This is a genomic window from Dactylosporangium sp. CA-092794, from assembly GCF_050948465.1.
Taxonomy (GTDB): Bacteria; Actinomycetota; Actinomycetes; order Mycobacteriales; family Micromonosporaceae; genus Dactylosporangium.
In genome coordinates, this window is record NZ_CP192044.1 from 10,622,258 (window position 1) to 10,678,563 (window position 56,306).

The 56,306-nt window shown below is 72.4% G+C and carries 51 protein-coding genes, 1 tRNA gene and 1 other RNA gene (2 of these 53 running past the window's edge); 28 read left to right on the forward strand and 25 right to left on the reverse strand.

All coding sequences use genetic code 11. The features are described from left to right. A protein-coding gene (gene sucB, locus ACQPXD_RS45795; protein ID WP_432829644.1) for a 2-oxoglutarate dehydrogenase, E2 component, dihydrolipoamide succinyltransferase crosses the window boundary here: on the forward strand, positions 1-556 show its 3' end. 1,205 nt of this gene lie to the left of the window's left edge; the window shows 556 of its 1,761 coding nt (coding positions 1,206-1,761); its start codon lies beyond the left edge, outside the window; the stop codon is at positions 554-556. Between the two features lie 694 nt (positions 557-1,250). Here sucB and ACQPXD_RS45800 read toward each other — a convergent pair. Both ACQPXD_RS45800 and ACQPXD_RS45805 read right to left on the reverse strand, forming a co-directional pair. After that, a complete protein-coding gene (locus tag ACQPXD_RS45800; protein WP_432829646.1) occupies positions 1,251-2,069 on the reverse strand; it encodes a hypothetical protein in 819 nt (272 codons plus the stop codon). Continuing rightward, the gene (locus ACQPXD_RS45805) at positions 2,063-2,407 is read right to left on the reverse strand and encodes a PadR family transcriptional regulator (protein WP_432829648.1); all 345 of its coding nucleotides are present in this window, start codon (positions 2,405-2,407) and stop codon (positions 2,063-2,065) included. The genes ACQPXD_RS45800 and ACQPXD_RS45805 overlap by 7 nt, the downstream gene beginning before the upstream one ends. A gap of 74 nt (positions 2,408-2,481) precedes the next feature. On the opposite strand from ACQPXD_RS45805, the gene ACQPXD_RS45810 reads away from it, so the two are divergent. Further along, entirely contained in the window at positions 2,482-3,378 is an 897-nt protein-coding gene (locus ACQPXD_RS45810; protein ID WP_432829649.1) for a TIGR01777 family oxidoreductase, read from the forward strand. Here ACQPXD_RS45810 and ACQPXD_RS45815 read toward each other — a convergent pair. Continuing rightward, positions 3,348-4,583, reverse strand: a complete 1,236-nt coding sequence (locus ACQPXD_RS45815) for an extracellular catalytic domain type 1 short-chain-length polyhydroxyalkanoate depolymerase (RefSeq protein WP_432829651.1) — start codon at positions 4,581-4,583, stop codon at positions 3,348-3,350. The two genes, ACQPXD_RS45810 and ACQPXD_RS45815, sit on opposite strands and share 31 nt — an antisense overlap. Before the next feature lie 120 nt (positions 4,584-4,703). Here ACQPXD_RS45815 and lipB point away from each other — a divergent pair, with 120 nt between their 5' ends. Next, positions 4,704-5,318, forward strand: coding sequence for a lipoyl(octanoyl) transferase LipB (lipB, locus tag ACQPXD_RS45820; protein ID WP_432844206.1), 615 nt, complete (start codon positions 4,704-4,706; stop codon positions 5,316-5,318). On the opposite strand, the gene ACQPXD_RS45825 is transcribed toward lipB, so the two are convergent. Further along, the gene (locus ACQPXD_RS45825) at positions 5,302-5,874 is read right to left on the reverse strand and encodes a DUF6928 family protein (protein WP_432829653.1); all 573 of its coding nucleotides are present in this window, start codon (positions 5,872-5,874) and stop codon (positions 5,302-5,304) included. The two genes, lipB and ACQPXD_RS45825, sit on opposite strands and share 17 nt — an antisense overlap. A 101-nt stretch (positions 5,875-5,975) precedes the next feature. On the opposite strand from ACQPXD_RS45825, the gene lipA reads away from it, so the two are divergent. Together lipA and ACQPXD_RS45835 are read left to right on the forward strand one after the other, a co-directional pair. Next, positions 5,976-6,911: a lipoyl synthase gene (gene lipA / locus ACQPXD_RS45830; protein WP_432829655.1), complete on the forward strand. Its 936-nt coding sequence runs from the start codon at positions 5,976-5,978 to the stop codon at positions 6,909-6,911. Between the two features lie 24 nt (positions 6,912-6,935). Next, a complete protein-coding gene (locus ACQPXD_RS45835; protein ID WP_432829657.1) occupies positions 6,936-7,634 on the forward strand; it encodes a DUF4191 domain-containing protein in 699 nt (232 codons plus the stop codon). Positions 7,635-7,644: 10 nt separating this feature from the next. Here the strand turns inward: ACQPXD_RS45835 and ACQPXD_RS45840 are convergent, their stop codons facing one another. Continuing rightward, positions 7,645-7,995 (reverse strand): RDD family protein, encoded by a 351-nt coding sequence (locus ACQPXD_RS45840; RefSeq protein WP_432829659.1) that lies wholly within the window; start codon positions 7,993-7,995, stop codon positions 7,645-7,647. A 184-nt stretch (positions 7,996-8,179) separates the two neighbouring features. Here ACQPXD_RS45840 and glnA point away from each other — a divergent pair, with 184 nt between their 5' ends. After that, positions 8,180-9,604, forward strand: coding sequence for a type I glutamate--ammonia ligase (gene glnA / locus ACQPXD_RS45845; protein ID WP_432829661.1), 1,425 nt, complete (start codon positions 8,180-8,182; stop codon positions 9,602-9,604). A 64-nt stretch (positions 9,605-9,668) separates the two neighbouring features. Here the strand turns inward: glnA and ACQPXD_RS45850 are convergent, their stop codons facing one another. The 3 genes from ACQPXD_RS45850 to ACQPXD_RS45860 all read right to left on the reverse strand — a co-directional run bounded on the left by ACQPXD_RS45850 (position 9,669) and on the right by ACQPXD_RS45860 (position 14,107). Beyond that, positions 9,669-9,968, reverse strand: a complete 300-nt coding sequence (locus tag ACQPXD_RS45850; RefSeq protein ID WP_432829663.1) for a hypothetical protein — start codon at positions 9,966-9,968, stop codon at positions 9,669-9,671. A 423-nt stretch (positions 9,969-10,391) separates the two neighbouring features. After that, positions 10,392-13,304: a bifunctional [glutamine synthetase] adenylyltransferase/[glutamine synthetase]-adenylyl-L-tyrosine phosphorylase gene (locus ACQPXD_RS45855; RefSeq protein ID WP_432829665.1), complete on the reverse strand. Its 2,913-nt coding sequence runs from the start codon at positions 13,302-13,304 to the stop codon at positions 10,392-10,394. After that, positions 13,304-14,107, reverse strand: coding sequence for a type 1 glutamine amidotransferase (locus ACQPXD_RS45860; protein WP_432829667.1), 804 nt, complete (start codon positions 14,105-14,107; stop codon positions 13,304-13,306). Before ACQPXD_RS45860 ends, ACQPXD_RS45855 begins: the two co-directional genes overlap by 1 nt. Before the next feature lie 18 nt (positions 14,108-14,125). On the opposite strand from ACQPXD_RS45860, the gene ACQPXD_RS45865 reads away from it, so the two are divergent. From ACQPXD_RS45865 to ACQPXD_RS45875, 3 genes are read left to right on the forward strand one after another with little or no spacing between them, the layout of a single operon-like run. Beyond that, positions 14,126-15,025, forward strand: a complete 900-nt coding sequence (locus tag ACQPXD_RS45865; RefSeq protein ID WP_432829669.1) for a S66 peptidase family protein — start codon at positions 14,126-14,128, stop codon at positions 15,023-15,025. Between the two features lie 40 nt (positions 15,026-15,065). Beyond that, positions 15,066-15,665: a sulfite oxidase-like oxidoreductase gene (locus tag ACQPXD_RS45870; RefSeq protein ID WP_432829671.1), complete on the forward strand. Its 600-nt coding sequence runs from the start codon at positions 15,066-15,068 to the stop codon at positions 15,663-15,665. 33 nt (positions 15,666-15,698) lie between these two features. Then, positions 15,699-16,433 carry a ferredoxin reductase gene (locus ACQPXD_RS45875; RefSeq protein WP_432829673.1) on the forward strand — a complete coding sequence of 245 codons (735 nt, stop codon included), beginning with the start codon at positions 15,699-15,701 and terminating at the stop codon, positions 16,431-16,433. A gap of 18 nt (positions 16,434-16,451) precedes the next feature. Here the strand turns inward: ACQPXD_RS45875 and ACQPXD_RS45880 are convergent, their stop codons facing one another. Next, positions 16,452-17,804, reverse strand: a complete 1,353-nt coding sequence (locus ACQPXD_RS45880) for a glutamine synthetase family protein (RefSeq protein ID WP_432829675.1) — start codon at positions 17,802-17,804, stop codon at positions 16,452-16,454. A gap of 366 nt (positions 17,805-18,170) precedes the next feature. On the opposite strand from ACQPXD_RS45880, the gene panB reads away from it, so the two are divergent. Next, positions 18,171-19,004, forward strand: a complete 834-nt coding sequence (panB, locus tag ACQPXD_RS45885) for a 3-methyl-2-oxobutanoate hydroxymethyltransferase (RefSeq protein WP_432829677.1) — start codon at positions 18,171-18,173, stop codon at positions 19,002-19,004. 705 nt (positions 19,005-19,709) lie between these two features. Here panB and ACQPXD_RS45890 read toward each other — a convergent pair. The 3 genes from ACQPXD_RS45890 to ACQPXD_RS45900 are packed head-to-tail and all read right to left on the reverse strand — an operon-like array spanning position 19,710 to position 23,013. Further along, positions 19,710-20,906, reverse strand: a complete 1,197-nt coding sequence (locus ACQPXD_RS45890) for a cytochrome P450 (protein ID WP_432829679.1) — start codon at positions 20,904-20,906, stop codon at positions 19,710-19,712. Then, entirely contained in the window at positions 20,903-21,598 is a 696-nt protein-coding gene (gene npdG, locus ACQPXD_RS45895; RefSeq protein WP_432829681.1) for an NADPH-dependent F420 reductase, read from the reverse strand. The genes ACQPXD_RS45890 and npdG overlap by 4 nt, the downstream gene beginning before the upstream one ends. Beyond that, positions 21,595-23,013, reverse strand: coding sequence for an RNB domain-containing ribonuclease (locus tag ACQPXD_RS45900; protein WP_432829683.1), 1,419 nt, complete (start codon positions 23,011-23,013; stop codon positions 21,595-21,597). The genes npdG and ACQPXD_RS45900 overlap by 4 nt, the downstream gene beginning before the upstream one ends. A gap of 1,022 nt (positions 23,014-24,035) precedes the next feature. Here ACQPXD_RS45900 and ACQPXD_RS45905 point away from each other — a divergent pair. After that, the gene (locus tag ACQPXD_RS45905; protein ID WP_432829685.1) at positions 24,036-26,516 is read left to right on the forward strand and encodes a hypothetical protein; all 2,481 of its coding nucleotides are present in this window, start codon (positions 24,036-24,038) and stop codon (positions 26,514-26,516) included. On the opposite strand, the gene ACQPXD_RS45910 is transcribed toward ACQPXD_RS45905, so the two are convergent. Beyond that, positions 26,513-26,710, reverse strand: a complete 198-nt coding sequence (locus tag ACQPXD_RS45910; RefSeq protein WP_432829687.1) for a hypothetical protein — start codon at positions 26,708-26,710, stop codon at positions 26,513-26,515. The genes ACQPXD_RS45905 and ACQPXD_RS45910 overlap by 4 nt on opposite strands. A 451-nt stretch (positions 26,711-27,161) precedes the next feature. On the opposite strand from ACQPXD_RS45910, the gene aroA reads away from it, so the two are divergent. Then, the gene (gene aroA, locus ACQPXD_RS45915; RefSeq protein WP_432829689.1) at positions 27,162-28,445 is read left to right on the forward strand and encodes a 3-phosphoshikimate 1-carboxyvinyltransferase; all 1,284 of its coding nucleotides are present in this window, start codon (positions 27,162-27,164) and stop codon (positions 28,443-28,445) included. 21 nt (positions 28,446-28,466) lie between these two features. Here aroA and ACQPXD_RS45920 read toward each other — a convergent pair whose 3' ends face one another. Both ACQPXD_RS45920 and ACQPXD_RS45925 read right to left on the reverse strand, forming a co-directional pair. Beyond that, positions 28,467-29,144, reverse strand: coding sequence for a fascin domain-containing protein (locus ACQPXD_RS45920; RefSeq protein ID WP_432829691.1), 678 nt, complete (start codon positions 29,142-29,144; stop codon positions 28,467-28,469). Positions 29,145-30,068: 924 nt separating this feature from the next. Next, complete coding sequence (locus ACQPXD_RS45925) at positions 30,069-30,695, reverse strand: bifunctional DNA primase/polymerase (protein WP_432829693.1); 627 nt, start codon at positions 30,693-30,695, stop codon at positions 30,069-30,071. Between the two features lie 193 nt (positions 30,696-30,888). Between ACQPXD_RS45925 and ACQPXD_RS45930 the strand changes: the two genes are divergently transcribed. Genes ACQPXD_RS45930 through ACQPXD_RS45950 form a run of 5 tightly spaced genes read left to right on the forward strand, consistent with a single transcriptional unit; the run spans position 30,889 to position 35,383 of the window. Continuing rightward, positions 30,889-32,121 (forward strand): helix-turn-helix domain-containing protein, encoded by a 1,233-nt coding sequence (locus ACQPXD_RS45930; RefSeq protein WP_432829695.1) that lies wholly within the window; start codon positions 30,889-30,891, stop codon positions 32,119-32,121. Positions 32,122-32,155: 34 nt separating this feature from the next. Continuing rightward, entirely contained in the window at positions 32,156-32,698 is a 543-nt protein-coding gene (locus tag ACQPXD_RS45935) for a flavoprotein (protein ID WP_432829697.1), read from the forward strand. A 9-nt stretch (positions 32,699-32,707) separates the two neighbouring features. Continuing rightward, positions 32,708-33,538 carry a Nif3-like dinuclear metal center hexameric protein gene (locus tag ACQPXD_RS45940; RefSeq protein WP_432829702.1) on the forward strand — a complete coding sequence of 277 codons (831 nt, stop codon included), beginning with the start codon at positions 32,708-32,710 and terminating at the stop codon, positions 33,536-33,538. Further along, entirely contained in the window at positions 33,535-34,275 is a 741-nt protein-coding gene (locus ACQPXD_RS45945) for a zinc ribbon domain-containing protein (protein WP_432829704.1), read from the forward strand. The genes ACQPXD_RS45940 and ACQPXD_RS45945 overlap by 4 nt, the downstream gene beginning before the upstream one ends. Positions 34,276-34,279: 4 nt before the next feature. Next, positions 34,280-35,383, forward strand: a complete 1,104-nt coding sequence (locus tag ACQPXD_RS45950; RefSeq protein WP_432829706.1) for a bifunctional RNase H/acid phosphatase — start codon at positions 34,280-34,282, stop codon at positions 35,381-35,383. Between the two features lie 49 nt (positions 35,384-35,432). On the opposite strand, the gene ACQPXD_RS45955 is transcribed toward ACQPXD_RS45950, so the two are convergent. Next, a complete protein-coding gene (locus ACQPXD_RS45955; RefSeq protein WP_432829708.1) occupies positions 35,433-36,212 on the reverse strand; it encodes a sulfite exporter TauE/SafE family protein in 780 nt (259 codons plus the stop codon). A gap of 29 nt (positions 36,213-36,241) precedes the next feature. Between ACQPXD_RS45955 and rnpB the strand changes: the two genes are divergently transcribed. Then, positions 36,242-36,637, forward strand: an RNA gene (gene rnpB / locus ACQPXD_RS45960) — RNase P RNA component class A. A gap of 394 nt (positions 36,638-37,031) precedes the next feature. On the opposite strand, the gene ACQPXD_RS45965 is transcribed toward rnpB, so the two are convergent. Continuing rightward, positions 37,032-37,241 carry a hypothetical protein gene (locus ACQPXD_RS45965; RefSeq protein WP_432829710.1) on the reverse strand — a complete coding sequence of 70 codons (210 nt, stop codon included), beginning with the start codon at positions 37,239-37,241 and terminating at the stop codon, positions 37,032-37,034. A gap of 69 nt (positions 37,242-37,310) precedes the next feature. Here ACQPXD_RS45965 and ACQPXD_RS45970 point away from each other — a divergent pair, with 69 nt between their 5' ends. Beyond that, positions 37,311-37,550 carry a hypothetical protein gene (locus tag ACQPXD_RS45970; RefSeq protein WP_432829712.1) on the forward strand — a complete coding sequence of 80 codons (240 nt, stop codon included), beginning with the start codon at positions 37,311-37,313 and terminating at the stop codon, positions 37,548-37,550. A 62-nt stretch (positions 37,551-37,612) separates the two neighbouring features. Here the strand turns inward: ACQPXD_RS45970 and ACQPXD_RS45975 are convergent, their stop codons facing one another. Together ACQPXD_RS45975 and aceE are read right to left on the reverse strand one after the other, a co-directional pair. Beyond that, positions 37,613-38,179 (reverse strand): hypothetical protein, encoded by a 567-nt coding sequence (locus ACQPXD_RS45975; RefSeq protein ID WP_432829714.1) that lies wholly within the window; start codon positions 38,177-38,179, stop codon positions 37,613-37,615. An 802-nt stretch (positions 38,180-38,981) separates the two neighbouring features. Next, positions 38,982-41,726, reverse strand: a complete 2,745-nt coding sequence (gene aceE, locus ACQPXD_RS45980; RefSeq protein WP_432829716.1) for a pyruvate dehydrogenase (acetyl-transferring), homodimeric type — start codon at positions 41,724-41,726, stop codon at positions 38,982-38,984. Positions 41,727-42,006: 280 nt separating this feature from the next. On the opposite strand from aceE, the gene ACQPXD_RS45985 reads away from it, so the two are divergent. The 5 genes from ACQPXD_RS45985 (at position 42,007) to ACQPXD_RS46005 (ending at position 46,467) form a co-directional block, all read left to right on the forward strand. Beyond that, on the forward strand, positions 42,007-42,390 hold the full coding sequence (locus ACQPXD_RS45985) for a hypothetical protein (protein WP_432829718.1): 384 nt from the start codon (positions 42,007-42,009) through the stop codon (positions 42,388-42,390). Between the two features lie 18 nt (positions 42,391-42,408). Then, entirely contained in the window at positions 42,409-42,813 is a 405-nt protein-coding gene (locus tag ACQPXD_RS45990; protein ID WP_432829720.1) for a YjbQ family protein, read from the forward strand. A 58-nt stretch (positions 42,814-42,871) separates the two neighbouring features. Beyond that, positions 42,872-43,315, forward strand: a complete 444-nt coding sequence (locus ACQPXD_RS45995; RefSeq protein WP_432829722.1) for an NUDIX hydrolase — start codon at positions 42,872-42,874, stop codon at positions 43,313-43,315. Positions 43,316-43,372: 57 nt separating this feature from the next. Beyond that, positions 43,373-45,910 (forward strand): thiamine pyrophosphate-dependent enzyme, encoded by a 2,538-nt coding sequence (locus ACQPXD_RS46000; protein WP_432829724.1) that lies wholly within the window; start codon positions 43,373-43,375, stop codon positions 45,908-45,910. Positions 45,911-46,035: 125 nt separating this feature from the next. Further along, complete coding sequence (locus ACQPXD_RS46005; protein ID WP_345128772.1) at positions 46,036-46,467, forward strand: DUF3052 domain-containing protein; 432 nt, start codon at positions 46,036-46,038, stop codon at positions 46,465-46,467. 666 nt (positions 46,468-47,133) lie between these two features. On the opposite strand, the gene ACQPXD_RS46010 is transcribed toward ACQPXD_RS46005, so the two are convergent. Then, complete coding sequence (locus ACQPXD_RS46010) at positions 47,134-49,800, reverse strand: Hsp70 family protein (protein ID WP_432829726.1); 2,667 nt, start codon at positions 49,798-49,800, stop codon at positions 47,134-47,136. Between the two features lie 46 nt (positions 49,801-49,846). On the opposite strand from ACQPXD_RS46010, the gene ACQPXD_RS46015 reads away from it, so the two are divergent. The 3 genes from ACQPXD_RS46015 (at position 49,847) to ACQPXD_RS46025 (ending at position 51,622) form a co-directional block, all read left to right on the forward strand. Further along, positions 49,847-50,305, forward strand: coding sequence for a peroxiredoxin (locus tag ACQPXD_RS46015; RefSeq protein ID WP_432829728.1), 459 nt, complete (start codon positions 49,847-49,849; stop codon positions 50,303-50,305). 78 nt (positions 50,306-50,383) lie between these two features. Further along, a tRNA-Val gene (locus ACQPXD_RS46020) sits at positions 50,384-50,455 on the forward strand. Positions 50,456-51,145: 690 nt separating this feature from the next. Next, entirely contained in the window at positions 51,146-51,622 is a 477-nt protein-coding gene (locus tag ACQPXD_RS46025; RefSeq protein ID WP_432829730.1) for an NUDIX hydrolase, read from the forward strand. A gap of 149 nt (positions 51,623-51,771) precedes the next feature. Here ACQPXD_RS46025 and ACQPXD_RS46030 read toward each other — a convergent pair whose 3' ends face one another. From ACQPXD_RS46030 to ACQPXD_RS46045, 4 genes are all read right to left on the reverse strand, one after another. Further along, complete coding sequence (locus ACQPXD_RS46030) at positions 51,772-52,188, reverse strand: winged helix-turn-helix domain-containing protein (RefSeq protein ID WP_432829732.1); 417 nt, start codon at positions 52,186-52,188, stop codon at positions 51,772-51,774. A gap of 66 nt (positions 52,189-52,254) precedes the next feature. Beyond that, positions 52,255-52,617, reverse strand: coding sequence for a hypothetical protein (locus tag ACQPXD_RS46035; RefSeq protein ID WP_432829734.1), 363 nt, complete (start codon positions 52,615-52,617; stop codon positions 52,255-52,257). Positions 52,618-52,683: 66 nt separating this feature from the next. Continuing rightward, positions 52,684-54,054, reverse strand: coding sequence for a GH1 family beta-glucosidase (locus tag ACQPXD_RS46040; RefSeq protein WP_432829736.1), 1,371 nt, complete (start codon positions 54,052-54,054; stop codon positions 52,684-52,686). 17 nt (positions 54,055-54,071) lie between these two features. After that, the gene (locus tag ACQPXD_RS46045; RefSeq protein ID WP_432829738.1) at positions 54,072-55,274 is read right to left on the reverse strand and encodes a Rieske 2Fe-2S domain-containing protein; all 1,203 of its coding nucleotides are present in this window, start codon (positions 55,272-55,274) and stop codon (positions 54,072-54,074) included. A gap of 29 nt (positions 55,275-55,303) precedes the next feature. Between ACQPXD_RS46045 and ACQPXD_RS46050 the strand changes: the two genes are divergently transcribed. Then, a complete protein-coding gene (locus ACQPXD_RS46050; RefSeq protein WP_432829740.1) occupies positions 55,304-56,080 on the forward strand; it encodes an aldo/keto reductase in 777 nt (258 codons plus the stop codon). Here the strand turns inward: ACQPXD_RS46050 and ACQPXD_RS46055 are convergent. Then, positions 56,077-56,306: the 3' portion of a hypothetical protein gene (locus ACQPXD_RS46055; RefSeq protein WP_432829742.1), read on the reverse strand. Its footprint extends 235 nt past the window's final position; only the last 230 of its 465 coding nucleotides appear in the window; its start codon lies off the right edge, out of view; the stop codon is at positions 56,077-56,079. The genes ACQPXD_RS46050 and ACQPXD_RS46055 overlap by 4 nt on opposite strands.

Consider the following 56,306-nt stretch of genomic DNA (forward strand, 5'->3'; position numbering starts at 1 on the left):
CGTGAAGCTGTCGTTCCTGCCGTTCTTCGCCCTGGCCGCGGTCGAGGCGCTGCGCGTGCACCCGGCGGTGAACTCGTCCATCGACCTGGAGGCGGGCACCGTCACGTACCACGACGCCGAGCACCTGGGCATGGCCGTGGACAGCGAGAAGGGCCTGATCGTCCCGGTCATCCACAACGCGGGCGACCTCAACCTGGCCGGCCTGGCCAAGCGGATCGCCGACGTGGCCGAGCGGACCCGCAGCAACAAGCTCAACCCGGACGACATCACCGGCGGCACCTTCACGCTGACCAACACCGGCAGCCGCGGCGCGCTGTTCGACACGCCGATCATCAACCAGCCGCAGGTGGCGATCCTGGGCACGGGCGCGGTCGTCAAGCGGGCCGTCGTGGTGAACGACCCGGACCTGGGCGAGGTCATCGCGCCGCGCTCGATGGTCTACCTGGCCCTGTCCTACGACCACCGCATCGTCGACGGCGCCGACGCCGCGCGCTTCCTGACCACCATCAAGGAGCGCCTGGAGTCCGGCAACTTCGAGGCCGACCTGGGCCTGTAGGCCCGCTTGTTCCAAGGTCAGGGGCGTCCCGCCGCACGCGGGGCGCCCCTGCGGCATCTCACCGCGGGGCGACCACGCCGGCGCTCCCCCCGCCGCCGCCCCCGCGCTGGCGCTCGCCCGCCGACCGCAGCCGTGCAGCCGTGCTGGCGCTTCCCCCGCCGGCGCCCCTGTGCTGGCGCTCCCCCACCGACGCCCCCGTGCTGGCGCTCCCCCACCGACCGCCGCTGTGCTGGCGCTCCCCCGCCCACCGCCGCCGTGCTGGCGCTCTCACCGCCGGGCCGCATCACGCTAAGCCGCACCCCCGTCACCGCGCTACCGTCCGGGCCACCGCGGATCACCGCCGTATCCCACGGCGGCCGCTGGGCGGACGGATGTCTCCGTGATCATGCGTGTCGCCGCGGCGCACCGCGGGTTTGCCATGATCGTGGAGACATTTGGTACACGGGTGTACATGTTTATTCCGTGATCATGGAAAACGCGTGGTGTCGGGGTGGGTTCGGCATGATCGCGGAGAGTTCCGGTCGCAGCACTAAAAGCGACATTTCGCCTGTCGCCGTATAAATCCGATAAGTCAGGCGCGCCAGCGCCGGACTTATCGGAGCTCCGGGCGGCGGGGGCTGTCGTCCGCGGGAACGGCACGAGTGGAGCGGCGTCTTGGCGCGGACGGTCAGCGAGGGCCGCCCGGCGCCGGACTTTATCGGGGTTCTGGGCGGCGGGGACTTGTCGCTTGTGGGAACGGTGTGAGTGGAGCGGGGTCTTGGTGCGGGCGGTTTGCGGAGGCGCGTCGGCGGCGGATTACCAGAGGGGTGAGGGTCGCTGCGGCCAGGAGCGCGACCAGGAACAAGGCCGTGTAGGCGTCGCGGGCGGCGGTCGGGTCGGCGGCGAGCGGGTGCGGTCGGGCCGAGGGGGCGGCCCACAGCGGGCTCAGGTCGAGGGTGACGAAGGCGCCGGACGGGATCAGCAGGGCGGCGCCGCCGGCTGCCCACAGGGCGGCCCCGGCCCGTGACCGGGCGCCCGGGTCGGCGAAGGAGGCCGCCGCCAGGGCCGCGATCGCCGCTGTCGCCACCGGGAAGGCCGGGTCGCCGCCGACGGTGGCTGACAGCAGGGTGATGGTGAGCCACGCGGCCGCGGCGGCGAGGGCGGCCAGGCCGCCGACGACGAGCGCGCGGCGCGGCAAGGGTGAGCGGTGGGCGGTGGCGGCCAGGAGCACCGCGAGGTACCACAGCAGCAAGCACGCGACGATCGGCGCCAGATGGCGGCTGCCGGGCCAGTCGGGGTGGGCGGTGACGTCGAAGACCTCCGCGCCGGCAAGCACGGTCAGCACTCCTAGGCCGGCGGCGCGCGGGCCGGCCAGCGCGCGCACCGGCAGCCGCCAGCAGCTGCGGGCGAAGGCCCAGCGCTCCCGGGGATCGTCCAGGGCGGCCAGTTCCGCGCGCAGGGCGTCCTTCCAGGCGGCGCGGTCCGCGGGCAACGGCCGCAGCAGCAGCTCCAAAAGCCGTTCGGGAGTCACCATGCCTCCTTCGGGCGCGCCGGAGCTGAGTGGGGCGCTGGAGCTGGGTGGGGCCTCGGGGCGGGAGTCGGGGCGGGGGCCGGCAGGGAGCGGGCCAGCTCCAGGCCGGCGGGGGTGAGGCGGTAGAGGTGGCGCGGCGGGCGACCGCGTGGCGGGCCGGGCTCCCACTCGGCGTCGAGCAGGCCGGTGTCCGCCAGCCGGATCAGGATCGGATACAGCGAGCCGGCCTTCAGGCCGACCTCCCGGCCCAGGTCGTAGCCGTGCCGCCAGGCCTCGGGGGCGGTGGCGAGCGCGCGCAGGACGGCGGCGGTCTGCCTCGACGGGCGGCGGCTGCGGGTCACACGCCAACTCTACCTATATAGAACTCGCCGCGTCGATTTGTTCCGTGGGTACCGTCCGAGGGCAAGATGGCAGTATGCAGATCCTGATCGCGGGGGCGTCCGGGTTTCTCGGCCGGCGGCTGGTGCCGCACCTGCGGCAGGCCGGCCACCGGGTGATCCCGCTGGTGCGCCGCCCGCCGCGGCCGGGTGAGGTGCGCTGGGACCCGGAGGCCGGCGTGCTCGACGGCAGCGTCGTCGCGGCCGCGGACGCGGTCGTCAACCTGGCCGGGGCCGGGGTCGGGGACAAGCGCTGGACCGCGCAGTACAAGAAAGTGCTCCTCGACAGCCGGGTGGACAGCACCCAGACGCTGGCCCGGGCGATCGCCGCGGCGCCGACGAAGCCGCAGGTGCTGCTCAACTCCTCGGCCGTCGGCTACTACGGCGACACCGGGGACCGGGCCGTCGACGAGACCTCGCCGGCCGGTGAGGGGTTCCTCGCCGACCTGTGCAAGGTGTGGGAGGCCGCGACCCGGCCGGCCGAGGACGCCGGCACGCGGGTCGCGCTGCTGCGCACCGGGCTGCCGCTGGACCGCGAGGGCGGGTTGTTGCGGCCGTTGTACCTGCAGTTCCGCTTCTTCGCCGGCGGGCGGATGGGCAGCGGGCGGCAGTACCTGCCCTGGATCTCCGTGCCGGACTGGCTCGATGCCGTGTCGTTCACCCTCGAGCGGGAGCTCAGCGGTCCGGTCAACCTCACCGGGCCCGAGCCGGTCACGAATGCCGAGTTCTCCGCCGCGCTGGCCCGCACCCTGCACCGGCCCAACCTGGTGCCGGTGCCGGGGTTCGCGCTGCGCGCCGCGGTCGGCGAGTTCGGCGGGGAGGCCCTGGTGAGCCAGCGGGTGATGCCCGCGGTGCTGGTGCGCGAGGGGTTCCGGTTCACGCACCAGACCGTGGACGAGGCGCTTCAGCAGGCCGTGTCGTCGATCACCCAGTAGTTCGCGCCGGTCTGGCGCAGGCCGTGGGTGACGAAGACGTTGTAGAGGCCCATGTTCTGGTTGGAGCCGTTGGCGTAGGTGTACCCCAGCGACTGGTGCGCTCGGCCGGCGCTGACGTGCGCATAGTTCGTCGCCCGCACGCACGGGCCGGCGCTCGGGGTCGGGCTGGGCGTGGGGCTCGCGGTCGGGGTGGGGCTGGCGGTCGGGCCGGTGCTCGGGGTCGGGCTGCCGGTCGGGGCGGCGCCGTTGTCCAGGCCCCAGTCGACGGCCTGGTAGTACGACGAGCAGATGGTGTCCTTGTAGTACGTGCCCGCGGTGCCGCACTGCTCCGTCGCGCTGCCCGGGTCGACCGGGGTCGCGTGGGTCATGCCGGAGATCATGTACACCTTCACCTGGTCCGCGTAGTTCGACAGCGAGGTACCGCCGGGCAAGGACGTGGTCGAGGTCGGCGTCTGCGACACGCCCAGCACGTTGGTCCACTGGTCGCGCAGCTCGGTGGCGTTGGCCGGGGCGACCGTGGTGTCGGACGTGCCCTGCCAGATCGCGACCCGCGGGCGGGCGCCGGTGTAGCCCGAATACGCCGCCCGCACCAGGTCGCCCCAGGCCGCGGGGGTCTTGTCGACGCCCGGGTTCATGCAGGTGTACGCGTTGAGGTTGGAGGTCGCGCAGCGGTACGGCAGCCCGGCCATGATCGCGCCGCCGGCGAACACGTCGGGGTAGGTGGCGAGCATCACCGCGGTCATCGCGCCGCCGGCCGAGAGCCCGGTGACGTAGACGCGGGCCGGGTTCACCCCGTAGTTGGCGACGGCGTAGTCGACCATCTGCTTGATCGACAGCGCCTCTCCCCCGCCGCGCGCCGTGTCGCCGGTCTCGAACCAGTTGAAGCAGGTGGTGGAGTTGTTGGCGGACTTCTGCTCGGGCAGGACCAAGGCGAAGTGCCACAGGTCGGCGTACTTGCGCCAGCCGGCGTTGGTGAAGTAGTCGGTCGCGCTCTGGGTGCACCCGTGCATCGCCACCACCAGCGGCGCGCCCGATCCCATGCCGTCGGGGCGGTAGGAGTACATGCTCAGGTTTCCGGGGTTGGAACCGAAGCTCGCCACGCTGGTCAGCGACGCCGCGTAGGCGGGCGAGCCGGCCGTGACGAGCCCGGCCGCGGCGGCGAGCGCCGCGAACGCGGGCAGGATGAAGCGCAATATGCGGGGCATGGCGGTGCCCTTCCTCGTGTGGGGAGCACCACGCTAGGTGTGACGTCCGACGCACCACTATGTCCGGGTCCCACACAATTCGCGCGGGGCTACGCTGCCTAGGTGACCAGCGTGGTAGGTATGCGGATCGTCCGGGCCGGACTCGTCGACTACGAGACGGCCCTCGCTGAGCAGCGGCGCACCCACGCCGCCGTCGCCGATGGCACGGAGCCCGACACGGTGTTGCTGCTGGAGCACCCCAGCGTCTACACCGCCGGCAAGCGCACCGAGCCCGGCGACCGGCCGTTCGACGGCACGCCCGTCATCGACGTCGACCGGGGCGGCAAGATCACCTGGCACGGGCCGGGGCAGCTGGTCGGCTACCCGATCGTGCGGCTGCCCGACCCGGTGGACGTGGTGGCCTACGTGCGGCGGATGGAGCAGTTGCTCATCGACGTGTGCGCGGAGCTGGGGCTGGCCACGGTCCGGGTCGAGGGGCGCAGCGGGGTCTGGGTCGCCGCCGACGAGCGCGGGCCCGACCGCAAGGTCGCGGCCATCGGCATCCGGGTGGCGCGCGGGGTGACCCTGCACGGATTCGCGCTCAACGCGAATTGCGATCTTTCGCGGTACAACATCTTCGTCCCCTGCGGCATCCGCGACGCCGGCGTCACGTCGCTGTCGGCGGAGCTCGGCCGGGACGTGACCGTCGAGGAGATCCAGCCGATCGTCGAGCGGCACCTCACGACGCTGTACTGATCCGGTAGACCACGACCGGGATCAGCTCCGGGTCGACGTCGTCGAGGCGGTCGTGGTCGTCGCAGGCGAAGCCGAAGAGCCCCTGCATCGCGGCGCAGGGCAGGTCGTCGGGGTCGCCGCCGGCCTCGAAGCCGAGCGGCTCGCCCTCGTCCTCCGCGATGCCGGGGTCGGCGCAGACGCAGCGGGCGCGCAGGCGGGTGCCGTCGCGCCAGACGCCGTAGCAGCACCAGCCGGCGTCGCCGTGCGCGGCGTGGAGGTACACGTTGCGCCGCGACGACGCCTTGAGGACGATCGGGTCGAGCTCGGACGGGCGCCGCGGGGTGAGCCCCCAGCCGCAGACCAGGTCGAGGCCGGCGAAGCAGCCCACGCAGACGACGTCGGCGGGCGGGTTGAGCGCGTCGACGAGCAGCTCGTCGCCGATCTCCTCGGCCCTCGCGCCGGGGAAGAGCCGTTCGACGAGCCCGCGGGTGGCCGGCTTGTCGAGCACAGGGTACGACCGCAGGACATCGATCGGATTGCCGTCGGCGAACACCACCAACGTGTCGTTCAGCGCCACGCCTGCCTTCATTGCCGTCGCAGGTCATTGGGAAACCTCGGGAACGTGACGTCAATCGCGTTCCCAGCGGTTGGGCAGGTGGCGGGCGTAGTCTTCGAACCGTGACCGCCGTTGTTCCCGAAGGCCGTCGTCTGCTGCGCATCGAGGCGCGAAACGCGGAGACGCCCATCGAACGCAAACCGTCGTGGATCAAGGTTTCGGCCAAGATGGGTCCGGAGTATTCGCACTTGCGCGGGCTGGTCCAGCGCGAGGGGCTCCACACGGTCTGCCAGGAAGCCGGCTGTCCCAACATCTACGAGTGCTGGGAGGATCGCGAGGCGACCTTCCTCATCGGCGGCGACCAGTGCACGCGGCGCTGCGACTTCTGCCAGATCGACACCGGCAAGCCGGCCGAGTTCGACGCGGACGAGCCGCGCCGGGTGGCCGAGTCGGTGGCGACGATGGGGCTGAAGTACGCGACCGTGACCGGCGTGGCCCGCGACGACCTGCCCGACGGCGGCGCCTGGCTCTATGCCGAGACCGTCCGGCAGATCCACGGCCTGGTCGACGGCTGCGGGGTGGAGCTGCTGATCCCCGACTTCAACGGCGACGACGAGCAGCTCGCCGAGGTGTTCGCGGCCCGGCCCGAGGTGCTCGCGCACAACGTGGAGACCGTGCCGCGGATCTTCAAGCGGATCCGGCCGGCGTTTCGCTACGAGCGCTCGCTGGCCGTGCTGACCAAGGCGCGCGAGGCCGGGCTGGTGACGAAGTCCAACCTGATCCTCGGCATGGGCGAGGAGCGGGCCGAGGTGTCGCAGGCGCTGCGCGACCTCTATGCGGCCGGGTGCGAGCTGGTGACCATCACGCAGTATCTTCGCCCGACGCCGCGGCACCACCCGGTGGAGCGCTGGGTCAAGCCGGAGGAGTTCGTCGAGCTGCGCGAGGAGGCCGAGCGGATCGGCTTCGCCGGCGTGCTCAGCGGGCCGCTGGTGCGCTCGTCCTACCGGGCCGGCCGGCTGTACCGGCAAGCGCTGGACAGCCGGGCGCTGAAGGCGTGACACGCTCCATCTAGACTCGAAGGCATGGCAAAGGCCCAGGAGCCGGAGAGGGTCTCCTTCTTCACGCGGCTCAAGCAGATCGGCATGGTGTTTTCGTTCACCGCCAAGCGCGACCGCCTGTTCGTGCCGCTGGTGGTGATCGTCGTCCTCGTGCCGCTGATCGCGGTGGGCGTCGCCATCGCGCTGGGCGTGTCGTGGATCTGGGCGCCGTTGGGCGTCCTCCTCGCGCTGCTGGGCACGGTCATCGTGCTCAACCTGCGCTCGCAGAAAGCCATGATGAAAGAGGCCGAGGGCCAGCCCGGTGCCGCCGCGTCGATCATCGAGAACATGCGCGGTGACTGGCGGGTCAGCCCGGCGATCGCCTCGACCACGCAGTTCGACATGGTGCACCTGGTCATCGGCCGGCCCGGCGTGATCCTGATCGGCGAGGGCAACCCGGGCCGGGTCAAGGGCCTCATCGGCCAGGAGCGGCGCCGGCTGATCAAGGTCATCGGCAACGCCGAGCTGCGCGACTTCATGGTCGGCAACGAAGAGGGCCAGATCCCGATCGCCAAGCTGCGCAGCACGCTGATCCGCCTGCCGCGCACGATCACCGGCAAGGACGTCAACGCCCTCGACAAGCGGCTCACCGCGCTCTCGGCCCGGCCGCAGATGCCGCGGGGCGCGCTGCCCAAGAACATGAAGCCCCCGAAGGGCCAGTTCAAGGCGATGCGCGGGCGCTGACCGGCAGCATTCAGACGGCCTGCACGACCGAGCCCGCGGCCCTGTCGTGCAGGCCGCGCTGGTTCCGGTCCATGATCAGCGCGGTGACCAGCGGGAGCATGACCAAGGCCCGCAGCAGCGCCCGCGGTACCCCCAAAGGACCGCCTGTGCGCAGCGACACACAACGAATACGGAAAAGTCGCATGCCGAGGGTCTGCCCGAAGAATCCCAGGAATAGCGCGTACACCACCACGAAGATGCCCGGCGCGAGCCACGGTTCATCGGCCGGCTTCGCGAAAGCACCCGCGATGAGCAGGCACGATATCCAGTCGACGAGCAGTGCGCCGAAACGGCGGGCCAGGGTGGCCGGAGCGGGTTCCACGGGGGGTCAGACTATCGAATGAGTGCCCGTCGATGATCGGCCGAGCCACCCGCTGTGAAACACAGCGGAAACAATCGAGACACGCCGGGGCAATCGCGCGGTTCTACGGTCGCGACCAACCAGCCACCTTCACACTGAAGTGATCACCAAGACTGGCCATGCCTGCCCGCGATCTGGAGGACGAGTGTTCGCCAATTCTGAAGAGCTGTTGCGATACGTGAAGGATGAGGGCGTCCGCTTCGTCGACGTTCGCTTCTGCGATCTGCCGGGCGTCATGCAGCACTTCAATGTGCCGGTCGAGTCGTTCGACGACAAGGTCTTCAGCGACGGTCTGGCCTTCGACGGCTCGTCCATCCGTGGCTTCCAGGCCATCCACGAGTCGGACATGCTGCTGCTCCCGGACGCGACGTCGGCGTTCATCGACCCGTTCCGCGTCGAGAAGACCCTGGCGCTGAACTTCTTCATCCACGACCCGTTCACCCGCGAGGCCTACTCGCGTGACCCGCGCAACGTGGCGAAGAAGGCCGAGGCATACCTCAAGTCGAGCGGCGTCGCCGACACCGCATACTTCGGGCCCGAGGCGGAGTTCTACATCTTCGACTCGATCCGCCACGAGACGTCGGCGAACCAGGCGTATTACTACATCGACTCGATCGAGGGCTGGTGGAACTCCGGCAAGGACGAGCCGGGCGGCAACCGGGGCTACAAGACCGCCTACAAGGGCGGCTACTTCCCCGTCCCGCCGGTCGACCACTACGCCGACCTGCGTGACCAGATCGTGCAGAAGCTGATCGGCGCCGGGTTCGTCGTCGAGCGCTCGCACCACGAGGTCGGCACCGCGGGCCAGGCCGAGATCAACTACAAGTTCTCGACCCTGCTGCACGCCGGCGACCAGCTCCAGCTGTTCAAGTACATCGTGAAGAACACCGCGTGGGAGAACGGCAAGACCGCCACGTTCATGCCGAAGCCGCTGTTCGGCGACAACGGCTCGGGCATGCACACCCACCAGTCGCTGTGGCTGGGCGGCGAGCCGCTGTTCTACGACGAGGCCGGCTACGGCGGCCTGTCGGACACGGCCCGGTGGTACATCGGCGGCCTGCTGCACCACGCGCCCTCGCTGCTGGCCTTCACCAACCCGACGGTCAACTCGTACCGCCGCCTGGTGCCCGGCTACGAGGCCCCGGTCAACCTGGTGTACTCGCAGCGCAACCGCTCCGCCTGCACCCGCATCCCGGTGACCGGCACCAACGCCAAGGCCAAGCGCGTCGAGTTCCGCGTGCCGGACCCGTCGGCCAACGTCTACCTGGCCTTCTCGGCCATGCTGATGGCCGGCCTGGACGGCATCAAGAACAAGATCGAGCCCCCGGCGCCGATCGACAAGGACCTCTACGACCTCCCGCCGGAGGAGGTCGCCAACGTCAAGCAGGTCCCCGGCTCCCTGCCGGAGGTGCTCGACTCCCTGGAGGGCGACCACGGCTTCCTGCTCGAGGGCGGCGTCTTCACCCAGGACCTGATCGACACCTGGGTCTCCTACAAGCGCAGCAGCGAGGTCGACCCGGTCCGCCTGCGGCCGACCCCGCACGAGTTCGCCATGTACTACGACGTGTGACCTGCACACGCCCAGCTTCACCGCAGCGGCCCGCCCCGGCTTCCCGGGGCGGGCCGCTCCGCGTTCACGCGAGCGCCATCCGCGGCGCAGGCCCCCGCGCAGCGGGCGCTGCACGCCACGCGGCGGGCGGCGCGGCGGGCGGCGCGGCGGGCGGCGCGGCGGGCGGCGCGGCGGGCGGCGCGGCGGGCGGCGCCAGTGGTGCTCGTGGATGCGCGCGCAGCGGGCCCTGCACGCCGCGCGGCGCCCAGCGCGGCGCGGCGCCCGGCGCGGCGCGGCGCCCGGCGCGGCGCGGCGCCCGGCGCGGCGCGGCGCCCGGCGCGGCGCGGCGCAGCGCAGCGCAGCGACCGGAAGTCTCCGCGATCATGCCGCACCCGCCACCGGCACCAACGGTTTTTCATGATCGCGGAGCGACCATGTACACCCGTGTACCGAAAGTCTCCGGGATCATGGCAAACCCGGGGTGCGGCCGCGGCACCGCGCATGATCGCGGAGACATACGTCCGTCCCGGCCGCGCCCGGCGGGGCCGGCGACCGCCGGGCCCCACCGGCGGCCATCGCCGCGCGGGCGGGGCCGATAAGCCGGCGGGGCCGGCAAGCGGGCAGGGCCGGTAAACGGGCGGGACCGGTAAACGGGCGGGACCGGTAAACGGGCGAGGCCGGTAAACGGGCGAGGCCGGCAAGCGGGCGAGGCCGGCAAGCGGGCGAGGCCGGTAAACGGGCGAGGCCGGCAAGCGGGCGAGGCCGGCAAGCGGGCGGGGCCGATAAGCGGGCGAGGCCGGTAAGCGCGTCAGGCGACGCCGAAGATGCGTTCCACCGTCTGGCGGGCGCGGCGGGCCACGCGGAGGTACTCGTCCAGGAACTCCTGGGGCTCGGCGCTCGGGGCCAGGACCGAGGCGACCGCGGCCAGGTCGGGGCCCTGGCGCGGGAGCTGGTCGGTGGCGCGGCCGCGGATCAGCGTGAGCAGGTTGCGGGCGCGGGAGGCCTGGCGCCAGGCGGCCTCCAGGGCGGCGGCGTCCGGCGGGGCGATCAGCGTAGCCTCGGTGGCGGCGGCCAGCGCCCGCAGGGTGCGCGGCGTGCGCAGGGCCGGGACCGCGTAGCCGTGCTGCAGCTGGAGCAGCTGCACCGTCCACTCGACATCGGCCAGGCCGCCGCGGCCCAGCTTGGTGTGGGTGGCGGGGTCGGCGCCGCGCGGGAGGCGTTCGCTGTCGACGCGGGCCTTCAGGCGGCGGATCTCGTGGATCTGCTCCTTGGCCAGGCCGCCCGAGGGGTAGCGCTTCGCGTCCGCCAGTTCCAGGAAGCGGGCGCCCAGCGGCGCGGAGCCCGCGACCACGCGGGCGCGGAGCAGGGCCTGGGCCTCCCACACCTTCGACCAGCGGGCGTAGTACTGCTGGTAGGCGCCCAGGCTGCGCACCAGCGGGCCCTGGCGGCCCTCGGGGCGCAGGTCCGCGTCGACGCCCAGCGGCGGGTCGTGGGCGGGGCGGGACAGCAGGCGGCGCAGGTCCTCGGCGATGGTCAGGGCGGCGGCCGAGGCGGCGTCGTCGGCCATGCCGGGCGGGGGCTCGTAGACGAACAGCACATCGGCGTCGGAGGGGTAGCTGGTCTCGTGGCCGCCCAGGCGGCCCATGCCGATGATGGTGAACTCCAGCGGTACCCCCGCCGCGGTGACGCCCAAGGTGGCGCGCAGGGTGGCGTCGGTGACCGCGGACAGGGCGTCGCCGACCGCGGTCACCTCCAGCAGGCCGAGCAGGTCCGCGCAGGCGATGCGGAAGAGTTCGCGGCGGCGCAGGGCGCGGACCGCGTTGATCGCGGTCTCCGGGTCGCCGTGGCGGGCCGCGGCGGCGGCGAAGCCCTCGGTGAGGACCTCGGCGGTGCGCGGGACCAGCTCGGCGTCGTCGGCGAGGAGGCGCAGGGCCTCGGGGTCGTGGACCAGGAGCTCGGTGACGTAGCGGGAGAGGGCGAGCAGCCGGGCCAGGCGCAGCGCGACCGGGCCCTCGTCGCGCAGCAGGCGCAGATACCACGGCGTGTTGCCGGCCCGCTCGGACACCTGCCGGTAGGCGAGCAGGCCGCGGTCGGGCTCGGGCGCGTCGGCGAACTCGCTGAGCAGCACCGGGAGCAGCTGGCGCTGGATGGACGCGGTCCGGGAGACGCCGCCGGTGAGCGCCTGGATGTGGCGCAGGGCGCCGACCGGGTCGGCGAAGCCGAGCAGGTCGAGCCGCGCGCGGGCGGCGTCGGGCGTGAGTCGCAGCTGTTCGGTGGGTACCCGGGCCACGGCCTCCAGCAGCGGGCGGTAGAAGAGCTTCGCGTGCAGGCGGCGGACCTCGCCGGCGTGGCGCACCCACTCGGACCGGAACGACTCGACCGCGTCCCGGGCGGCGTTGGGGCGGAAGCCCAGGGCGTGGGCGAGCCAGCGCAGGCCGGCCGGGTCGTCGGGGACCGTGTGCGTCCGGCGCAGCCGCTGCAGCTGCAGGCGGTGCTCGACGACGCGCAGGAACCGGTACGCGCGCAGCAGCGCCTCGCCGTCGGCCAGGCCCACGTAGCCGCCCTCGATCAGCGCCCGCAGGCCGGCCAGGGTGCTCGGGGTGCGCAGCGACTCGTCGGCCCGGCCGTGCACGAGCTGCAGCAGCTGCACGGCGAACTCGATGTCGCGCAGGCCGCCGGGGCCGCGCTTGATCTCGCGGTCGACCTCGGCCCGCGGGATGGCGTCGACGATCCGCCGGCGCATGGCGCGCACCTCGTCGACGGCCTCCGGGCGCTCGGCCGCCGACCAGATCAGCGGCTGCAGCTCGGCCAGCCAGCGCTCGCCCAGGGCCAGGTCGCCCGCGGCCGGGCGGGCCTTCAGCAGCGCCTGGAACTCCCAGGTCTTGGCCCATTTCCGGTAGTACGCCAGGTGCGAGGCGACGGTGCGCACCAGCGCGCCGCGGCTGCCCTCGGGGCGCAGCGCGGCGTCGACCGGCCAGGCGACGTACCCGCAGATCTCCATCATCCGGGCGGCGAGCGCGCTGCCGGCCCGCATCGCGGTCTCGGTGTCGGCGCCGCCGTCGGGCTCGGCGACGAAGACCACGTCGACGTCGCTGACGTAGTTGAGCTCCCGGCCGCCGCACTTGCCCATCGCGATCACGGCGAGGGTACAGGCGCCGCTGCCCTGCTCGGCGACGGCGATGTCCAGGGCCGCCTGCAGGGTCGCGTCGGCGAGCTCGGTCAGCCGGCGCATGGTCACCTCGACGTCGGCGGCGCCGGTGAGGTCGGCCGCCACGATGCGCAGCAGCTCCCGGCGGTACCCGCTGCGCAGGAGCGGAACGCCGGAGACGTCGCGGGTGGAGTAGCCGGCCGGCCGCCGGTTCTGCTCGCCGAGCAGCTCCCGCCACTCGTCGGGGTTGGCCACGAGCAGGTCGCCGAGGGTCGCGGAGACGCCGAGGACGCCGATGAGGCGACGGCGCAGCGCCTTGTCCCGGCGTACCTCGGCCAGCACCTCCGCGCCGGCCGCCTCGGCCAGCCGGCTGAGCTGGAACAGCGCCAGGTCGGGGTCGGCGGCGAAATACAGCGCGTCGAGCACGTCCGCGGCGTCGTCGTCGGCCGGGCGGCGGGCGACCGGGTCCCACAGGCGCAGCCCGTCCGGGCCGGCCATGGCCTCGGTGCGCTCGTTGTCGGTGAACCCGAACCGGGCCAGGTGGCCGGTGCCGGGCTTGGCGATCGGGTCCATCAGCGGGGGCCGATCAGCGGCAGGGAGCGCAGGCCGCCCTCGCCGGCCCGCGGCACCCGGCCCAGGGCGACGGCCGCGAACCGCTCGGCGAAGGGCTTCCAGACCTCGGCCACGTCGTCGAGCGCGGCGTCGACCCGCTCCAGCAGCTCGACGGCGTCGATGCCGAGCTCGCCGAGCGTGCCGACGCCGTCCATCGCCCAGCTGGCGAACATCTCCAGGTCGCACTCGATGTGGAACTGCAGGCCCCAGGCGGCGCCGCCGATGCGGTACGCCTGGATCGGGTAGTGCGTCGAGGCGGCCAGCAGCGTGGCGTTCATGGGCAGCTCGACGATCTCGTCGTGGTGCCACTGCAGCACGTCGGGCGCGAACGGCACCGCCGCGAAAATCGGGTCATTGTCGGCGACGTCCCGCCGGGCGACCAGCTTCACCCCGATCTCGGGCCCGGCGGCGCTGCGCTCGACGGTGCCGCCGTGCGCGTGGGCGAGCAGCTGCGCGCCCAGGCAGATGGCCAGCGTCGGCACCCTGTGCCGGACGGCCTTGCGCAGCAGCCCGTCGAGCCGCGCGAACCACGGCGCGGCGCGCTCGCCGTCGGTGTCGGGGAAGGCGTCCTGCTCGCCGCCGAGCACGACCAGCGCGGCGTAGGCGTCCAGCTCGGCCGGCAGCTCGTCGCCGGCGTGCGGGCGGACCACCTCGAGGCGCAGGCCGCCCCCGGTGAGCCAGTCGCCCAGCCGGCCGGGCGGGTCGGACGGGTCGTTCTCCACGACGAGTGCCACGTTCCCCCGGGGGGCGCCTTCGATCGTCACGCCCCGACAATAACGACCATGCGACCCTTGGAGCCCGGCGACATCGTCCGGCTGGTCTCGCCCTCCGGCCCGGCCGAGCCCGAGCGCGTGACGCGGGGCGTGGAGCTGCTGTCCGGCTGGGGCCTGACGGTCGAGCGGGGCGAGAGCGTCCTGGGTCGTCATGGTTTTTTCGGGGGTACCGATGATGCCCGCCTCCGCGACCTCGACGCCGCCCTGGCCGACCCCTCGGTGCGCGCCGTGGTCTGCACCCGGGGCGGCTACGGCGTGCAGCGGATCGTCGACCGGGTCCGGTTCGGCGCGCCCAAGCACATCGTCGGGTTCTCCGACATCACCGCCCTGCAGCTGGCGGCCTGGCGGTTCGGCCGGTGGCCGGCGGTGCACGGGCCGGGCGCGGCCTGGCTGGACTCCCGCCTGCCGCTGTCGTCCGAGGACTCGCTGCGCCGGGCGCTGATGACCGCGTCCCCGCTGCCGCTGCGGCGCGACCCGGCCGCCGAGACCGGCCCGGTGGTGGTCCCGGGCGGCCCGGTCGAGGGGGTGCTCCTCGGCGGCAACCTGACGATGCTCACCAGCACGATCGGCACCGCGGACATGCCGGACCTCGCGGGCGCGATCCTGCTGCTGGAGGACGTGGACGAGGCGCCCTACCGGGTCGATCGCATGCTGACGCAGCTGTCGCGCTCGTCCGGGTTGCGCGGCGTGCAGGCGGTAGCGGTCGGGCAGTTCACCAACTGCGCCGGCCGCGGGGGCGTGTCGGTCGCCGACGTGCTGCTGGAGCGGCTGGCCCCGCTGGGGGTGCCGGTGCTGGGCGGGCTGCCGGTCGGGCACGGCCCCGGCCAGGAGACGGTGGTGCTCGGCGCGCCGGCCGTGCTGGACGTCACCGCCGGGACCCTGGTGAGCCGCGCCGCTCCGGTCGCCTGACGGGTGCCCGCGGAAACACGGCCGGGGCAGGATGGGGGGCATGAGCATCATCACGCCGGGATTCGGCGGTCGCCGCCGCAAGCAGGAGCCGGACCTCCCGCCCGGCCAGTATCTCGCCCACGACTTCCCGGTGCTCTCCGCCGGGCCGACGCCCCGGGTGCGCACCGACCGGTGGGAGTTCGTCATCACCGCCGAGACGGGCGAGGAGCGGAAGTGGACGTGGGGTGAGTTCACCGCGCTGCCGTACGACGACGTGACGGTCGACATCCACTGCGTCACCAAGTGGTCGAAGCTGCACACCGGCTGGCGCGGGGTGCCGATCGACACGCTGCTGGAGGACGTCGAGACCGCCGCCGACTACGTCATGGCACACTCCTACGACGGGTACACCACCAATCTCCCCCTGGAGGACCTGCTCGACGGCAAGGCGTGGGTGGCGTACCGGTACGAGGGCGAGGCCCTGGAGGCCGAGCACGGCGGACCGGCACGCCTGCTGGTCCCGCACCTGTACTTCTGGAAGTCCGCCAAGTGGATTCACGGGCTGCGGATGATGCTGGAGGACGAGCCGGGCTTCTGGGAGGAGGCCGGCTACCACAACTACGGAGACCCATGGCGCGAGCAGCGGTACCAGGGCGACTGAGTGGTCCGGAGCGCAGCGGAGGGGCCACACAGCATGAAACACAGCTCTGAGGCCGGGCGGCCGGAGCGAGGCGGAGGGCGGCTGGCCTGGCGCAAGGCCACGCTCATCGAGGCCCGGTGGGAGACGTCGAGCGCACGGACCCTCGTGTTCGACGCGCCGGACTGGCCGGGCCACCTGCCCGGCCAGCACGTCGACGTGCGGCTGACGGCGGAGGACGGCTACACCGCCCAGCGCAGCTACTCCATCGCCTCCGCGCCGGGCCGGCTGGAGATCACGGTGCAGCGCCTGCAGGACGGCGAGGTTTCGCCGTACCTGACCGATATCTACGACATCGGCCAGCCGATCGAACTGCGCGGACCGATCGGCGGCTGGTTCGTGTGGCGGCACACCGATCCGGCCCCGGTCCAGCTGATCGCGGGCGGCTCCGGCGTCGTCCCGCTGATGGCGATGATCCGCTCGCGCGCCGAGCGCGGCGTGAAGGTACCATTTAAGCTGATATATTCGGCGAGAACGCCCGAAGACATCATTTATGCCGACGAACTGCGCCGCCGCGCCCGCGACGACGGCGGTTTGGACGTGCAGTACATCTACACGCGCGTGCGCGGCAGCCGCATCGGCGTCGCCGACGTGAACACGCACGCGTGGCCCAAGGACTTCGCGCCGAGCGTGTACATCTGCGGCCCGACCGGCTTCGTGGAGACCGTGGCCGACATCATGGTCGCGCTCGGCCACGAACCCAGGGGCATCAAGACCGAGCGCTACGGCTGACCGGGGCCGGGCGGCCGGTCACATCATCCCGAGGTAGCGCTCCCGCTCGAACGGGGTGACCACGCGGCGGTACTCCTCCCATTCGGTGCGCTTGTTCTTCAGGAAGAAGTCGAAAACGTGCTCGCCGAGGACCTCGGCGACCAGCTCGGAGCCGGCCATGACCTCGATGGCCTCGGAGAGGTTCTCCGGCAGGGCCTCGTAGCCGGCCGCGCGGCGCTCGCCGTCGGTCAGGGCCCACACGTCGTCCTCGGCGCCGGGCGGGAGCTCGTAGCCCTGCTCGATGCCGCGCAGGCCGGCGCCCAGCAGCACCGCGTAGGTCAGATACGGGTTGCAGGCCGAGTCGAGCGAGCGGACCTCGACGCGGGCCGAGTTGGGCTTGCCGTAGGCCGGGACGCGGACCAGGGCGGAGCGGTTCTTGTGCCCCCAGCAGACATACGCCGGGGACTCGGTGATGCGGTTGGGCAGGTTCTCCGGGAACAGGCGCTTGTAGGAGTTCACCCACTGGTTCGTGATGGCGGTGTACTCCCGGGCGTGCACGAGCAGGCCGGCGATGAACGCCTGGCCGACCTTCGACAGCTTCATCGGGTCGCTCGCGTCGTGGAACGCGTTGCGCTCGCCCTCGAAGAGCGACAGGTGGGTGTGCATGCCGCTGCCCGGCTGCTCGGTGAACGGCTTGGGCATGAAGGTCGCGTGCACCCCGTGCGACAGCGCGACCTCCTTGATGACGTGCCGGAACGTCATGATGTTGTCGGCCGTGGTCAGGGCGTCGGCGTAGCGCAGGTCGATCTCCTGCTGGCCGGGGGCGACCTCGTGGTGGCTGAACTCGACCGAGATGCCGATCCGCTCCAGGGCGAGCACCGCCTGGCGGCGGAAGTCGCGGGCGACGGCGTGGGTGGTGTGGTCGAAGTAGCCGCCGGTGTCGACCGGGACCGGGATCGAGCCGCCCTCGCCGAGCGACTCGAGCAGGAAGAACTCGATCTCGGGGTGGGTGTAGAAGGTGAAGCCCTTCTCGGCCGCCCTCGACAGGGCGCGGCGCAGCACGTGTCGCGGGTCGGCCCAGGACGGCGAGCCGTCGGGCAGCGTGATGTCGCAGAACATGCGGGCGCTCTCGCCGGACATGCCGCCCTCGAACGGGAACACCTGGAACGTCGTGGGGTCGGGCATGGCGACCATGTCGGACTCGTAGACCCGGGCGAAGCCCTCGATGGCGGAGCCGTCGAAGCCGATGCCCTCCTCGAAGGCCGACTCGAGCTCGGCCGGCGCGACCGAGACGCTCTTCAGCGTGCCCAGCACATCGGTGAACCACAGCCGGACGAAGCGGATGTCCCGCTCTTCGAGCGTGCGGAGCACGAACTCCTGCTGACGGTCCACGGCGATGCCCCCACGAGCTGCGATTTTCCAACGGCCAATTCGGGCAAGTCTCGCCCGACGGTATTACGCACAAGTTACCGGACCAGGACAGATGCTTCGGCACCGGAGTGAACGCTACTCGCGTGCGCGGTCCGGCTGCCCGGGCGACACTGGAGGCATGCCCCGGCCGCGACCGGCTGCCGGGCCGGTTCGCGCCGGCCGTGTGGACATCGCCCTCACCGCGGGCGGCGACCTGCGGCGATCCCCTGTGACGTACCCCTGTGAAAAACCGCATCCGATCGGGCGCATCGGGCGGTTTCGGTGCGACCATCAGGGAGTAAGCCCGGGGACCCCGAACGGGGCCTCGAGGAGTGAAGGAGGACGCTGATGTCCGAAATTCCGTCCCTGTACGGTGGCGCCACCAACCGCCGGGTGCGCACCAGGGACCTCATCGCCGCCAAGGAGCGCGGCGAGCGCTGGCCGATGCTCACGTCGTACGACCAGTACACCGCCGCCATCTTCGACCAGGCCGGCATCCCCGTCCTGCTGGTGGGCGACTCGGCCGCGAACAACGTCTACGGCTACGAGTCCACGGTCTCCGTCACCGAGGACGAACTGCTGCCCCTCGTGCGCGCCGTGGTCCGCTCGACCAGCCGCGCGCTCGTCGTGGGCGACCTGCCGTTCGGCTCCTACGAGGAGGGCCCGGCGCAGGCGTTGCGCACCGCGGTCCGCTTCATGAAGGAGGGCGGCTGTCACGCGGTGAAGCTGGAGGGCGGCCGCCGGGTCGCGCCCCAGATCGCCGCGCTGACCAGCGCCGGCATCCCCGTCATGGCGCACATCGGGTTCACGCCGCAGAGCGAGCACGCCCTCGGCGGCTTCCGCGTCCAGGGCCGCGGCGACGCCGCCGACGACGTGGTGGACGACGCGCACGCGGTCGCCGAGGCGGGCGCCTTCGCGGTGGTCCTGGAGATGGTCCCGGGCGAGGTCGCCAAGCGCATCACGCACGAGCTGCACATCCCGACCATCGGCATCGGCGCGGGCGCGGACACCGACGCGCAGGTGCTCGTGTGGCAGGACATGGCCGGGCTGCGGACGGGGCGGACGCCCCGCTTCGTGAAGCGCTACGCCGACCTGGCCGGCGTGCTGACCGAGGCCACCCGGGCCTACGCCGAGGAGGTCCGCTCCGGCGTCTTCCCGGCCCAGGAGCACACCTTCGACTGACCGTCCGCCCCGGGTATCCGCCGCCACCCGCACCGGGCCCCGCGCGGTTTCTGCCCCAAGTCCCGAAAAGTCCGGCGCAAGCGCCGGACTTTTCGGACATATCATCATTTTTCCGGTCGGATTTTGGCGGTCCCGAGGTCGAGCGTGGGTCACGTCCGCCGGCATGGCGTATGAGGCCAGCTCCTGACGGTGCCGCTTGATGCCAGGCGGAGGCCCGCAGCCGCCCCGGCCCATCCCCACCGCCGGGCCGACTGTATGTCTCCGTGATCATGCTGCCCGCGGTTGCCGCGCTATGGGTTTTTCATGATCCCGGAGACATTTGGTACACGGGTGTACATCAACACTCCGTGATCATGAAAAACCGTTGGTGTCGTGCCGGGTTGTGCATGATCGCGGAGACTTCCGGTCGCTGCGCCGTGCTTCGCGGCATGCAGCGCCCACCTGCGCGCCGGGCCGCGGGCTCTTGCTTTTCCGCCGGCCAGGCCGTCCGCCCACCACCTGACCGGCCGGGCCGTCCGCCCACCACCTGACCGGCCGGGCCGTCCGCCCACCACCTGTCCGGCCGGGGCGTCCCTGCGCCGCCCGACCGGCCGGGCCGTCCGCCCACCACCTGTCCGGCCGGGGCGTCCCCGCACCGCCCGACCGGCCGGGCCGTCCCGCGCCGCCTCATCGTCGGGGCGGCGGGGCGCGGCGCCGGGCGGAGGGCTACACGGAGACTTCGAGGGTTTGCAGGCCGCGGATGACGAAGCCGGGCTTGTAGGACGGTTCGTGGTCCAGGTGCAGCCCGGGGGCCTTCGCCAGCAGGGAGCCGAACGACGCGGTCAGCTCGATGCGGGCCAGCGGGGCGCCGAGGCAGTAGTGGATGCCCGCGCCGAAGGAGATGTGCGGGTTGTCGCGGCGGGTGACGTCGAGGTGCTCGGGGTCGGCGAAGGCGGCCGGGTCGTGGTTGGCCGAGCCGAACAGCAGGGCGACCTCGCTGCCGCGCGGGATTGGCACGCCGGCGACCTCGATGTCCTCGAGGACCCAGCGCTCGAACAACTGTAGCGGGGTGTCGAAGCGCATCAGCTCTTCGATGGCCGTACCCATCAAATCGGGATTTTCGCGAATCTTCGCGAGCTGCTCCGGATGCTGCAGCAGCGCGCGCCAGCCGTTGCCGGTGACGTTGACCGTCGCCTCGTGTCCGGCGTTGAGCAGCAGCACGCACGTGCCGATCAGCTCGTCCTCGCTGAGGCCCTCGACCGCGGCCAGGGCGCTCACGAGGTCGTCGCGCGGATCGGCCTTGCGGCGGCGGGCCAGGCCGCGCAGGTACCCGGCGAACTCCTCCGACGCGCGCACCGCGGCCTCGGCCGTCTCGCGGGACGGGTTCAGCTCGTACATCCCGCAGATCGCCGCCGACCACGGGCGCAGGTTGTGCCGGTCGGGCTCGGGGATGCCGAGCAGCTCGGCGATGACCGTCACCGGCAGCGGCTCGGCCACCTGGGAGATGAGGTCGCCGCCGCCCTCGGCCACGAACGCGTCGACCAGCTCGTCGGCGAGGCGCTGCACGACCGGGCGGAGCGCCTCGACCCGGCGCGGGGTGAACGCCTGCGAGACGAGCCGGCGCAGGCGGGTGTGGTCGGGCGGCTCGCGGTCGAGCATGCCGTTGTTGTTGAGCGTCCAGAACGGCTCCTGGTACTCCGGCGGTGCGCTGCGGCCCATCTCCTCGTGCGTCGTCACGTGCAGGTAGCTGCGGCCCAGCCGGCGGTCCCGCAGCAGCGCGTTGACGTCCTCGTGGCGGGAGATGACATACTGCCGGCTTTTGGAGTACCACAGCACCGGCGACTCCTCGCGCAACCGCGCGTAAGCCGGATAGGGCGCGGCGACGAACTCCGGCGACCACGGGTCGAATACGTCGTCGCTCACAGGTCGGTCACCCGGATGCCGGCGTGTGCCTTGTACCGCCGATTCATGGCGATGAGGTTGGCGGTGAGCGCCTCCACCTGACCGGCGTTGCGCAGCCGCCCGGCGAACACGCCCCGCATCCCGCTGATCCGCCCGGCCAGCGCCTGCACCTGCTCGGCCGCCTCCCGGTCGTCGCTGAGCACGAGCACGTCGAGGTCCATCGCCTCGACCTCCGGGTCGGCCAGCAGCACGGCGCTGACGTGGTGGAACGCCGCGCAGACCCGCGCCTCGGGCAGCAGCGTGGCGGCCTGCTCGGCGGCGCTGCCCTCCTCGACACGCAGCGGATACGGCCCCTGCTTGTCGAAGCCGAGCGGGTTGACGCAGTCCACCACGATCTTGCCGTCGGTCAGCAGCGGGGCCAGCTCGGAGACGATGCCCGCGTGGCCCTCCCACGGCACCGCGACGATGACGATGTCGGCCGCCGCCGCGAACGCGTTGTCGCCGCCGTCCACCACGCCGGGCTCGACGCCGGGCATCTCGCGCAACTCCTGCGCCGCGTGCTGACCGCGCTCCATCGAGCGGGACCCGACAAGGACCCGCTGCCCCGCGCGGGCGAAACGGTAGGCGAGGCCGCGGCCCTGGGGGCCGGTGCCGCCGATGATGCCGACGGACAGGCCCGACACGTCGGGCAGAACGCTCTGGTCGTAGGTCATGCCTCCAGTTGTACCTCCTGGAAGACCACCTTCCGCTTGGCCGGGTCGGCTTCGGTGAGCCGCACCGCAATGCGCTCACCCAGCGGCAGCCGCTCACCCTCGCAGCGCGCCCGCACGGGCGGCTCGTCCAGCGCGATGTCGGCGCGGTGCTTGGCCGGGTCCACGTCGACCACGGCCGCCTCGAACGTCTCGCCGACCCGCCCCTGCAGCAGCACCGCCTCGACGAGGTCCACCGCGCCCCGCTCGGCCGCCCCGGCGACCCGGTCGGTCCGCGTCATCACGTCGGGCAGCTTCAGCAGCGCCTCCCGCGCCCAGGCGGGCACCGTGGCGCCCGCGTGGAGGGCGAGGCAGACCTCGGTGACGTACCGGTCGGCCAGGCGCCGCAGCGGGGCCGTCACGTGGGCATACGGCGCCGCGACGGCGGCGTGGAGGGGCTGCGCCGGAGGCGGCCCGTCGAACGCGGTGTAGCCGGCCCCGCGCATCATCTCGGCGGCCTGGTCGATGAACGCCGCCGCCCGTGGCTGAGCGGGGTCAAGGCCGGCAATCACTTGCCCGGGCGTCGCGTCTTGCGGCCACGGTACCCCCAAAGCTCGCGCGGCCAGCCGAAGCGCCTCAACGGCCTCGGCCGGCGCCGGCGGCATGGTCCGCAGCAGCCCGACCCCGCCGTCGAGCATGATGCGCGCCGCCGCCATCCCGGTGAGGAGCGAGATTTGCGCGTTGTACTCCTCCACCGGCACCGGCGCCCGCAGGGTGAGCCGCCACCCGTCCCCGTCGGGCTCGATCTCCTGCTCCGGCATCGGCAGGTCCACCGCCCCCCGCTCCAGCCCCCGCGCGACGAGCAGCTTGCCGACCTCCGGCAGCAGCCCCACCGACGGATGGAGCCGCCCCGCGTCGGCGTCGCGCTGCACGCCCGCGTAGTCGAGCTTCGCCCGGCTGCGCACCAGCGCCCGCGCGACGTCCACCCCCACACTCGCCCCGCCGTCGTCGAGGTCGATCGTCCACAGCACCGCCGGCCGCACTTCACCCGGCAGCAGGCTGGCCGCCCCTTCGCTCAGCACGGGCGGGTGCAGCGGCACCTTGCCGTCGGGCAGGTACACGGTCTGCCCCCGCGCCCACGTCTCCCGCTCCAGCGCCCCACCCGGCGCCACGAACGCCGCGACGTCGGCGATGGCGTAATACACGCGGTACCCGCCGTCGCGCCGCCGCAGCAGCACCGCCTGATCGAGATCCTTGGAGGTGGGCGGGTCGATGGTGACGAACTCGAGCTCCGTCCGATCGACCCGATCCCCGAACCCTCGCCCGGCCGCCTCCTCAGCCTCCCGCGCGGCGTCCCCGGAGAACCTTTCGGGCAGTTCGAGCTCGCGGCGCAGCGCACTGAAGTCGATACGCGGCGCAAGAACACGGCGTGCGGTCACGGCTCAGTCATACCAGCCCGCTTCACCCTCCGGCTCACACGAACGGCCCCACCCCCACCCACACCGGCTCCCTCCCCACGGCGCACGGACCCGCCCACGAGCCCACGCGCGGGGGCGCGGGGGCGCGGGCGCGGGCGCGGGGGCGCGGGGGCGCGGAGGCGCGGGGGCGCGGGGGCGCGGGGGCGCGGAGGCGCGGAGGCGCGGAGGCGCGGAGGCGCGGAGGCGCGGAGGCGCGGAGGCGCGGAGGCGCGGAGGCGCGGAGGCGCGGAGGCGCGGAGGCGCGGAGGCGCGGAGGCGCGGAGGCGCGGAGGCGCGGAGGCGCGGAGGCGCGGAGGCGCGGAGGCGCGGAGGCGCGGAGGCGCGGAGGCGCGGAGGCGCGGAGGCGCGGAGGCGCGGAGGCACATGCAAAGCGCGAGGGCGCAGCGCACGGACTCGCCCGCGAAGCCGCGCGCGGGCGCGGAGACGGGGCCGCGCGCGGACACGGGGGCGGGGCCGCGCGGAGGCGGAAGCGCAGCGGAGCGACCAGAAGTCTCCGCGATCATGCCGAACTGGCGCCGACACCAACGGTTTTTCATGATCACGGAGCGCTGATGTACCCCCGTGTACCAAAAGTCTCCGGGATCATGGCAAACCCATGAAACGGCCACGACCGACATCATGATCACGGAGACATACGTCCGCCCCGGCCACGCCGATCGGACGTTTGCCCGACGGGCGAGACATCCGCAACGAAAGAGCTGCCGCACCGCCCAGGGGCGGCGGGGCGCGCGGAGGCGCAGGGGCGCGGGGCGCGGGCCCACACGCGGAGGCGCGCCGCGGAATCGCGGGCGCACCACGCACGGAGGCGGCGCGCGGCTGGGGCCAATGAGGCGAAAGTCGGGGCGGAGCCGGCCAAGGCGGGGCCGAGGCGAAGCGGGACCGAGCCGACGCGAGGCCAGGGCGAGGCGGGCGAGCACGGGCACGGGCACGGCACGGGCGGGGCGGGGCGGGTGGGGCGGGTGGGGGTGGAAAGGGGACGGCCGGTGCGCCGCTGGGGCGTACCGGCCGTCTGGGGTCGTGCGGCGTGTTACGGGCGGGCGAGGCTGGCCCAGTCCTCCTGGGTCATGTTCGCCGCCTCTTCCGGGTTGTTGCCGTTCTCGCGGCCGGGGATGGGCTCCTCGGCCGCGCCCGACGTAGCCGCCGATGCCGTGTCCTCGGTGGCGGTCTCCGAACCGGTGTCCAGGCCGCCCTCGGAGACGGCGGCCGGGGTCGTGGCCGGCTCGGCCGGGGTCGAGGTGGTCAGCGGCTCCGGGGTCTCGGCGGGAGCGGTCTCGGCGGCGGGCGGCGGCGTGGTGGTGCTGGTGGCCTTGCGGGCCGGCGCCTTGCGAGGCGTCGTCGTCTTGGCCGGGGTCGCCGTCTTGGCCGGGGTGGCCGTCTTGGCCGGGGTCGCCGTCTTCCTCGCGGCGGTCTTGGCCGGGGCGGACTTCGCCGCGGCCGTGGCCTTCGTGCCGGTCGTCTTCGTCGCGGCGGTCTTGGCCGGGGTCGCGGTCTTCGTCGCCTTGGCCGGGGCGGCCTTGGCCGTGGTCGACTTCGCGGCCGCCCTGGTGGTCGTCGACTTCGCCGGCGTGGACTTCGCCGCGGCCTTGGTCGCCGTCTTCGCCGGCGTTGCCTTGGCGGTGGTCGCCTTGGTCGCGGTGGACTTCGCCGCCGCGGCCTTGGTGCCGGTCGTCTTCGTCGCGGCGGTCTTGGCCGGGGTGGCCTTGGTGGCCGCCTTGGCCGGGGCCGCCTTCGACGCGGCCGTCTTCTTCGCCGCCGCCGACTTCGCGGCGGTCGACTTGGCCGGGGCCGCCTTCGTCGCGGTCGCCTTGGTCGCCGACTTGGCCGGGGCCGCCTTGGTCGCCGTCGACTTCGCGGCGGACTTGGCCGGCGTCGACTTCGCGGCGGCCTTCGTCGCGGTCTTCGCTGGGGCCTTGGTGGCCTTCGCCGTCGACTTGGCCGGGGTGGCCTTGGTGGCCGCCTTGGCCGGGGCCGCCTTCGACGCCGCGGTCTTCTTCGCCGCCGCCGACTTCGCGGCGGTCGACTTGGCCGGCGCCGCCTTCGTCGCGGTCGCCTTGGTCGCCGACTTGGCCGGGGCCGCCTTGGCCGCGGTCGTCTTCTTCGCGGCCGCCGCCTTGGTCGCCGTCTTGGCCGGAGTGGCCTTGGCCGTGGCGGTCTTCTTGGCCGCCGTGGACTTCGCCGCGGTCGCCTTGGTCGCCGCCTTCGCCGCCTTCGCCGGCGTCGCCTTGGCGGTCGTGGTCTTCTTCGCCGCCGTGGACTTCGCCGCCGTGGCCTTGGTCGCCGCCTTCGCCGGGGCCGCCTTCGACGCCGCGGTCTTCTTCGCCGGGGTCGCCTTGGCCGTCGTCGTCTTCTTCGCCGGCGCCGACTTCGCCGCGGTGGCGGTCGTCTTCGTGGCGGTCGTCTTCTTGGCCGCCGCGGCCGTCGCCTTCGTCGTGCTCTTCGCCGGCGCCGCCTTCTTCGTCGCGGTGCTCTTGGTGGCGGCCGTGGTCTTCTTGGCCGCCGGAGCCGCCGCCTTCGACGCCGCCGTCGTCTTCCGCGCCGGCGGGGTGGCGGCCTTCGACGCCGTCGTCTTCCGCGCCGCCGGAGCCGCCGCCGTCGTCTTCCGGGCCGCCTGGGTGGTGGCCTTCGACGCCGGAGCCGTCGCCGCGGTCGTCTTCCTGGCGGAAGCGGCCACGGTCGCCTTCGACGCCGCGGGGCGGGTCGCCTTCGCGGTCGTCGTCGACTTGGTGGCCGGGGTGGCGGTCTTGGTCGCCGCCGCCTTCCGCGCCGCCGGGGTCGCCGCCCCAGTCGACGTCGCCGCCGCCTTCCGCGCCGCCGGAGCCGCCGCCCCGGTCGACGTCGCCGACCGCTTGCGCGCGGCCGGGGTCGCCGTCGTGGACGTCGCCGTGGTGGACGCCTTCGGCGTCGTCGTCGTGGCCTTCGACGCGGTCGTGGACGCCTTCGACGTGGAAGCCGCCGGGGCGGTCTTCGCCGAAGCCTTCGACGTCGACGACGTCGACGCCTTCGCACCGGAAGCCGCCGGGGTGGCGGTCTTCGCGGACGCCTTCCGCGCGGTCGAGGCGGCCGGGGTGGCCGTCCTGCCGGCGGTGGCCTTGCGGGCCGGCGTGGTGGATGCAGCGGCCGACGCGCTGCGCGCGGTGGTCGGGGTCTCGGCCGGAGTCTCGGCCGGGGCCGAGGTCACCGCCGCCGTGGCCGTCCGACGCGGCGAGCTTGCCGCTACCGTCTTGCGCGCCCTGGCGGGGGCCGACTCGGTCGTCGCGGGGGCCGAAGCCGCCGCGGTCGTCGCGGCCGCGCGCGCTGCGGCCGATCTCGTGGTGGCCTTCTTAGCTGCGGCCATCGTGGTCCTCCTGGAGGAGTTCTCCCGCTTCCTGCGGGAGGTTCGCGGTTGGGTTGTGCGGGTGGAACGGGTCTTCCTGGCCGGGGCCCCGGGCGGTTCGCGGTCGCCCTGTGCTCCGGCGTCGTGCTAGCGCTTGCCTTCCCACCGTTCGTCCTCGGCGTCCCACGCGTCGTTGCGTTCGCGGACTTTGGCGAGGGCCTGCTCGGCTTCTGCCGCCGAATCATAAGGGCCGAGACGATCCCTGCCCGGGCACATGTTGGCCTCGGACTCGACCCGCTGGTGAGAAAGGCACCAGTAGTACCGCTCAGCACCGCTGCTGCTCATGACATCACTGTGCACCGCAAATGAAACACGCGCCACCGAAACCGGCAAATAGCTGGTTCAGATTCCACAGTAGACGCAATCGGCCGACACCGGTCGCAGACACGCGCAAGGTCGCGAACGGCCGCCCGGACAGGTCCACTCAGACGGCCGGATCTCTTGTGCCGCAACGCTTCCGCCGCCGAGGGTGGCCCGTGAATTCCCACCCTGGGCCGTGAATTGGGACCGCCGCCTGTGGTCACCATCACCCGCGGGTGAGCCGAACGGAGGAAACACAATCGAGTCGTCCGGTCGATGCTCCCGCGCTCGTTCGAGATCGAACGAAGAGCGTCCACGGTGGACACCATCGGCGCCGGCGGCCGCCGGACGCCGGCTTCAAAACCTCGCAAGCCCGGCCGCGGGCAGGCCGGGGCCCGAGCGTCGTGAGGCGTACCGGCTGCGGGACAATCGAGTTGTGAGCCTTCATGCCGATGACCTGCCCGACGTCCTCGCCGTCACGCCGCTGACCTCGCCGCCGGACGTGGCGCTGCGCCCGCCCGGCTCGAAGAGCATCACCAACCGCGCGCTGATCTGCGCGGCGCTCGCGCCCGGGCGCAGCACGCTGACCGGGGTGCTGTTCGCCGACGACACGCGCGCGATGCTCGACGCCGTCCGGGCGCTGGGCGCGAACCTCACCCTCGACGAGGCCGCGCGGACGGTCGTCGTCGACGGCGTCGACCCGCGCACCGCCAGCGGCGAGATCCGCATCGACGCCCGCCAGTCCGGCACCACGTCGCGGTTCATCCTGCCGGCGGCGGCCCTGCGCCCGGCCCGCGGCGTCGTCGACGGCACGCCGCAGCTGCGCGCCCGGCCGTTCGCCGCGCTCGTCGTGGCCCTGCGCGAGCTCGGCGCGACGGTGGAGGACCTCGGCGAGGCCGGGTACCTCCCGGTCGCCGTCACCGGGCCGGTCGCCGGCGGCAAGGTCGCGCTGCCCGGGCACATCTCCAGTCAGTACCTCTCCGGTCTGCTCATGGCCGGGCCGCTGATGGCGGAAGGGCTGACCGTCGAGCTCACCTCGCCGCTGGTATCGGTGCCGTACGTCGAGGCGACCGCCGCCGTCATGGCCGCCTTCGGAGTGCCGGTCGAGGGCCTCACGGTGCAGCCCGGTGCGTACCGGCCGACCGACTTCGACATCGAGCCCGACGCGAGCGCCGCCTCGTACCTGCTGGCGGCGGCGGCCGTCGCCGGCGGGCGGGTCACCGTGGAGGGGCTGGGCACCCGCAGCCTGCAGGGCGACGTGCGCTTCGCGGATCTGCTGGAGCGGATGGGCGCGCGGGTGGAACGGTCCGCGGATCGCATCACGGTCACCGGTACCGGCGAACTCCACGGCATCGACGTCGACATGGCCGACATCTCCGACACCGCGCAGACCCTGGCCATGGTCGCGGTCTTCGCCGACTCCCCCACCAGCGTGCGCGGCATCGGCTTCATCCGCGGCAAGGAGACCGACCGCATCGGCGCGGTCGTGACGGAGCTGCGCCGGGCCGGCATCGAGGCGGAGGAGGACGAGGACGGCTTCACGATCCACCCGGGCCCGCCGCAGCCGACCGCGTTCGACACCTACGAGGACCACCGCATGGCGATGAGCCTGGCGCTGCTGGGCCTGCGGGCGCCGGGCATCGAGATCCGCGACCCGCGCTGCGTGGCGAAGACCTACCCGACGTACTTCGCCGACCTGGCCCGCCTGGCCGGCGCGTGACCCACCCGGGCCCGGCGCCGTTCAGACCGCGTCGAAGCGCAGCGCCTCCCAGCTGCCGGGGGCGGCGCCGGTGCCCTTCATCATCTGGTACGACGGGCCGGTGTAGTCGACGCGGCAGGTGAAGTACGTCCCCTCGCCGACGTTGCGCAGGTAGTAGCGCCCGTTGTCGCTCCACACGTCGAACGTCTCCCACACGTCGACCCACTCGCCGCGCCCGCGCAGCATGCCCCAGTTCGCGCCGGTGTAGCCGTACTCGGCGGTGACGAGGTACCCGGACGCCGCGGTCAGGTAGACGGTGTGCCCGTCGTCGTTGGAGCACAGGTCGAACTCCTCCCAGGCGCCCAGCTGCCCGGCCACGGTCCGGGCGCGCAGCATGTTCTGCTCGGCCCCGGTGTAGCCCTGCTCCTCGGCGATGTAGCGCCCGGCGACGTAGCTCCAGATGTGGTAGCGCCGGCAGTAGTACAGCCCCGGCACCGTGGTCGGCGCGAGCGCCAGCTCCGCATCCCCCGGCGCCGTCGCGGGCGTGGCCCCGGTCATGTCGATGCGATCGGCCCGCAGCCCACCGGCGCCGGCGCTGGCGACGACCGGCCCGGCCTTCCCCGCCCGGTCGCCCTCCCCGGCCCGCGCGATGGCGATCGGCGCGACGACGAGCGCCGCCACGACGGCCCCCAGCACCACCACGAGCCCCTTGCGTGCCACCGCGCCGCTCCACCTTCCGCCCGGGCGCGGCGCCCGCCGCCGCACACCGCCGGAAATGCTCGACTCCCCATCGAAACCGGTCAAGACGGCAAAGCCGATCTTAACCTTCCCTTGAGCACCCGCTTCACCGCAAAAGCGACGGGCAATGTTCCGCATTTTTTGACTCCGGTCCGTGCAACGCACGACCGTTCCTCCCGTGAGACACCGGGCCGGGGCCCAGCATTCGCTGGCCCTGGCCCTGCCAGGTCCGCGGCGCCAGGAGCCCGCGACCTCCGCACCGCTCGCGCCGGGTTGGCAGGCGTGATCGCGAGGGGGCGTGTATTCACGGCGGCCCGCGCAAAGCGGCGGCGGGAGGGCCGGCACGACGCCGGCCGCGGCACGGCCCCGGGGCACGGCCGGCGTCGCGCCTGGCCGGGTTCGCGCGAAGCGCGGCTGAAAGTCTCCGTGATCATGATGGCCGCGGTGGCCGCACACCGGATTTGCCATGATCCCGGAACCTTTCGGTACACAGGGGTACATCACCACTCCGCGATCATGAAAAACCGTTGGTGCCGGTGCCAGTTGCGCATGATCACGGAGACTTCTGGTCGCTGCGCCGTGCAGCGGCCGGCGGTGCCGGTTCCCGGGTGACGCGGGCCGGGTGCCGGGGCGCGGGCGGCGGTTTCGGGGCCGGTCGGAGACATAAATGCTGGGCGAACCGGAATCAAGGGGCCTAACGGTCCGCCCGAGTTCGGTCGATCCGGTTGAAGATGATCAATTGAGTAGATCAATACTCAACGAAGGGTAAGTATTTGCGCGACCCTTGAGTACATCGTTTGGATTACAAGGGTCGACCTAGGGCTACACGACAGCTACCTTGGGCACCGGCATGAATTCTGCACGTGAATCTTTCCGTGAGAGAGCCAGCCTGTGGAGATCTCGACGCTACGCCGCGGTGCGCCAGGTGGTGCGCCTACCCGCCGTCGCCAGCGGGCCTGCCCCGATGGCGTCGAGCATGAGCGCCTGCACGGCGTAGGGCTCGGCGGGGCGCCACGCGTGGACCTCCGGGGCGAGTTCCCACCGTACCCGCCCGCCGAACTGCGGGCTCGGTGGCGCCGGGATCCACGAGTCCTGCCCGTGCAGGATGACCCCGGGGTGCGCGGCCAGCTCCGGCAGCACCCCGTGCCCGGGCAGCACCAGGAACATCCAGCGGTCGCCGGGCGCCACCGCCACCGGGCCTCGGGCGGCCACGAAGCCGTCGCCGAGCAGCGCGGCGCGGCCCAGCGCGGCGGGCACCTCCAGGGCGTCGAAGGCGTAGCCGGTGGGCAGCAGCACCGAGTACGGGTGCTCGCGCCACAGCCCGGCCGCCGCGTCCGGGTCGAAGGCGACGGGGAGCGCCGTCGGGTGGCAGGCGACCGTGCGGCAGCCGGGCGTACCGCAGTCGAAGCGGCGCTCCCGGGAGTGCCGGCCCGCGCGGCGGCCGGCCAGGAAGGCGCCGGGGCGGACGGGCCAGCCGTGCGCGGCGTACCGGACGGCGGCGCGGCGCAGCCGCAATCGTTCCCACGAGAGCATGACCGTCTCCTGCCAGGCGAGATCACTCGAAAGTGCGCAGAGGACCACGTCGCGTCACCGGACTCTGTGTGCGTCGTTGACCATCGCGACGGGGGCTGCAACTTGCACATCGGAACGTATGAGCAGGCGACCGGGGCGTACCGCACAAATCGTGCGATATCTACCGGCCGGGTGACCTCCGGAGGTGAGCGACGTGGATGAGTTGCCCATCGGCCGTCGGGTGGCCTATTGGCGGAACCGGCGCAAGATGTCCCAGCAGGTCTTCGCCGACCGGCTGGGTAAGTCCAAGAGCTGGGTCGACAAGGTCGAGCGCGGCGTGCGGCGGCTGGACAAGTTCTCGGTGGTGTACGAGATCGCCGACGTGCTCCAGCTCGACGTGCAGATCCTGCTCGGCCGCGACCCCGAGCGCCGGGCGGACAGCGCCAACTGCGTCGACCAGATCGAGGTCGAGGAGATCCGGGCGGCGCTGGAGCGCTACGACCAGATCAGCGCGTTCTTCTACGCCCCGCCCGAGCCCCCGGCGCTGCCGGAGATGCGCAAGGCGATCACCCACGCCTGGATGAGCTACCAGCACGCGAAGTACGGCATGCTCACCCGCACCCTGCCCCGCCTGCTGCGCGAGGCCCAGGCCGCCGACACCGCCTACAGCGGCGGCCCGCAGGCCAGGGAGGCCGCGCACCTGCTCGGGCAGGTGTACCAGATCGCCTCCTCGGCCCTGCGCAAGGTGGGCGAGCACGAGCTGTCCTGGCTCGCCGCGGACCGCTCGATCGCGGTGTCCCAGCGCGCCGACGACCAGCTGCTCGCCGGCACCGCCACCACCCGGGTCGCGCTCGCGCTGCTGTCGCTGGGCCGGTCCCGCGCCGCGCTGGAGATCAACGTCAACATCGCCAACCGGCTCGCCCCCGGTACCGACGGCAACGACTGCGCGCCCGAGCGCCTCTCCGTCTACGGGCAGCTGCTGCTGCAGGGCGCCATGGCCGCCGCCCGCATCGGCGACAACGCGACCGTGCGCGACCTGCTCGACGGCGCCGAGGAGGCGGCCCGCGGCCTGGAGGGCGACGCCAACTTCTACTGGACCTGCTTCGGGCCGACGAACGTCGCGCTGCACAAGGCCGCCGCGTTCGTGGAGCTGGGCGAGGGCCGGGCGGCGGTGGAGGTACACGACAAACTCGATCCGGACGGCTTCAACGCCCTGCTGCCGGAGCGCCGCGCGCACCACTTCCTCGACCAGGCCCGGGCGCAGGCCCTCATCGGCGACATCGACCAGGCCAGCGAGATGCTCCTGGAGGGCGACCGGCTGGCGCCCTCGGAGATCCGCTGCCGGCCGCTGGCCCGGGAGGTGCTCAGCGACGTGCTGCGGCGCACCCGGGGCGCCCCGTCGGCCCCGGTGGCGGAACTCGCCGAACACATGAGCGTCGGAGTTTGACACCCGGCTTTGATCCGCAGTGCACAATGCCGCCATGTCCGGATCCGTCCTTTACGCCATCGTGTGCGGCTCACCGGCCGCCCAGGGCGTTGGCACGCTGGTCTCGCTCGCCCAGGAGCGGGGCTGGGACGTCTGCGTGGTCGCCACGCCCGACGCCCTCAAGTGGCTGCACGTCCCCGCGCTCGCCCGGCAGACGGGCCATCCGGTACGACACCGGTACAAGCACCCCGGCGACCCGGACGTGCTGCCCGGGGCCGACGCGATGATCGTCGCCCCGGCGACCGTCAACACCGTGAACAAGTGGTCGGCCGGCATCGCCGACACGCTGGCGCTCGGGCTCCTCGTGGAGGGGATCGGCCTGGACCTGCCGATCGTGGCCGTGCCCTACACCAACCGGGCGATGGCCGCCCACCCCGCCTTCGCCGAGTCGATCGAGCGGCTGCGCTCCTGGGGCGTCACCGTGCTCTACGGCGACGACGTCATCCAGCTGCACCGGCCGGGGGTGGGCGAGAACCGCACCGACTTCCCGTGGCACCTGCCCCTGGAGGCGCTGGAGCGGCAACTCTCGAGGGACTAACGTTACGCCGTGCGCGTCGCCGATCTCATCGCGCTGCTGGAGCAGCGGTATCCGCCGGAGTGGGCCGAGGACTGGGACCGGGTCGGGTTCGTCCTGGGTGAGCCGGACGCGGCCGTCACCACGGTGCTGCTCGCGGTCGACTGCGACCCCGCGGTCGTCGCCGAGGCGGAGGCGGCCGGGGCGCAGTTCGTGTTCACCCACCACCCGCTGCTGCTGCGCGGGGTCTCCAGCGTCGCGCCGACCACCTACAAGGGGCGGATCGTGCACCGGATGATCCGGGGCGGGATGGCGCTGTACACCGCCCACACCAACGGCGACGTCGCCCGCCCGGGGGTCTCCGACGCGCTGGCGGCCACGCTCGGCCTGACCGACGTGCGGCCGCTGCGGCCCGACCCGCGCGTGCCCGAGCGGGGGCACGGCCGCGTCGGGCGGCTCCCCGCGCCGATGACCCTGGCGGCATTCGCCGCCCATGCGGCCGGGCAACTGCCCAGGAGCGCCGCGGGGGTACGCGCGGCCGGCGACCCGGATGCCCGGGTCGAGACGGTCGCGGTGTCCGGCGGCGCCGGCGACGCGTTCCTGGGCGACGCCGCGCGGGCCGGCGTTGACGCATACTTGACCGCGGATCTGCGCCACCATCCGGCGCACGAGCACCTCGCCGGCGGCGGTCCGGCCCTCGTCGACGTCACCCACTGGGCGTCCGAGCGGCCCTGGCTGGACGACGTGGCGGCGTTCCTGCGCGCGGAGGCCGGCGTGACGACCATCGTGTCCGATGTGGACACGTCACCCTGGGTACTGACGGAACCACCCCTGAGCCCTATGTTGGAGGGTAACGACTCGTGAAGGCTGATCCGGAGGCGCAGCGCCGGCTGCTCGACCTGCAGGCGATCGACATCGCGCTGGCCCAGCTCGCGCACAAGCGCAAGGCGCTGCCCGAGCACGCCGAGCTCGACCGGCTGGCCCGCGAGCTGTCCACGATGGAGGATCAGCGGGTTCGCGCCCAGGTCGCCGTCGACGACCTCGACCGCGACATCGAGCGGCTGGAGCGCGACGCCGAGCAGGTCCGCGCCCGCAAGGAGAAGGACCAGGGCCGCCTCGACGCCGGCAGCGGCCCGTCGCGCGAGCTGGAGGCCCTGCAGCACGAGATCGCCACCCTCAACCGGCGCCAGTCCGAACTGGAGGACGCCGAGCTCGAGCTCATGGAGCAGCGGGAGACCGCGCAGGCGTCGCTCGACGAGGTGGTCGGCAAGCTGACGGCCGGCCGGACCACCCGCGCCGAGGCCGAGCAGCGCCGCGCCGAGGCCCTCGCCGCGATCGCCAAGGACGAGGAGTTCCGCCGGGCCGGGCGCCGCCCGCTCGCCGCCGACCTGCCCGCCGACCTGGTGACCCTCTACGACAAGATCCGCGAGAGCAGCGGCGGGATCGGCGCCGCGATGCTGCGCCACGGCCGCTGCGAGGGCTGCCGGCTCGAGCTGTCCGGCGGCGACCGGGCCCGGGTGAAGGCGGCCGCGCCCGACGAGGTCGTGCGCTGCGAGGAGTGCCGCCGCATCCTGGTCCGCACCGCCGAGTCGGGGCTGTAGCCGGATGCGGGTGGTGGTCGAGGCCGACGGCGGTTCGCGCGGCAATCCCGGCCCGGCCGGCTACGGCGCCGTGGTGCGCGATGCGACCGGCGAGGTCCTCGCCGAGCGCTGCGGCGCGCTGGGCGTGACCACGAACAACGTGGCCGAGTACTCGGGCCTCATCGCCGGCCTGCGCGCCGCCCGTGAGCTGGGCGCCGACGAGGCCGAGGTGCGGATGGACTCCAAGCTCGTCGTCGAGCAGATGTCGGGCCGCTGGCAGATCAAGCACCCGGGCCTGCGCCCCTTGGCGGAGCAGGCCCGCTCCCTGGCCGGTTCGTTCTCCCGGATTTCGTACTCCTGGATCCCGCGCGAGCAGAACAAGCACGCCGACCGGCTGGCGAACGAGGCGATGGACGGCAAGCTCGACCCGCCGGCCGTGGCCGACCCGTCCGCGACGGCGGCCTCGTCCGAGGCGCCGCCCAGGCCGGCCGAGGTGCGCTCCTGGTCGCCGCCGTCGACGGGCTCGCCGCTGCGGATGGTGGTGCTGCGGCACGGGCAGACGCCGTACACCGCCGAGAAGCGCTACTCCGGCCGCGGCGACATCCCGCTCTCCGACGCCGGCCACGAGCAGGCCGCCCGGGCCGCCGCCCGGGCCCGGCAGCTCGCGCCGGATCTGGCCGCCGTGATCAGCTCGCCGCTCAAGCGCTGTCTCGAGACGGCCGCCGCCTTCGGTGAGGTACCAATTCAGGTGGAAGACGATCTCATCGAGTGCGACTTCGGCGAGTGGGAGGGGCTCACCTACGCCGAGGTCCGGGAGCGTTACGCCGCCGAGCAGGACCGCTGGCTCGCCTCGACCGCCGTGGCGCCCCCCGGCGGCGAGTCGTTCCAGCAGGTGGCGATGCGCGTGCGGCGGGCCGTGCGGCGGCTGCAGGAGCAGCATGCCGGGCGGCAGATCGCCGTCGTCAGCCACGTCACGCCGATCAAGCTCCTGCTGCGCGACGCGCTGGCGGCGAGCGACTCGTTCCTGTATCGGTTGTATCTGGACCCGGCCGGCCTCTCGCTGGTCGACTCGTGGCCGGACGGCGGCGTGGCGGTCCGCGTGGTCAACGAGACGGCCCACCTGGCCTAGCCGGACGGCGGCGTGGGGTCCGCGTGGTCAACGAGACGGCGCACCTGGCCTAGAAGAACGCGCGGTAGAGCAGCACCAGCCCGACGACCCCGCCGAACACGACGATCAGCCCCTTGAGCACGGCGCTGGGCAGCCGCCGGGCCAGCCGCGCGCCCACGTAGCCGCCGACCAGCGCCGCCGGCGCCACCACCGCCACGTCGGCCCAGTCGACCGGCCCGAACAGCGCGAACGCGAGCACCCCGACGAGCCCGCCGAGCGCCGAGATGACGTTCTTGAGCGCGCTGACCCGCGCCATGGACTCGTCCAGCACCAGCCCCAGCGCCGCGACCAGCATCACACCGAGCGCGGCGCCGAAGTACCCGCCGTACACCGACCCGGCGAACACCATCGCGTGCAGGCTCAGCCGCTGCCGCCGGGCCGACATCTCCCGCGGATGCCCCACGAGCCGCCGCAGCCGATCCTGGAGGGCCAGCACGGCGGCCGCCCCGAGTACCAGAAAGGGAACCACGACGTCGAACGCCGCCGGCGGCGTCAGCAGCAGCAGCGCGCACCCGAGCGCGGCCGCGACCACGGCCGTCGGCAGCAGGCTCAGCAACAGCCGCCGCCGCCCCGCGTGGGCCAGTTCCGCCAGGTCGGTCCGGCTGCCGTAGACGGACGCGGCGTACCCCGGAAAGACCGACGTCGTGTTGGTGACGTTCGCCGCCACGGGCGGCAGCCCGGTCGCGATCAGCGCCGGGAACGTGATGAGCGACCCGCCCCCGGCGATCGCGTTGACGGTCCCGGCCGCCAATCCGGCCACGGACAGGAGCGCGATGTCGGGGAGGTTCATGGTTTGACTACCATAGTCAGAACGACGGACGAGTCGACCGGGCGGCCGCGTCGGCACCTACGGGTTGCCGCCGAGGAACGTCCGGGCTCCACAGGGCAGGGTGGTTGTTAACGGCAACCCGGGGCGACCCGCGGGACAGTGCCACAGAAAGCAAACCGCCCAGGCCAGCCGGCCTGGGTAAGGGTGAAACGGCGGGGTAAGAGCCCACCAGCGCCCCGGGCGACCGGGGCGGCTCGGTAAACCCCACCCGGAGCAAGGTCAAAAGGGCCGGCCCAAACGGGCCCGGCCTGCGCAGGCGCTTGAGGGCGGCCCGCCCGAGCCTGCGGGTAGACCGCTGGAGCCTGCCGGCAACGGCAGGCCGAGATGGATGGCCGCCCCCTGCCGCAAGGCGGGGACAGAACCCGGCGTACAGGTCGACTCGTCCGTCGTTCCCGTACTCCGTGCCCCGATCTCGGAGCCCTTGGCGCGGGTCAATCCGTCGCTTTCGGATGGCCGGTGCCGGCATGCTTGATCCAGCACGTGCGGGTCTCGTGGTCGACCAGTACCAGACCCGGCCGCCGGAAGTGACTTCGTACTGCCATTGGGCCAGGGTTTTTCCGCCGTACGTGTCGGTGGAGAGGCTGCCTTTGAGGGGGTGCTGTCGCGCGGTGGGCACAGCGGGGCACGGGTCGGCTTCGATCGCGTCGAACGCCGTGCGGGTGTTTGCGGCAGCCTGCCGGCACAGGTCTTCCCAACCTTTGGCGGCGTCGTTGGAGGCGAAGCGCAGGGCGTAGCCCCCGGGGCGTGGTGGCGGGGCTGCCCGGTCGCCGCGCTTGGCGCTCAGTGCTCCTCCGGTCGGGTCACCGGTCCGAAGTCGTCGAGTGGCTGTGTTGTCAGCGCTCGGTAGAGGTCAGGGTCGGCGTGGATCTCGGCCGTGTGCCGCCACTCAACGAGACACTGCGACACCGCCGCAGTGTTGCCGATTGCCGCAGCCGCCTCGGTGGTCGAAACGAGTTCCGCGGCCATGGCGTCGATGTCGGTCGCAGGCACGAACATATCGGTAACGAAGATATCCTCGCAACGATGGGTTCGGCTCGGACCGCAGCGGAGGGCGCGGGAATGACAAGCCGCAGGGCCACCGGCACGACGACCGCGACGGTGCGCGAGTGGCGCGACGAGGAGGGCTGGGGCGTCCTCGATTCGCCCGACACTCCCGGTGGCTGCTGGACGCACTTCAGCGGCATCGACATGCCGGGCTATCGGGCGTTGCGTCCGGGAGAAGTGGTACAGCTGGAGTGGGAATCACCAGGGCAGGACGGCTATGGCTACCGCGCGGTCCGCGTCGTCCGATCGGGGTAGCGCTCGCCGTTGGGCATCAACGGCGCGCAGGGCCCAGTTCGCCGGCCGAGCGGGCGCCGGTCCTACGGTGTCGTGGTCTGGCATGAGGGGCGAGCCGGCTCGGCCGTGATGGTGAGGTAGATGCCGCCTGGCTCCTCGTGCCACACCGGACTCGCCGGTCGGTCTGGGCCGCTGGGGCGGACGTCTGTCCGGCGGACCGGCTGTGAGTGGACGACCAACACGCTGGTGACGTTCTCGACCCTGCGGCAGTACTGGAGATAGACGTCACCCGGCGGCGGTTCTGGGCCCGGTGGTGGTTTGTCGGCGAGCCACCCCTTTTTCTGGGCCGCAGGTTCGTAGGTGCGGCGCAATGCGGCCGCGTCGTAGTCGCGGGACGACTGGAACCGCAGCGTTACCGACGTCGCCGAGACGTCCTCCCTGCTCAGCTGGACGCACGCCTTGCTGCGGTGCGCCTGGCCGACCTGGGTCGCGCCGTCGGGTTTCACGGCCAGCACCGGGTCGCTCGCGTACTCGGCGAGCAAACGGTCCTCGTTGGGCGGCGGCGCGCATCCCGGCGCCCGCTGCTCCGTCGCGCAGCCGGCGGTGGCCAGTAGCAATGCCGCGACCACGGTGACCGTCAATGGCCTCATGCGAGGCACTGTAGCCGCGGCGCGCCATAATATAGGGGCCGATCGATCCGCCGGGCTCTCGGCAGGGCCGGCCCGGAGGCTTTGCGGGCCGGGAAGAATACCAGCGATATGTCACGCCGGGTTTCGACCGGCCATTCGGCCGAAAGGGCGACCGGAAGTCTCCGTGATCATGCCGCAGCCGGCACCGGCACCAACGGTTTTTCATGATCACGGAGGGTTGATGTACCCCCGTGTACCACAAGTCTCCGGGATCATGGCAAACCCAGCGTGCGGTCACCGCGAGCATCATGATCACGGAGACATACGTCCGGCCGGGCGCGCGGATCGGATGGTGCGCCCGCCGGGTGCGACACCGCGGCGTCCGGGGGCGGCGCGGATGGTCTGCTGGCGGCGGGGCAGGCACGACCGGGCGGCGGGCGGTTGCGGCCGGGCGGCTGACGTCAGCCGACATGAGCACGGCGACAGCCGGAGCGGCTCCGAGCAGGTGCACCACGCCGTGCGGGCGGAGGCTGCGGGCTTGGCAGCGCGGACCTGGCAGGGCCGGGGCCAGCGAAGCTGGGCCCCGGCCCGGTTCGCCCGGCCCGGTTCGCCCGGCCCGGTTCGCCCGGCCCGGCTCGCCCGGCCCGGCTCGCCCGGCCCGGCTCGCCCGGCCCGGCTCGCCCGCTCTGGCTCGGTTGAGCTTCGCAAGAACCGACCCAGAGCAGGCGCTCACGGCAGGAACGGTCGTCAGTTGCGCGGGCCGGAGCAAAAATCGCCGCCCGGTCCTGATGAGCGGGCCGGGCGGCGGGTTGGGGGGTTTGGGTTACGAGTCGCCGCCGGTTTCGCCGACCGGGGCGGCGTTCACGTCGTCGATGGCGTACTTCTTCGCGGCCTCGGCCGCGGTGGTGGGCGGGACCTCGCCGCGGCGGGCGAGTTGGCGCAGCGCGGCCACCACGATGGACTCGGCGTCCACGTGGAAGTGGCGGCGCAGGGCGTGGCGGGTGTCGGACAGGCCGAAGCCGTCGGTGCCCAGCGAGGTGTAGTCGTTGGGTACCCAGCGGGCGATCAGGTCCGGCACCGCGCGCATGAAGTCGCTCACCGCGACGACCGGGCCCTGCGTGTCCTGCAGGACGCGGGTCACGTAGGGGATCTGGGGCTCGTCGGCCGGGTGGAGCAGGTTGTGCTCCTCGGCGCGGACCGCGTCGCGGCGCAGCTCCGTCCACGACGTGGCCGACCAGACGTCGGCGGCCACGCCCCACTCCTCGGCGAGGAGCTTCTGGGCCTTGAGCGCCCACTGCATGCCCGTGCCCGAGGCCAGCAGCTGCGCCTTCGGGCCCTCGGCGATCGGTGCTGGGGCGTAGCGGTACAGGCCGCGGAGCAGGCCGTCGACGTCGACGCCCTCGGGCTCGGCCGGCTGGAAGATCGGCTCGTTGTAGACCGTCAGGTAGTAGATGAGGTCCTCGGGGGCCTCGCCGTACATGCGGTTGACGGCGTTCTCGGTGATGTGCGCGATCTCGTAGGCGAAGGGCGGGTCGTAGGCCACCACGGCCGGGTTGGTCGCGGCGATGAGCAGCGAGTGGCCGTCCTCGTGCTGCAGGCCCTCGCCGTTGAGGGTGGTGCGGCCGGCGGTGGCGCCGAGCATGAAGCCGCGCGACATCTGGTCGGCGGCGGCCCAGATGCCGTCGGCGGTGCGCTGGAAGCCGAACATCGAGTAGAAGATGTACACCGGGATGATCGGCTGCCCGTGCGTGGCGTAGCTGGTCGCGGCGGCGGTGAACGACGCCACCGAGCCGGCCTCGTTGATGCCCTCGTGCAGGATCTGGCCGCTGGTCGACTCGCGGTAGGACAGGAACAGCTCGCGGTCGACCGGCGTGTAGTTCTGCCCGTGCGGCGAGTAGATCTTCGCGGTCGGGAAGAGCGAGTCCATGCCGAAGGTGCGGGCCTCGTCGGGGATGACCGGCACCCAGCGGCTGCCCATGCCCTTGTCGCGCATGAGGTCCTTGAGCATGCGCACGAAGGCCATCGTGGTGGCGACCTTCTGCTTGCCCGAGCCGCGCTTGATGTCGCCGTAGACCGAGCTGTCGGGCAGCTGCAGCGGGATGTGGGTGGTGCGCCGGTTGGGCACCGGGCCGCCCAGGGCGCGGCGGCGCTCGAACATGTACTCCATCTCGTCGGACTTCTCGTCCGGGCGGTAGTACGGCACCGCGTACGGGTTCTCGCCGATCGCGCTGTCGGGGATGTCGAGATACAGCCGGTCCCGGAAGTCCTTGACGTCCTGCAGGGTCAGCTTCTTCATCTGGTGGGTGGCGTTGCGGCCCTCGAAGTGGGAGCCGAGCGTCCAGCCCTTGATGGTCTTGGCCAGGATGACCGTCGGCTGCCCGGTGTGCTCGGTGGCGGCCTTGTACGCCGCGTAGAGCTTGCGGTAGTCGTGCCCGCCGCGCTTGAGGTTCCAGATCTCGTCGTCGGTGAGGTGCTCGACCATCTTGCGGGTGCGCGGGTCGCGGCCGAAGAAGTGCTCGCGCACGTAGGCGCCGGACTCGGCCTTGTAGGTCTGGTAGTCGCCGTCGGGCGTGACGTTCATGAGGTTGACCAGGGCGCCGTCGGTGTCGGCGGCGAGCAGCGGGTCCCACTCGCGGCCCCAGACGACCTTGATCACGTTCCAGCCGGCGCCGCGGAAGAACGCCTCCAGCTCCTGCATGACCTTGCCGTTGCCGCGGACCGGGCCGTCGAGGCGCTGCAGGTTGCAGTTGATCACGAAGGTGAGGTTGTCAAGCTCCTCGCGGGCCGCGACGCCGATCGCGCCGATCGACTCGGGCTCGTCCATCTCGCCGTCGCCGAGGAAGGCCCATACGTGCTGGTCGCTGGTGTCCTTGAAGCCGCGGTTGTGCAGGTAGCGGTTGAACCGGGCCTGGTAGATCGCGTTGATGCCGCCGAGGCCCATGGAGACCGTCGGGAACTCCCAGAAGCCCGGCATGAGCCGCGGGTGCGGGTAGCTCGGCAGGCCGCCGCCGAGGCCGCGGTGCGACAGCTCCTGGCGGAAGCCGTCGAGCTGAGCCTCGGACAGCCGGCCCTCCATGAACGCCCGCGCATACATGCCCGGGGACGCGTGGCCCTGGAAGAACACCTGGTCGCCGCCGCCCGGGTGGTCCTTGCCCCGGAAGAAGTGGTTGAAGCCGACCTCGTAGAGGCTGGCGGCGCTGGCGAAGGTCGAGATGTGCCCGCCCACGCCCACGTCGGGACGCTGGGCCCGCTGCACCAGCATCGCGGCGTTCCACCGGATGTAGGCGCGGATCCGCCGCTCGACGTGCTCGTTACCGGGGAACCACGGCTCCCGCTCGGGCGGGATCGTGTTGATGTAGTCGGTGGTGGTGAGCGGCGGGACGCCGACCTGTCGCTCCCGCGCGCGCTCCAGCAGACGCAGCATGACGTAACGGGCGCGCTTGGGGCCGCGCTCGTCGATCACGCCGTCCAGTGACTCGACCCACTCGTTCGTCTCTTCGGGGTCGATGTCGGGCAGCTGGCTCGGTAGGCCGTCGCTGATCACCGGGCGCTTGCGTTCGGTGGACACAGGCGTTCCTTCTGGTTGCTAGCGACCGGGGGTGCCGCCGCGAATGGCGTCGGGCGCTGCGACCGGTCTGGGTGGCCTCGGGTGTGGCTCAGGATGGTTCATGGCCGTTGGTGAGCCCATGTCCCATCCTGCCTGCCTTCGGTGCCGTCCGTCACGTCTACGGGGCGCCAACTGCGACGCGCGACACGATACCGGCCGGTAACCTCTGTGGCGGCCCGTCATTGACGCGAGGGCGACGGTTCAAGTATCTCAGTTGCCGCCGTCGGCTACGGTGCGGGCCGTGTCCGAGAACTCGACCTGGTGGCTGCTGCTGCCCTGCGGGATCGTCACGCTCGCCCTCGTCACCGTGGTGCTGGTCGTGGTGCTGGTGATCCGGCGGGGCGCCCTGCCCACGATCAAGGGCGGGTCCGGCGGTTCGTCTTCTTCGCCGGGGTACTCCACGAGCCCGCTCGACGCGAACTGGACCCCGGACGGCAGTACCTTCGCCGCGACCAACCCGGACTCCGGACATTCGACCCATAGCTCGCACGAGCACTGGCAGAGCCACGGGCACCCGATCCACCACCACGATCCGGGCCCGACCTGGAGCGACTCGAGCTCGACCTGGAGCGACCCGGGCTCTTCGGGGGACTCGGGCTCGTCCCACCACCACAGCTCCGACTGAGCCTGCGAGACTGAGCGGATGCGCACCGAGGTCATCACGGTCCGGACCGGTTCCCGGCCGGCCGTGCGGGACATCACCGAGGAGGCGGCGCGGTTCGTGGCCGAGGAGGGCGACGGCCTGCTGCACGTCTTCGTCCCGCACGCCACGGCCGGCATCGCGATCATCGAGACCGGCGCCGGCAGCGACGACGACCTGCTGCTCGCCCTCGACGACGTGCTGCCCGCCGATGATCGCTGGGGGCACCGGCACGGCTCCCCCGGGCACGGGCGCGACCACGTGATGCCGGCGTTCGTCGCGCCGTATGCCACGCTGCCGGTCGTCGGCGGCAAGATCGCCCTGGGGACCTGGCAGTCGGTGTGCCTGGTCGACCCGAACGGCGACAACGCCACCCGCCAGGTCAGGTTCAGCTTCCTGCCGGGATGAACCTGAGTGAACCGTGTGTCGTCGTGTTTTGTGAGGTACCGCGCGTGAGGATTGAGTCGTGATCGAGCGTCGTGTCGCCGTCGTGTTCCTCGTCGACCCCGAGGGCCGCATTCTCATGCAGCACCGCGACCGGCACGCCAAGGTCTCCCCCAACCAGTGGTCGATGCCCGGCGGCAAGATCGAGGAGGGCGAGTCGCCCGAGGAGGCGGCCCGGCGCGAGGTGCTCGAGGAGACCGGCCTGGACGCGGGGCCGATCATGGCGTACACCGTCCAGAACAGGCCCTCGGTGACCACCGCCGACGGCGAGGTCGAGATGCACGTCTTCTACGGCCCGACCGAGGCCACCCAGGCCGACGTGGTGCTGGGCGAGGGCCAGGCCATGGTCTTCCTCACACCCACCGACGGCCTCGCCAAGGACCTCGGCGTCACCGCCGCCATGCTGCTGCCCCGGTTCGTGGCCTCGGAGGAGTATCAGAAACTCGCCCACCGCGCTGTCGGATAGTCCCGGAACTCGCCGGGTCTACCAGGCCTGAGTGGCATCCGGTGCCCGTTTTCGGCCATGCTGTCGAGCGTGACCACCCCTCAGGATCTCGACGAGCGGTTCCGCGCCGAGCTCGCCGGGCTCGTCGCCGCCACGGTCGCGCGCGACATCGACGAGCCCGTCCGCGAGGACACCGCGCTCACCGGGGAGCAGGCGCGCGCGCTCTACGACGCGCAGTCGACGAGCCGGCACCTGGACCTGGCCGCGCGCTGGCTGCGCAGCTTCGACGCCGGGTACTACACGATCGGCTCGGCCGGCCACGAGGGGAACGCGGCGGTCGCCGCGGCGCTGCGCCCGACCGATCCGGCGCTGCTGCACTACCGCTCCGGCGGTTTCTACTGCATGCGGGCCGCCCAGGTGGCCGGCAGCGACCCGATCCGCGACGTGCTGCGCGGAGTGGTCGCCTCGGCGAAGGAGCCGATCGCCGGCGGCCGGCACAAGGTCTTCGGGCACGCCGACCTGCACGTGATCCCGACCACGTCGACCATCGCCTCGCACCTGCCGCGGGCCGTCGGGGTGGCCTACGCGCTGGGCCGCGGCCGGCGCCTCAACCCGCCCGGCGGCGGCCACGGCTGGCCCGCCGACGCCGTCGTCGTGTGCTCCTTCGGCGACGCCTCGATCAACCACGCGGCCGCCACCGCCGCCTTCAACACCGCCGGCTGGTGCGACCACATCGGGCTGAAACTTCCGCTGCTGTTCGTCTGCGAGGACAACGGCCTGGGCATCAGCGTGCGCTCCCCCGAGGGCTGGGTCACCGCCAGCCTGTCCAGCCGACCCGGCCTGCGTTACTACGCCGCCGACGGCTGCGACAGCGCCGCCACCTACGACCGGGCCGCGGAGGCGGCGGCGTGGGTCCGGCGGTACCGGCGGCCGGCCGTGCTGCACCTGACCACCGTGCGGCTCATGGGGCACGCCGGGGCCGACGCCGAGATGGCCTACCGCTCCCCCGTCGAGATCGCCGGCGACCTGGCCCACGACCCGCTGGTGCGCACCGCCCGGCTGCTCGTGGAGGCGGGCGTGGCCACCCCGGCGGAGCTGATGACCCGCTACGACGAGATCGGCTGGGAGGTGCGCCGCATCGCCGAGGAGGTGCTCGGCGAGCCCAAGCTCGGCAGCGCCTCGGAGGTCACCGCGCCGCTCGCCCCGCGCCGGCCGGTGCGGGTCTCCCGGGCGGTCGGCGACGCCGCCGCCCACCTCGCCACGGACGACCTGGCCGAGGAGCTCGACGGCGAGCTGGACGACGACCTGGAGTTCACCCCGGCCGGCCCCGCGCTGCCGCCCGGCGAGCCGCTGTGGGCCGGCGCCGAGCCGCCCGGCTCCCCCGTCGCGGTCGCCGAGCAGCCGCCCGACACCGAGGAGTGGCCCGAGCCGGCGCCGCCACCGGCCGCGGAGTCTGGGCGGGAGCACGAGCCCGAGTCGGAGCCGAAGGCCCGGCCGGTCTCCGGCGTGCCGCGCAACACGGCCAACGGCCACCACCCGGTCACCCGCGCCGCCGCGTTCGGCGGCAAGCTGCCCGAGCGGGCCGGCCCGCTGACCCTGGCCCAGACGATCAACGCCACGCTCACCGACGCGATGCTGGCGTACCCCCAAATGATCGTCTTCGGCGAGGACGTCGCGGCGAAGGGTGGCGTCTACGGGGTGACCAAGGGCCTGCGGGACCGTTTCGGCGGCACGCGCGTGTTCGACACGCTGCTCGACGAGACCAGCATCCTGGGCCTGGGTCTCGGCGCCGGCCTGGCCGGGATGCTGCCGGTCCCCGAGATCCAGTACCTCGCCTACCTGCACAACGCCGAGGACCAGCTGCGCGGCGAGGCGGCGACCATGCAGTTCTTCTCGCAGGGCGCCTTCCACAACCCGATGGTCGTGCGGGTGGCCGGGCTGGCCTACCAGCTGGGCTTCGGCGGGCACTTCCACAACGACAACGCCCTGGCGGTGCTGCGGGACGTCCCGGGCCTGGTGGTGGCCGCCCCGTCCCGCGCCGAGGACGCCGCGCCCATGCTGCGCACGTGCCTGGCCAGCGCCATCGTGGACGGCAGCGTCTGCGTGTTCCTCGAGCCGATCGCGCTGTACCACACCCGCGACCTGCACACCGAGAACGACAACTGGTGGCTTTCCGACTACGCTCCGCCGAGCGAGTGGCCGGCCATCCACGTGCCGATCGGCCGCGCCCGGGCGTACAGCAACGGCCCGAACGACGACCTGACGATCATCACCTTCGGCAACGGGGTGCGGCTCTCCCTGCGCGCCGCCGCCCGGCTGGCCGGCGAGGGCATCGCCTGCCGGGTCGTCGACCTGCGCTGGCTGTCACCCCTGCCGGTCGGCGACATCATCAAGAACGCCTCCGACACCGGCCGGGTGCTCATCGTCGACGAGACGCGCCGCTCCGGGGGCGTCGGCGAGGGCGTGATCGCCGCCCTGGTCGACGCCGGGTATGTGGGTGTCGCCCGCCGGGTGGCCGCCGTCGACTCGTTCGTGCCGCTCGGCCCGGCCGCCAACCACGTCCTGGTCTCGGAGGACCAGATCATCCAGGGAGCGAGGTCGCTCCTAGCTAGGTAATCTGAACGGCCGAGTACCTTCCGGCCGTGAGTTTTTCGATCGCATCGGTGCGCCACTTGCGTTGACGGCCCGTACTGTGTGGACTACGCGCTAACAGTGGTTGTTGCGACAGGAGGCAGTGGACAGTGAACGCGACCGCGGGTCAGGCCGAGGTGAAGAGCCTGGCGGACCGGTTCGGAGTCGAACCGGGCATGGTCGTTATGGAGATGGGGTACGACGACGACGTCGACCAGGATCTCCGCGACGTCCTGATCGACCGGTGCGGGGACCTGGTTGACGAGGAGACCGACGAGGTCGTCGACGTGGTGCTGCTCTGGTGGCGCGACGACGACGGCGATCTGGTCGAGACGCTCATCGACGCGCTCGGCCCGCTGGCGGACAACGGCGTGGTGTGGTTGCTGACCCCCAAGGCCGGCCGTCCCGGGCACGTCGAGCCGAGCGAGATCAACGAGTCGGCGCCCACCGCGGGGTTGCAGCAGACCTCCACGGTCAACGCGGGCAAGGACTGGACCGCGGCGCGGCTGGTCGCGCCTCGCGCCGCTCGCTCCCGCCGCTAGCTTTGCCGGCCGCGCTGTTCGGCGCGGCCCGCACATCGCTTGGTCGCGTCCTGGGGACGCGGCCGGCCTTTCGCTGCTTACGCTTGCGCCTTTGGTTGCGGTGTTAATGCGCCTCCGGCGCGGTGGCTGGGGTTTCTTGTTGCGCCTTCGGCGCAGGGGCTGGGGGCCGGAAGCTAGCCACGCGCGACTCCGTCGCGGCGCTGTGCCTGGGGGGTTCCCACCCCAGACCCCCCATGACCGCTCCGCGGCCACTCTTTTCCGCGCTGCGCGCCCCTGACGTCCCGGTCGAGGTCTCTTATTGCGCCTCCGGCGCAGTTGGCGCGCCCCCATGTCGCGCCTCCGGCGCAGTGGTTACGGCCCCTTATGGCGCCTTCGGCGCAGCGGCTGGGGTTTTTGTTGCGCCTTCGGCGCAGTGGTTGCGGTCCGAAAGCTAGCCACGCGCGACTCCGTCGCGGCGCTGACCCTGGGGGGTTCCCACCCCAGACCCCCCATGGCCGCTGCGCGGCCACTCTTTTCCGCGCTGCGCGCCCCTGACGTCCTGGTCGCGGTCTCTTATTGCGCCTCCGGCGCAGGGGTTGCGGTTGTCTGTTGCGCCTTCGGCGCGGTGGGGCCGAACTTTTTGGCGCCTTCGGCGCAGGGGTGGGTCTCCTTCGGCCTGTTGCGTTTTTAGGCGGTTGGTAGAGGGGTGGCGCGTCTTGAGGTGGGGGCGGCTGAGGGGGTGTTGGACCACCAACCTGAGCTGGTTGGGGAGGGGGTTTGGGTTGGTTGTTTGGTTTTGGTGGGTTGTTGTTGGGTGCCGGGCTGCCAGTCGCCGGGCATGATGACGCGGACCTGGGAGAAGACGGCCTCGGTGTTGTCGCCGGCCAGGGTGAAGGCGCCTAGGGTGATCTTGCCGCTGCGGATGTCGGCGTCGGTTACCGGGCCTAGCTGCTTGCCGTTGAGGTAGACGGTCAGGTCGGCGCCCTGGATCTCGAAGGCTACGTAGGTGTCGTCGCCGGCCGGTTTGAATAGCCAGTCCTTGAGCAGGTTTTCCTGGCCCGGGGGGCGATTGCTGAGCTTGTACAGGCGCGCATGGTTGTCGGCGCACAGGCCGAGCATGTAGCCGCGGTCGCCGGTGCGCAGCCACAGGCCGCCGCAGCCGGAGGTCACGTGGACCTTGGCCTCGATGCTGCCGTCCTGCATCGGTACGTCCAGCGGGGCCTTCAGCGTGCAGCCGGTCAGCGCGTTGGTGGTGACCCGCAGCCGGTCGCGGTTGGCGTCGCAGCGGCCGCCCTCGGACTCCTCGCGGGAGATCCACAGCTGGTCGATGCTGCCGACCGGCTGTTCCTTCCAGCCGGACGGTACCCAGGACGGGACCGACTCGCGGCTGTACTGCGGCAGCTGGGTCACCGCCGACGACGCCGAGCCGGCCGGGGTCGGCGAGCCGGCGGCGTTCTGCTGGTCGGTGCCGCCGTGGTCGCGGTTCTGGAACACCACGTAGCCGGCCAGGGCCAGCGCCAGGACCAGGATGCCGACCAGCAGCGGGACGGCGATGCTGCGCCGCTGGCGGGGCGGCTCGACCGGGTCCTCGCGCGGCGGGGGCGCGTATGTGGCCGGCATGGCCGCCGGGGAGACGTACGCCTGCGGCGGCGGGGCCTGCGGCTGCTGGTACACCGGCGGCTGCTGGTAGGCGGGCCGCGGGGTCGTGGGGCGCAGCGGCTGGGTGGCCTGCCCGCCGGCGACCTGGGGCGGGCCGCTGACCGGATAAGCGCCCGGATATGCGCCGGGGCTGACCGGGGTGGCGCTCACCGGGCGGGTGGTGCCGGGCGGGGCGCTGACCGGGTAGGCGCCCGGCTGGAACGCGGCCGGGCTGACCGGGACGCCGCTCACCGGGGCCTGCGGGACGGCCTGCTGCGGGTTCTGCGGCGGCTGCTGGGGGTTCTGGGGGTGCTGTGGCGGCTGGGGTTGCTGGAAGGCGGCCGGGGCGTTCTGCGGGGCCGCGTTCTGTGGCGGCTGGCCCGTCGCTGGGAACGCTCCGGGCGCGCCCGCACCGGCGGGGAAGGCTCCGGGAGCGGCCGCCGCAGGAGCACTGAAGGCGCCGGGGGTGCCGGCGGCTGCCGCTGGGGTGCCGAAGGCGCCGGGCCCGCCGGCGGCTGCTCCCCCGGCCGCTGCGGCCAGCCCGCTCGCCGCGGCGGGGGTGGTGAAGGCTCCAGGGCCGCCTGCCGCGGCATTTGGCGGGGCCTGCGCGATTTGTCCGGCCGGGGCGCCGGCGTTCTGCGCTGGGCTGACGTTGACCCAGGCGCGCAGGCTGCCCTCGGCGACGACGAGCTCGGGCTGCTCGATGACGGTCGGGGCGAGGCCGAGCTCGCGCTGCAGGAGGGTGGAGACGAGTGGTACCCGGCTCGAGCCGCCGACGAGGAAGAGGCCGGCCAGGCGCTCCTTGTCGAGGTTGGCCCAGCGCATGACGGCGGCGGTGGTTCGCACCGTCTGATCGAGCATCGGGCGGGCCTTCTCCTCGAACGCCTCGCGGGTGATGCTCACGTCGGCCGCGGCGATGGGCACGTGCAGCGCCGCCGTCTGGCTGCGCGACAGCATCTCCTTGGCGATGCGCGCGTCGTCCCAGAGCATGCGGCGGTGGCGGCGGTCCTCGGTGCTTTGCGGGTTGTCCAGCCGGGTCCAGACGTCGGCGTCGGTGATCTGCTGGCGGGCGTGGTCCACGACCAGCGCGTCGAGGTCGAGCCCGCCGAGGTCGTCGATGCCGTCGACCGCCCGCACGTCGAAGCCGTCTCCGGCCCGGCTGACGAGGCTCGCGTCGAAGGTGCCGCCGCCGAAGTCGTACACCAGCAGACCCTGATCGCCGGTGAGCGGCTTTTGCAGTACCCCCGCGAAATAATGGGCGGCGGCGACCGGCTCCGGCATGAGGGCGGGCTGGGGCAACCCGGCCAGTTTGGCGCCTTCGATCAGGGCGAGGCGGCGCGACACGCCCCAGGCGGCCGGGTGGGTCAGCGTGAGCTCGGCCACCGGCCCGCCCGCGACCCGCGTCGCCTCCTGTGCCACGTGCCCGAGCACGGCCCCGATGAGCGACGGGACGCTGAGCTCCCGATCGCCGAGCAGGACGGTACCGTCGTCGATGCGCCGCTTGGGGCTACCTTCAAACCGGGAGGGATCGACCCGCGCGGCGTGCAATGCGTCCCGCCCGACGAGTAGTCCACCGTCTATCTGCGCGTACACCGCGGAGGGCAGCAGCGGCGACCCGTCGAACAGCAACGGCCGCACCCTCCCGTCCGGCCACGCCAGAAGCGCGACGGTGTGGGAGGTGCCGAAATCGATGCCGAGCCGCGGCCCTGCTGCCATGCGGGCGAGTGTAGGCCCCCCGTACGACAGCTGGCATAGTCGAGGTATGACAGTGGATGTCGGAGATCCGGCACCGGACTTCCTGCTGCGCGACCAGAACAACCGGGAGGTCTCGCTGGCCGCCTTCCGCCCCCAGAAGGCGGTCCTGCTGGTCTTCTACCCGCTGGCCTTCACCGGCACCTGCCAGGGCGAGCTGTCCGCCTTGCAGCAGATGTTGCCGGCATTCCAGAACGATCACGTGGCGACACTGACGGTGAGCGTGGATTCACCGTACGCCCACAAGATCTGGGCCGACCGCGAGGGCTACACCTTCCCCCTCCTGTCCGACTTCTGGCCCCACGGCGCCGTGGCCGCTGCTTACGGTGTGCTGAACGAGGCCAAGGGGTATGCGAACCGCGGTACCTTCCTGATCGACACCGCGGGGGTGGTCCGCTTCGCCGAGATGGCCCCGCCCAGCCGGGCCCGCGACCAGTCCGCCTGGCTCGCCGCCATCGGGTCGCTGTAGCCTGCGGCCACGCCCGGCTGGGGCGGAGCGCGAGGTTTGGGTAACATCTGGGTACCCATCCCTCACCAAGGGGATTTGGGGCGCGTAGCTCAGTGGAAGAGCACCCGCCTTACAAGCGGGGGGTCGTTGGTTCGAACCCAACCGTGCCCACACAACAGGCGTGACCTGGGCGAATGCCGGTAAGCCTCCACCGGAGAAGAACCGCCCAATGCTCACGGACCACCCGCTTAGCGCTTGTCGGCCGATGCCCCGTGCCCGCCTCGAGCCGGCACGGTGATCTGTATGGCACCCCGCACACCGCGCAGCGATCCCCTGCATTTCCGGCCGTCGCCCCGGGGTGGACACGATCGGCGATCACGTCCTACACGTCGGGCGGCCGCACGCCGCGGGGCCCGGCGCAGGGGCAGGAAGTCTCCGTGATCATGCAAACTCGGCGTCGACACCAACGGTTTTTCATGATCGTGGAGTGCTGATGTACCCCCGTGTACCACAAGTCTCCGGGATCATGGCAAACCCGGTGTGCGGTCAGCGCGGGCATCATGATCACGGAGACATACGTCCGGCCCGGCCGCGCGGATCGCAGGTTGCGCCCGGCGGGTGCGATATTCGCACCGGCCGGCCGCGCCGCCCCCGGGGTCGGCGTCGATGATCGCTGGTGCCGCGCCGGTTGGCCGCCGACGCCCAGCCCGCGGCGGCCGGCTGACAGCAGCTAGCACGATCAGGCGCTAGCTCGTACACCACGACCTCACTCCGCCTGCCGCGAATGGTCCTCGGCGGCGTTTACGGTGTCTGAGGCGGCACTGGCCGTGGCCCGCCATTCCACTGGATCGAGGTTCCGATTTGAGCCGTCGCATTGACTACTTTGACGACCCTTCCGCTCCGAAGGCGGGCAGCGTCGTGCCGGCTGCCAACGCTGTGGTGGTCAACGACGCCGGTGAGTTGTTGTTGATACATCGCGCGGACAACGACAACTGGTCGCTGCCGGGCGGGGGGATGGAGCCGGGTGAGTCGATGACCGACTGCGCGGTGCGGGAGACGTTCGAGGAGACCGGGATCCACGTCGAGGTTACCGGGCTCGTGGGTATCTACACCGACCCGAGGCACGTCATCGTGTACACCTCGAACAATGAGGTGCGGCAGGAGTTCTCCATCGTCTATACCGCGCGCCCGCTGGGCGGCGAGCCGACGCCGAGCGATGAGTCGCGGGAAGTCGTGTGGGTCTCGCCGGACGCCATCGACCGGCTGCCGATGCACCGGTCCATGCGGATGCGGATCGAGCACTACCTGACCCGCGCCGGGAAGCCGCACCTTGGATGATGACTGGATCAACAGCGCACCGATGAGCTCGACGCGAAGTTTGTCGGGAAGCATTACGGTAAGGACGCGCGGTATTTCGTGAACATCGAGAACGGGGTGGTGTTCTTCGCTTCCCGTGCTGACCACTTCGGGAATCCTGCCCGCGAGGCTTACCGCTTGCGGGGTGGTGGGGTGCAGACTACGACGCGGTCGGCGGCATAGAGCTCTTCGGTCTCGCCGAACTGGACCACCAAGAGTGGGACGCCCTCGGGGACGTCGAAGTGGGTGCGTTCCGCCGAGGTTGGCATTCGGGCCGTGATTCTTGCGGCGGCGGGGGCGCGGACCTCCTCCAGGGGTGCTTGGCGGCGGACCGAGGAGCGGCGGCCGCGGACCGTGACGATCAGGCCCTCGCTGCGGAGGACGGCTATGGCCTGGCGGACGGCGTCGCGGCTGATGTTGTACGACTTCGCGATGATTCCCTCGCTCGGCAGTTCCCCGCCGGGCGGTAGGTCGCCGGCCAGGATGCGGTCGCGCAAGGTGTCGGCGAGTTGGCGGTACAGCGCCTGGCCGGAGCGGCGGTCGAGCATGGCGGACAGCGTAGCAGGATTAGGGCCATGTGGCCACAAACTAGGCTTCGGCCGGGAAACCGCAGGTCAGGGCTTGTGGGGGCAGCGGTACAGCGGGCGGCGCGGGATGCGGGCGGGGCGGCGGATCGAGACCAGGCGGGTGGGGCTCACGGCCGCGGGGGTGGCCGGCGAGAGTGACACCGCGGCCAGGTGCGACGAAAGGGCCGCATGCATCAGGGACGCGGGCGGCGCTGCAGCGCGGCGGTTCGGTGGCTGGTAGGTGCGCTGCGCCGGGATGTGAGGACGAACGGGCGGGGTGACCGAAATATCCGAAATGTCCGCGAGGTCCGCTGTAGCCGAAGCATCCGGGCGGGTCACGATGAACGCGACCACCGCCGCCACCAGGACGGGGACCAGGTAAAGGAGGGCTCCGGCGTACTGCTCGACCACGACGAACTCCCGACACTGCGCACGACTGACCTGCGCAACGCTACGGATTCCGCCCGCGCCACCGTGTCATCCGGTCGGGTCGCCCTGCAAGTCCGGGCGGGGTGCAGCTGTGGTGCAAATCTGGCGGTACCACTCGAAGGAGCGCCGCGGGGTGCGGGCCTGGGTGTCGAAGTCGACGTGGACCAGGCCGAAGCGCTGGTGGAAGCCCTCCGCCCACTCGAAGTTGTCCATCAGCGACCAGGTGCAGTAGCCGTGCACCGCCACCCCGGCCTGGATCGCGCTGTGGACGGCGCGCAGGTCGCCGGCGATGTAGTCGATGCGGAACCGGTCGTCCAGGTCGGGCCAGGAGCAGCCGCTCTCGGTGATCCAGATGGGCGGGAGCTTGTCGCCGTAGCGGTCCTTCAGGCCCACCAGCAGCTCGCGGAGGCCGTCGGGGACCACCGGCCAGTCGAAGGCCGTCATCGGGTACCCGTCGATGGGCAGGCGGACGAAGGGCAACGGGTCGCCCTCGGGCGGGGCGGCGATGCGGCTCGGGTTGTAGTAGTTCACGCCCAGGGCCTGGATCGGCTGGGAGATCACCTCCAGGTCGCCCTCCATGATGATGGAGTCGACGTCGGCGGTGGTCAGGAGCTCGTAGCCGGGTGGGTACTCCCCGAGCAGGACCGGGTCGGCGAACAGGTGGTTCTGCACCATGTCGTAGATTATCGCGGCGGTGCGGTCCTCCTCCGAGTCGCTGGCGGGCCAGACCGGGGAGTGGTTGTTCGCGAGGGTGACGGGGGCGCTGGAGGTCCGGCGCAGGGCGGACACGGCCAGGCCGTGGCCGAGCAGCAGGTGGTGCACGACCGGCAGCTGGTCGGTGAGCATCGTCAGGCCGGGGGCGTGGATGCCCTGCACGTGGCCCAGGGCGAAGTGGATGTACGGCTCGTTGAGGGTGATCCACAGCTTCACCCGGTCGCCGAGGCGCTCGCCGACGAGCTCGGCGTATTCGCCGAAGCGCATGGCGGTGTCGCGGTTGGCCCAGCCGCCCTCGTCCTGCAAGGCCTGGGGCAGGTCCCAGTGGAACAGGGTGACGACCTGGTCGATGCCGCGGGCGGCGAGGCCGTCGACGAGGCGGTCGTAGAAGTCGAGGCCGGCCTGGTTGGCGGGGCCGCTGCCGGTCGGCTGGATGCGCGGCCAGGCGATGGAGAACCGGTATGCCCCGGCGCCGAGCCGGGCGATCAGGTCGAGGTCGGACTCCCACCGGTGGTAGTGGTCGCAGGCGATGTCGCCGGTGTGGCCGTCGCGGATGCGGCCCGGGGTGTGGGCGAAGGTGTCCCAGATGGACGGTCCGCGGCCGTCCTCGGCGACGGCGCCCTCGATCTGGTAGGCCGCGGTGGACACGCCGAAGCGGAAGCCGGGCGGGAACGGCGGGAGGTCCGGCAGCGGTTGATCCGACATAGGCGCACGCTACCGCCTCAGGGCAAGGTGCGGTACGGCACGAGGCTGCGCCGCAGGGCGACGCCCAGCCGGTCGGCGCGGACGTGCAGCTCGTCGCGGGTGTCGAGGGGCAGGCCGGGCAGGGTCATGCGGGCCTGCAGGGCGAGGTCTTCGGCGAGTACCGCCTCCTCGAAAGCGACCTCGCGGGCCACCACCTCCGGGCCCGGGTCGGCGACGCCGCCGATGCCGTGCAGGAGCATCTTCGTGTAGATGCGGGTGCTGTGCGCGGATTCGGGCTGGGCGAAGAACAGGATCGTCTTCACCGCGCCCGCGTCGAGCTCCTCCAAGCGCAGCATCAGCTGGAACGGCGCCCGGTGCACGTAGGTGGCGCGGCGGCGCTGGCGGGCCGGGCGCAGGCCGGCCGCGACGCCCGGGTCCTCCGGGTTGTCGAACCACTGTTCCTGCACGCTGCGGCACCCGCCGGGCTCGGCCTGCACCTCGTAGGCCTCGACGTAGCGCTCCTCGCCGGCGCCGAACGTGCCGGCGTGGACGAACGGGAAGTGGGCCACGTCGAGGAAGTTGTCGGCCACGATGCCGGCGCTCATGGCGGTCCGCGCGGGCGGGAGCCAGGCGCCCACGTAGGCCGCGTCCTCGGCGTCGGGGTCGGTGAAGAGCGGCTCGCGCGGCTCCAGCGGCGCGATCCAGACGAGGCCCCACCGCCGCTGGACGGCGAACGGCGCCGGCTCCACGAGTACCAAACCCTGGAAAACGGAAATGGTGTAATCCTGATCGAGCAGGCGGGCGGTGGTGGGTAGCTCCGCGGCCAGGGCCACCGGATGCCAGGCGTGGGCCAGGCCCGGATCCACATTGGACAACAGGCGCATCGGCTCCGGCGGGCGTGCCTCGTCACGGCCGACCCAGACCGCGCCGCCGGCCTCGCGGACGGGCGGGCCGGGCGGCAGGTCGGCGCGGGGCGGCGGGGTGGTGCCGGGGCCGCCGGACGGGATCTCCAGGCAGCGTCCACTGTGGTCGAAGCGCCAGCCGTGGTACGGGCACTGCAGCGCGCCGCCGGCGAACGTCCCCGCCGACAGGGGCACCAGCCGGTGCGGGCAGCGGTCGGCGAACGCGACCGGCGGGGCGTCGGCGGCCGGGCGCAGGACGACCAGCGGCACCCCGTCGACCGACACGGCCCGCGGTGCCGTGCCCACCTCGGCGGAGGCCGCCACCCGCACCCACTCCATGCGCTCCAGTGTCGGGCAGTATTGGGGGCATGGCACTACAGATCCCAGTCGTCGAACTGGCCCCGGGCGTGAACCTGCCGACCATCGGCTTCGGCACGTGGCAGATCACCGGGCGGTCGGCGTACGAGTCGGCGCGCACCGCGCTGGACGTCGGCTACCGGCACATCGACACGGCGACGATGTACGGCAACGAGGAACAGATCGGCCGCGCGCTGCGCGACAGCGGCGTGGAGCGCACCGAGATCTTCATCACCACCAAGCTGCCGCCGGCGCAGTCGGGCCGGGAGCGGCAGACCATCGAGGCGAGCCTCAAGGCCCTGGGCGTCGACTACGTCGACCTGTGGCTCATCCACTGGCCGCCGGCGCGCGGCCGGTCGCTGCCGACCTGGATCTCCTTCCTGGAGCAGCGCGACGCCGGGCGCATCCGCTCCGCGGGCGTCAGCAACTACGACACGGCCCTGATCGACGAGCTGGTCAAGGAGACCGGCGAGACGCCCGTGGTGAACCAGGTCGCCTGGAGCCCGGCTCAGCACGATCCGCAGTTCCTCGACGACATGCGGCAACGACGGGTCGTGGTGGAGGGCTACTCGTCGCTGAAGAACACGCCGCTGGACGACCCGCGGCTGGTCGCGATCGCCTCGGCGCACAAGGTGACGGTGCCGCAGGTCGTGCTGCGCTGGCAGCTGCACCACGACATCGTGATCATCCCGAAGTCCACCCGCGAGGCCCGCATGCGGGACAACCTCGACGTCCTCGGCTTCTCGCTCACCGCGGACGAGATCGCCACCATCGACGCAGGCTTCTAGGTCCGCTTGACCGCACGGTCGACCCTGGCCCGCCAGCCGCGCTCCTGGGGTTTGCGGCGCAGCTTGGCCAGGGCGGCCACGGCCCCGGCGGTCAGCTCCTCGAAGTCGAACGCGGTGCGGTGCGTCCCCTTCTGGATGACGAACGCCATGCCGGCCGAGTTGCTCATCGCCCAGCCGGGGCGGCTGCCCAGCCGGTGGGCCGCGTTCCCGCCGTATGCGGTGACGA

Excerpts from the sequence above, each read along its gene's own strand:
- ACQPXD_RS45855 (WP_432829665.1), bottom strand. The coding sequence starts at position 13,304 with ATGGACCCGATCGCCAAGCCCGGCACCGGCCACCTGGCCCGGTTCGGG.
- ACQPXD_RS46050 (WP_432829740.1), top strand. The coding sequence starts at position 55,304 with ATGGCACTACAGATCCCAGTCGTCGAACTGGCCCCGGGCGTGAACCTG.
- ACQPXD_RS45815 (WP_432829651.1), bottom strand. The coding sequence starts at position 4,583 with ATGCCCCGCATATTGCGCTTCATCCTGCCCGCGTTCGCGGCGCTCGCC.
- ACQPXD_RS45990 (WP_432829720.1), top strand. The coding sequence starts at position 42,409 with ATGCGCACCGAGGTCATCACGGTCCGGACCGGTTCCCGGCCGGCCGTG.
- ACQPXD_RS46040 (WP_432829736.1), bottom strand. The coding sequence starts at position 54,054 with ATGTCGGATCAACCGCTGCCGGACCTCCCGCCGTTCCCGCCCGGCTTC.
- npdG (WP_432829681.1), bottom strand. The coding sequence starts at position 21,598 with ATGACCTACGACCAGAGCGTTCTGCCCGACGTGTCGGGCCTGTCCGTC.
- ACQPXD_RS46010 (WP_432829726.1), bottom strand. The coding sequence starts at position 49,800 with ATGGCAGCAGGGCCGCGGCTCGGCATCGATTTCGGCACCTCCCACACC.
- ACQPXD_RS45910 (WP_432829687.1), bottom strand. The coding sequence starts at position 26,710 with ATGAGCAGCAGCGGTGCTGAGCGGTACTACTGGTGCCTTTCTCACCAG.
- ACQPXD_RS45875 (WP_432829673.1), top strand. The coding sequence starts at position 15,699 with ATGAAACACAGCTCTGAGGCCGGGCGGCCGGAGCGAGGCGGAGGGCGG.
- ACQPXD_RS45865 (WP_432829669.1), top strand. The coding sequence starts at position 14,126 with ATGCGACCCTTGGAGCCCGGCGACATCGTCCGGCTGGTCTCGCCCTCC.
- ACQPXD_RS45810 (WP_432829649.1), top strand. The coding sequence starts at position 2,482 with ATGCAGATCCTGATCGCGGGGGCGTCCGGGTTTCTCGGCCGGCGGCTG.
- ACQPXD_RS46000 (WP_432829724.1), top strand. The coding sequence starts at position 43,373 with ATGCTGTCGAGCGTGACCACCCCTCAGGATCTCGACGAGCGGTTCCGC.
- ACQPXD_RS46045 (WP_432829738.1), bottom strand. The coding sequence starts at position 55,274 with ATGGAGTGGGTGCGGGTGGCGGCCTCCGCCGAGGTGGGCACGGCACCG.
- lipB (WP_432844206.1), top strand. The coding sequence starts at position 4,704 with ATGCGGATCGTCCGGGCCGGACTCGTCGACTACGAGACGGCCCTCGCT.
- ACQPXD_RS45950 (WP_432829706.1), top strand. The coding sequence starts at position 34,280 with ATGCGGGTGGTGGTCGAGGCCGACGGCGGTTCGCGCGGCAATCCCGGC.
- ACQPXD_RS45835 (WP_432829657.1), top strand. The coding sequence starts at position 6,936 with ATGGCAAAGGCCCAGGAGCCGGAGAGGGTCTCCTTCTTCACGCGGCTC.
- ACQPXD_RS45955 (WP_432829708.1), bottom strand. The coding sequence starts at position 36,212 with ATGAACCTCCCCGACATCGCGCTCCTGTCCGTGGCCGGATTGGCGGCC.
- ACQPXD_RS45975 (WP_432829714.1), bottom strand. The coding sequence starts at position 38,179 with ATGAGGCCATTGACGGTCACCGTGGTCGCGGCATTGCTACTGGCCACC.
- panB (WP_432829677.1), top strand. The coding sequence starts at position 18,171 with ATGTCCGAAATTCCGTCCCTGTACGGTGGCGCCACCAACCGCCGGGTG.
- ACQPXD_RS46015 (WP_432829728.1), top strand. The coding sequence starts at position 49,847 with ATGACAGTGGATGTCGGAGATCCGGCACCGGACTTCCTGCTGCGCGAC.
- ACQPXD_RS46030 (WP_432829732.1), bottom strand. The coding sequence starts at position 52,188 with ATGCTCGACCGCCGCTCCGGCCAGGCGCTGTACCGCCAACTCGCCGAC.
- ACQPXD_RS45970 (WP_432829712.1), top strand. The coding sequence starts at position 37,311 with ATGACAAGCCGCAGGGCCACCGGCACGACGACCGCGACGGTGCGCGAG.
- ACQPXD_RS45925 (WP_432829693.1), bottom strand. The coding sequence starts at position 30,695 with ATGCTCTCGTGGGAACGATTGCGGCTGCGCCGCGCCGCCGTCCGGTAC.
- ACQPXD_RS45850 (WP_432829663.1), bottom strand. The coding sequence starts at position 9,968 with ATGATCGCGGAGACTTCCGGTCGCTGCGCTGCGCTGCGCCGCGCCGCG.
- ACQPXD_RS45935 (WP_432829697.1), top strand. The coding sequence starts at position 32,156 with ATGTCCGGATCCGTCCTTTACGCCATCGTGTGCGGCTCACCGGCCGCC.
- ACQPXD_RS45870 (WP_432829671.1), top strand. The coding sequence starts at position 15,066 with ATGAGCATCATCACGCCGGGATTCGGCGGTCGCCGCCGCAAGCAGGAG.
- ACQPXD_RS45800 (WP_432829646.1), bottom strand. The coding sequence starts at position 2,069 with ATGGTGACTCCCGAACGGCTTTTGGAGCTGCTGCTGCGGCCGTTGCCC.